Raw genomic sequence first — 57,519 nt, forward strand, 5'->3', positions numbered from 1 at the left:
CCCGGCAACATTCCGAACCCGGAAGCTAAGCCCTCCAGCGCCGATGGTACTGCACCCGGGAGGGTGTGGGAGAGTAGGACACCGCCGGACATCTTCTCGATTTAGGGCCACCCCCACAGGGGGTGGCCCTAAACGCATTTGTGGCCCGATCACGTCAACGTGAACCGGGGCAGCGCGTCAGGCCGCCGGCCGTTAGCGTCACGCGAGTGACGGCGCCCGCCGGGGGCACAGGGCCCAACACCGCACGACCGGACCACACCGCCACCGAGAGGACCACGTCAGGGCTGTGGCGTAGCCGGGACTTCAGCGTGTTCTGGGCGGCGCAGACCGTGTCGGTGCTCGGCGACGGGTTCGCCTCGGTGGCCGTACCGCTGCTGGTGCTCCAGGTCACCGGGTCGGTGGCGCTGATGGGCCTGCTGACGGCGGTCGCGGGAGTGGCGTCGGTGGTCACGGCCGTCTTCGCCGGGGTGCTGGCCGACCGGGTGGACCGGCGTCGTCTGCTGATCGGTGGTGACCTCGCGCGGGCGGTGCTGTTCACGGCCGTGCCGGTGGCGTGGCTGTGGGGACCGCAGCTCTGGCTGCTCTATCTCGTGCTGCCGGCGAGTGCCGCCGTGGGGATGGTGTTCCGGGTCGCGTACGTGGCGGCGGTGCCGGGGCTCGTCGACGTCGGGCGGATCACCGAGGCCAACGGCAAGCTGTCGGCGAGCTATGCGGTCGCCGGGATCGGGGGACCACTGCTGGCCGGCCTGGTGGCGGCGCGGTTCGGGTACACCACCGCCGTGGCGGTGAACGCCGCGAGCTTCGCCGTGTCGGCGCTCGGGCTGACCGCCGTTCGTCTGCGGCAGGCCCGCCGGGAGCGGACCGCGACGACCCTGGCCGGGCTGCGGGGCGAGTTGCTGGACGGGGCCCGGTTCCTCTGGCGGCATCCGGTGCTGCGGAGCCTGACGCTGCTGCTGTCGGCGTTTCTGTTCCTCACCTACGGGCTCGACGACGTGCTGATCTATCACGTCGGGCACGACCTGGGCGGGTCGGAGCGTACCGTCGGCGCGGTGTTGGGGCTCGCCGCGCTCGGCACGGTCCTCGGCTCGCTGGTGGTGGCGCCGCTGCGCCGACGGATCGGGTTCGGGCCCACCTGGTCGGGCAGCATGGTGGTGGCGGGCGTGGCCGTCGCGGCGGTCGGGTCGGCGGGTACGGTGCCGGCGGTGGCGGCCCTGGCGGCGGTGTACCTCGGCGGGGTGGCAATCGGTGCGATCTGCTCGTTGTCGCTGCGACAGGAGGTGACGCCGAACCATCTGCTCGGCCGGGTCACCTCGGTGTTCTGGGCGACCCACTACGCGCTCGGCCCGATCGGCGCGGCGGTGGTGACGTGGGGCGCGCAGGGGTACGGCGTACCCCTGGTGTGTCTGCTCGCCGGTGCTGGATGCGTCCTGGTCGGGCTCGCGGCGCTCGCCACGCCGGTGGCGCGGGCCGGCGGGCGGTGACCCGGCGGCGGGCGTCAGTGCCGGGTCTGCACGGCCTCGCGGATCTGTCGCAGCAGCCCGGCGGACTCGTCGACCGAGCGGGACGGGAACATGGCGAGCACCACGCTGCCGTGGTCGGCCCAGCCGCAGACCGCGAAGTCACCGCCCTCGCCGCTGGTGCTGCCGCACTTCATCACGCCGGCGAGCCGGCCCGGTGAGACGGTGCGGAGGCCGTCGATCGCGCCGGTCTCGTCGCCCATCAGCGTGAACAGGCTCTCCAGGTCCCGCTCCGGTTGCCACAGCAGCGTGGTGCCGCCGAAGAGGAGCACCGAGCGGGCGCTGTCGGCCGGGTCCTGGTAGACCGCGCCGAAGCTGCTGTCCAGCCGGATGTCGGCGGCGAGGCCGCTACGCAGGTAGTCGGCGGTGCTGACCGCGCGGTCGCTGGTGTCCTGGCGCAGGCCGGCGACCTCACCCGGAGTGCTGATCCGGGCGTCCTTCTGCTGCATGATCCGCCAGCCCCAGGAGCCCAGGGTGCCGACGCCCGCGAACACGAGGACCGCGATCAGTGCCACCGCGATCCGCCAGCGCCGGGACCGGACGGCACGCCGGTCGGGGCCGGCCGCCGCCGCGGGTTGGTCCAGCTCGATGGGCTCGGCGGTCAGGTCGACCAGCGGGGTGCCGTCGTCGAGGTGGTGGAGGCTGCGGCGCGCGTCGGACATAGCCGACACCGTACGCGAACCACAGGTGGCGCACGTCGGGTCCGCCGAAGCGCTCCGTAGACTTCGAGGGTGACCGAGAACCTGGATGCCCGACGCCTCGATGCCCCGACCCTAGCCGGCCAGTACCAGCCCGGCGAGGTAGAGCAGCGACGGTACGAGCAGTGGGTAGCCGACGGTCGCTTCCGGGCGTCGGCGGAGAGCGAGCGGCAGCCCTTCACCATCGTCATCCCGCCGCCGAACGTGACCGGCTCGCTGCACATGGGCCACGCGCTGGACCACACCGTGCAGGACGCCCTGGTGCGGCGTAAGCGGATGCAGGGTTTCGAGGCGCTCTGGCTGCCCGGCATGGACCACGCCGGCATCGCCACCCAGAACGTGGTCGAGCGGCAGCTCGCCGCGCAGGGCCTGTCCCGCCACGACCTGGGCCGGGAGAAGTTCGTCGAGCGGGTGTGGCAGTGGAAGGCGGAGTCCGGCGGGGCCATCCTCGGCCAGATGCGCCGCCTCGGTGACTCGGTGGACTGGGACCGCGAGCGCTTCACCATGGACGAGGGTCTGTCCCGTGCCGTGCAGACCATGTTCAAGAAGCTGTACGACGACGGCCTGATCTACCGCGCGAACCGGATCATCAACTGGTGCCCGCGCTGCCTGACGGCGCTCTCCGACATCGAGGTGGAGCACTCCGACGACGACGGCGAGCTGGTCTCGATCCGTTACAGCGACGACGTGGTGGTGGCCACCACCCGGGCCGAGACGATGCTCGGTGACACGGCGGTGGCGGTGCACCCGGACGACGAGCGGTACCGGCACCTGATCGGCACCGAGGTCGAGCTGCCGTTGACCGGGCGGCGGATCCCGATCGTGGGGGACGCCCACGTCGACCCGTCCTTCGGCACCGGCATGGTGAAGGTCACCCCGGCGCACGACCCGAACGACTTCGAGATCGGGCAGCGGCACGACCTGCCCGCGCTGACGGTGATGGACGAGCGGGGTGTGATCACCGCGCCCGGCCCGTTCCAGGGGCTGGACCGGTTCGAGGCCCGACCGGCGATCGTCGCGGCGCTGCGCGAGCAGGGCCGCATCGTCGCCGAGAAGCGGCCGTACGTGCATGCCGTGGGTCACTGCTCCCGGTGCCGCACCACGGTGGAGCCCCGGCTGTCGTTGCAGTGGTTCGTGAACACCTCGCCGCTGGCGAAGGCGGCCGGTGACGCGGTGCGTGACGGACGGGTCCGGATCGAGCCGGCCGAGCTGGCCAAGCGCTACTTCGCCTGGGTCGACAACATGCACGACTGGTGCATCTCCCGCCAGCTCTGGTGGGGCCACCGGATCCCGGTCTGGTACGGCCCGGACGGCGAGGTGGTCTGCGTCGGACCCGATGAAGAACCGCCGAGCAGCTCCGGTGACGGTCAGGGGTGGCACCAGGACGAGGACGTGCTGGACACCTGGTTCTCCAGCGGGCTGTGGCCGTTCTCCACGCTCGGTTGGCCGGAGCAGACTCCGGACCTGGCCAAGTTCTATCCGACCAGTGTGCTGGTGACCGGCTACGACATCCTCTTCTTCTGGGTCGCCCGGATGATGATGTTCGGCCTGTACGCGATGGACGGCAAGCAGCCGTTCGACGTGATCGCCCTGCACGGCATGGTTCGTGACGAGCACGGCAAGAAGATGTCCAAGTCGTTCGGGAACGTGGTCGACCCGCTGGACTGGATCGACCGGTACGGCGCCGACGCGACCCGCTTCACGCTGGCCCGGGGCGCCAACCCGGGCGGGGACGTGCCGGTCAGCGAGGAGTGGTGCCAGGGCTCGCGGAACTTCTGCAACAAGCTCTGGAACGCCACCCGGTTCGCCTTGATCAACGGCGCGCACACCAGCGGGCCGATGCCGGCCGCCGACAAGCTGTCGACCGTCGACCGGTGGATCCTGTCCCGGTTGGCGCACGTCACCGCCGAGGTCGACGAGCAGTTCGAGGCGTACGAGTTCGCGAAGGTCTGTGACCTGCTGTACCACTTCGCCTGGGACGACGTCTGCGACTGGTACGTCGAGCTGAGCAAGCCGGTGCTCGCCGGCGGCGGTGAGGCGGCCGAGGTGACCCGCCGGGTCCTCGGTCACGTGCTGGACCACCTGCTGCGGCTGCTGCACCCGGTGATCCCGTTCGTCACCGACGAGCTGTGGACCGCGCTGACCGGCGGCGAGACGCTGCTCACCGCGGCGTGGCCGGCGGCCGACCGGGCGCTCGTCGACGACGCCGCCGAGGCGGAGGTCGCCACCCTGCAACGGGTGGTCACCGAGGTCCGTCGGTTCCGCTCGGACCAGGGCCTGCGCCCGACCCAGCGGGTCGCCGCCCGGCTCGACGGGCTGGCCGGCGCCGGTGTGGCGGCGCACGAGCCGCTGATCCGGTCCCTGGCCCGGCTGGACGCGGCCGGCGACGACTTCCAGGCCAGCGCCACGCTGGCCATGCCGGGGGAGGTCAGCGTCGCGCTGGACACCCGGGGCTCGATCGACGTGGCCGCCGAACGCGCGCGGCTGACCAAGGACCGCGCGGCGGCGGAGAAGGAGGCCGGGCAGGCCCGGGCGAAGCTGGACAATCCGGCGTTCGTCGGCAAGGCCCCCGAGCCGGTCGTCGCCAAGATCCGTCAACGACTGGCCGTCGCCGAGGCCGACCTGGCCCGGATCGACGCCGCACTGGAGGCGCTGCCCTCGTGAGCGACGACCGTACCGAGAACACCGAGCGCGGCCGGGTGCGTGGCGACCGGGCCGCGCACGCCGCCTTCGCGCAGGCGGAGGCGGAGCTGGCCGGGCGCGGCTTCACCCGGATGGTCTTCGAGCTGGACCGCATCTCGTCCCTGCTCGACCTGCTGGGCAGCCCGCAGCGGGCATACCCGTCGATCCACCTGACCGGCACCAACGGCAAGACCTCCACGGCCCGGATGATCGACTCGCTGCTGCGGGCGTTCGGTCTGCACACCGGCCGGTACACCAGCCCGCACCTGGAGACCGTCCGGGAGCGGATCAGCCTGGACGGCGAGCCGGTGGACGAGGCCCGGTTCGCCTCGGTCTACCAGGAGATCAAGCCGCTGGCGGAGCTGGTGGACGACCGGTCGGCGGAGCCGCTGACCTACTTCGACATGACCACCGCGCTGGCGTTCGCCACGTTCGCCGACGCGCCCGTGGACATCGCCGTGGTCGAGGTGGGGCTCGGCGGTGCCGAGGACGCCACGAACGTGATCCAGGCCGGGGTGTGCGTGCTCACCCCGATCGGGTTGGACCACACCGAGTGGCTCGGCGACACGCTCCAGGACATCGCGGTCGCCAAGTCCGGCATCATCCACCCGGGAGCCACGGTGATCTGCGCGGCGCAGGAGGAGGAGGCCGCCCGGCCGATCCTGCAACGCTGCGCCGAGGTGGGCGCGACCGTCGCCCGCGAGGGCTCCGAGTTCGGCGTGCTGCGTCGGGCGGTCGCCGTCGGCGGGCAGGTGCTGACCCTGCAAGGTCTGGGCGGGGTGTACGAGGAGGTGTTCGTCCCGCTGCACGGCGCGCACCAGGCACAGAACGCGGCGCTGGCGCTGGCCGCCGTCGAGGCGTTCCTCGGAGCCGGCGCGCGGCGGCAACTGGACCTGGAGGCGGTCCGGGAGGGCTTCGCCACGGCCAGTTCGCCGGGCCGCCTGGAACGGGTGCGGACCGCCCCGACGATCCTGCTGGACGGCGCGCACAACCCGCAGGGGATGGCGGCCACGGTCACCGCGTTGCAGGAGGAGTTCGCGTTCAGCAAGCTCGTCGCCGTGGTGGGCACGCTGGCCGACAAGGACGCGGCCAGCCTGCTGGAACTGCTGGAACCGGTGGTCGACCAGGTGGTCGTGACCAGCAACAGCTCGCCCCGGGCGCTGCCGGCCAAGGAGTTGGCCGCGCTCGCCGCCGAGGTGTTCGGGCCGGACCGGGTCGAGGTCGCCGAGGAGATGCCGGACGCGATCGAGACGGCGGTGGCGTTGGCCGAGGAGGACGTACCGGGTGAACTGGCCGGGGTCGGGGTGCTGGTCACCGGCTCGGTGGTGACCGTGGCCGACGCCCGCCGACTGCTGAAGCGATGAGCGGGCCCACGGGCCCGGCCCGCCCGGACGAGACCCCCGAGACCATCACCGGTGGCGGTGGCGGTGTCGGATCGGGGCAGCCCGAAGGTGTTCCCGGGACAGACGGTGACGGCCCGCCGGGGCAGCGCCGGTCCGGGCTGCGTGATCCGCAGCGGGCGGTACGCGGACTCGGCGCGGGCACCCTCGCGTTGGAGGCGCTGGTGCTGCTGCTGGCGATCCAACCGATCCGGGTGGTCGGCGGTGACCTCGGCGGCCCGGCGCTCGCGGCGGTGGTGACGCTGGCCGTGCTGGCGGCGCTGCTGGCCGGGCTGATGCGCCGGCCGTGGGCGTGGCAGGCCGGCACCGTGTTGCAGGGATTGCTGCTGCTGTCCGGGCTGCTGCACTGGGCGCTGTTCGCGCTGGGCGTCATCTTCGCGCTGGTGTGGGCGTACGCGTTGCACGTCCGTCGGGTGATCCTGGGCTGACCGCCGTCCGTGCCGGCCGGTGGGTCAGGCCTCGGCGCGTTCCCGCCACTGGGTCAGTGCGATGCCGTGCCCGTCCGGGTCGCGGAACGCCGCCGCCCACACCTCCAGCTTGGTGCCCCGGTTGACCACCCGGGGCGCGTAGGTGAAGCGGACGCCCGAGTCACGCATCCGCTCGTAGGCCGACTGGATGTCGTCGACGTCGAGGTTGACGTGCACCAGCCGCCGGTTCATCGGCTGCGCGCCGGTCACCTCGCGCAGCACCAGCCGGGTGGCTCCGGAGGAGAGGACCGCGTTGCCGTTGCCCCGGTCGAGCTCGCGGAACCCGAGCCGGTCCCGGTAGAACTCCAACGATCGGGGCAGCTCGGTGACGAGCAGCGTGATGCCCACGCCGCTGATCGGGGCGGCCGGATCGGCGGCGTCCGGGTCGAAGCCGAAGATCGCCTCGTCCAGCTCCCGGTCGTCGACCTGCGGGCCGGCGGCACCGTCGGTGTCCCGTGCGTCGGTTGCCGGGCCTGCGTCGGTCTTCCTGCTCGCGTCGGTCGTCGTGCTCGGAGCGGTCGCCGCGCCGTCGTCGGTCGCCGTCCTCGGAGCGGGTGCCGTGCTCGGGGTGGTCATCGCCTGGATCGGCTCGTCCCCGGGCGGCGTCGAACGGGTGCGCTCGCCGGTCGCCGGGTACGGGTCGTCCAGCGGCAGGTCCAGCGGGTCGAGGTCGACCGGGGCGGGCGGTGGGTCAACAGTGGGCGCGGTGCTCGCCGTACCGGCGGACGACGCGGTGCCGGGGCGGTCGTCGAGCGGCAGGTCGGCGAAGAGGTCGGTCTCCTCCGGGGTGGTGGCGGTCGCCGCGAACCGCTCCTCGGCCGGAGTGCGCGGCGCGGGCGTGGCGCGGCGGGGCAGCGGGCTGTCGCTGCTCTGCTCGACCACGGTGCCCTCCAGCACCACCGGTCCGCCGGGGCGCTGGCGGACCCGGATCGGGTCCCGGGGCTCGACCGGCTCGATCGGGTCGTCGCGGAGCGGAGCGCCGAGCGGGTCGCCGAGCGGGTCATGGAAGTCGTCCTCCGGCGCCCGGTCGGCCCACGGCGGGGCCTGCTGCCCGATCAGTACCTCGTCCGGCGGGACCTGCCCGGCGAACTCCTCGGCGAACTCGGGCGGGAGGTCGGCGATGCCGGCCTCGGCGTGGGTGGGCACCTCGTCCCAGAGCACCCGGACGTGTCGCGGGTCGTCCAGCGCCACCCGGATCGGCAGCGTCTGGCCCAGCGACGGCCACTTGGCGACTGGCACCCGAGGCTCGATGATCTTCTTGGACCGGGGCGGTAGCCCGGGCGCGTCGATCACGAGCTGGAGCTCGCAGCGGCCGAAGGCGTACTGGGTGGGTGGCTCGGAGGCGCTGTGCACGTGCCCGGCGCCGACGACCCAGGTGTGCCCGCCGCCGCGTACGGTGGCCAGCGCGATCGCCAGCACCAGCAGGGCGACACCGAGCGCCACGATCGCCCAGCTCGTCATGCCCAGACCGAACAGCACGACGAAGGCGGCCACGGTGCCGAGCACCGCCGCGATCAGTTTGCGTACCGGTGCGATGGGTCGGTTCCCGCCGTTCGCCACAGTGGACCTCCCGGGTGGTCAGGGCCAGGCTAGGCCGGATCGGGGGCCGGGGGAAGGTCCGACCACCGCGCCGGGGCCGGGACCGGGTCGCTAGGCTGACCGTACCGAGCCTGACCGGCTTCCGCCCTGAGGAGGAACCCAGCGTGTCCAGCAGCAGCCCGGACGAGCGCACGCTCGTACTGATCAAGCCCGACGCGGTCCGCCGCGGCCTGGTCGGCGAGATCGTCTCCCGCTTCGAGCGTAAGGGGCTGCGGATCGACGCGATGGCGTCCCGGACGATGGACGCCGCGCTGGCCGACGAGCACTACGCCGAGCACGTGGACAAGGCGTTCTATCCGCCGCTGAAGACGTTCATGACCAGCGGTCCGTTGGTCGCGCTGGTGCTCTCCGGCGACCAGGTGATCGACGTGGTGCGGGGCCTGATCGGCGCCACCGACGGACGCAAGGCCGCCGCCGGCACCATCCGGGGCGACCTCGCGCTGTCCAACCGGGAGAACCTGGTGCACGCCTCCGACTCCCCGGACAGCGCCAAGCGTGAGCTGGCGCTCTGGTTCCCCGAGCTGGGCTGACGGCAGCGGCGAGCCGGCCTGTCGCCGGGCCGGCTCACCTCGTCCAGGGCAACTTGTCCGGGTTGGCCACCAGGAAGATGTCGGTGATCCGACCGTCGGCCGTGCCGAGCGTGATCGCGTACCGGGCGCCGCCGGCGGTGACCACCACGGCGGCCGGCTGACCGTTGAGTTCGGTGCGGTGCACGGTGAGCGGCCAGCCCTTCTCCCGGACGCCGAGCAGGAACCGGACCACCCGGTCCGCCCCGGTGATCGGATTGCGGGCGGCGCTCACCCGACCGCCGCCGTCGCTCCACGCGGTCGCGTCGGCAGCCACCAGCTCGGTCAGCCGCCGCAGGTCGCCCTCACCGGCGGCGGCGACGAACGCCTCCAGTAGTCGCTCCTGCTCCGCCCGATCGGCGGTGAACCGGCGCTGCTCGCGCCCGATCCGGGCGGCGGCCCGGTGGTGCAACTGCCGGCAGTCCTCGGCGGACCGGTCGAGCAGCTCGGCGATCTCGGCGTACGGCAGCTCGAACGCGGTGTGCAGGACATAGACCGCGCGCTCCGGCGGGGTGAGTCGCTCCAGTAGGTGCAGCAGTGCGGTGGAGAGCGAGTCACGCAGTTCGGCCCGCTCCAACGGACCGAACGGCGACGGTGTCGTCGGTACCGGCTCCGGCAGCCACTGCCCGACGTACGCCTCCCGGTTGGACTGCCGGGCCCGCAGCCGGTCCATGGACAGGTGGGTCACCACCCGGGACAGGTAGCGGCGTGGCTCGGCCACCCGGCTCCGGTCGACGCGGGCCCAGCGCAGGTAGGTCTCCTGGAGCACGTCCTCGGCGTCGTACCGGCTGCCCAGCAACCGGTACGCCAGGCCGAGCAGCATCGGCCGGTGCGCGTCGAGCGCACCGGCCGCCTCTGCCGCCTCGGCCGGGTTCAGTCGTCCGACGGGAGATCGTTGCGGAAGGTCACCGCGATCCGGTTCCACACGTTGATTGTGGCAATCGCCAGGACCAGATCGGCGAGTGCCTTCTCCGGCCAGACCTTCGCCGCGTCCTGCCACACGTCGTCGGGCACGCCGTGCTCGCCGAGCCGGGTGACCGCGTCGGTCAGCGCCAGCGCGGTGCGTTCCCGCTCGTCGAAGAAGGGCGCCTCCCGCCAGGCGGCCACCGCGAACAGCCGTCGGCTCGACTCACCCACGCCGAGCGCCTCCTGGCTGTGCATGTCCACGCAGAACGCGCAGCCGTTCAGGATCGACGCGCGCAGCTTCACCAACTCCAGCACGGTGTGGTCCACGTTCGCCCGGACGTACTTCTCCAGCCCCATCACGGCGCCGAACGCCTCCGGCGCCACCTTGGCCACGTTCATCCGCTGCATGCAACCCTCCCGGTCTCTCGCTCCGTCACCGCCACGACGGGTGCGGCACGTCGGGGCGTGACAGGTCGCTGCTGTGACGCCGGACACTGCACCGATCATGGACTTGTGGCGCTTGTTTCGCCCCGGTGTGACCCGTTTTCGGGTCGCCGCGACTCCATGATCGGCGGGGCGGGGTTATCGGGAGGAGGGGGAGGGGCGGCGTGGGTATCATGGGTGGGTATGGCGATGATCCGGCTATCACCGGTGAGCCTCCGGAAGAACGGCCGGGTGACCGGCTCAGTAGAACCGGACGGGGTCGGCCCGTCACAGCCGATCAACGAGCGGGTGGTCGTACTCCGACCACCAAGCGGGGTGGTACCGCGGGCCCGGCCCGGGGCGCTGGTGACGGCGTACCGGTGACGGCTCGTCCTCGCAGACCCACACGACAGTGAGCGTCAGCGAGGAGAGCGACCCCCGATGGCCTATCCGTTGCACGACCCGACCGCCACCGGCGTCCCGGCCAGCCCGGACCTGCCCGCGGTCGAGCGCCGGGTGCTGGAGCACTGGACGGCCGACAAGACCTTCGAGGCCAGCGTCGAGCAGCGTCCCGCCTCCGGCCGGCAGTCGTCCGCTGCCGGCGGCGGCTCCGCCGACAACGAGTACGTCTTCTACGACGGCCCGCCGTTCGCCAACGGTCTGCCGCACTACGGCCACCTCTTCACCGGGTACGTCAAGGACGTGGTGCCGCGCTACCAGACCATGCGCGGCCGACGGGTGGAGCGGCGTTTCGGCTGGGACTGCCACGGCCTGCCCGCCGAGGTGGTGGCCGAGAAGCAGCTCGGCATCACCAGCAAGGCGGAGATCCTCGACCTGGGCGTGGCCCGGTTCAACGAGGCGTGCCGCACCTCGGTGCTGGAGTTCACCCAGGACTGGGAGCGGTACGTCACCCGGCAGGCCCGCTGGGTCGACTTCGCCAACGACTACAAGACCCTCGACCTGGACTACATGGAAAGCGTCATGTGGGCCTTCAAGACCCTGCACGACAAGGGTCTGATCTATGAGGGCTTCCGGGTACTGGCGTACTGCTGGCGGTGTGAGACGCCGCTGTCGAACACCGAGACCCGGATGGACGACGTCTACCGGGACCGGCACGACCCCACGTTGACCGTGTGGTTCGCGCTGACCGCCGACGAGTCCGCGCCGGAACTGCTCCGGGGACCGGTCCGGCTGGGCGTGTGGACCACCACGCCGTGGACGCTGCCGTCGAACCTGGCGCTGGCCGTCGGGCCGGACATCGAGTACGCGGTGCTGGAGCGCGACGGCGAACGGTACGTCGTCGGCGCCGGGCGCCTCGGCGCGTACGCCAAGGAACTGGAGGGATACCAGCAGGTCGGCACGGTACGCGGCGCCGACCTGGTCGGGCGGCGGTACACGCCGCTGTTCGACTTCCTCACCGAGCAGGCCGGACCGCAGGCGTACCAGGTGCTCGGCGCGGAGTTCGTGACCACCGAGGACGGCACCGGGATCGTGCACCTCGCCCCGGCCTTCGGCGAGGACGACCAGAACGTCTGCAACGCGGCCGGCATCCCGACCATCGTCACGGTGGACGACCACACCCGGTTCACCGGGCTGGTCCCGCCCTACGAGGGCGAGCAGGTCTTCGACGTCAACAAGCCGGTGATCCGGGAGCTCAAGGAACGGGGGGTGGTGCTGCGGCAGGACACCTACACCCACTCGTACCCGCACTGCTGGCGCTGCGACACCCCGTTGGTCTACAAGGCGGTGTCGTCGTGGTTCGTCGCGGTGACGACGTTCAAGGACCGCATGGTCGAGCTGAACCAGCAGATCAACTGGACGCCCGGACACATCAAGGACGGCTCGTTCGGCAAGTGGCTGGCCAACGCGCGGGACTGGTCCATCAGCCGCAACCGGTTCTGGGGCTCGCCCATCCCGGTGTGGCGCTCGGACGACCCGAACCACCCTCGGGTCGACGTGTACGGGTCGCTGGAGGAGATCGAGCGGGACTTCGGCGTACGCCTGACCGACCTGCACCGGCCGGCGGTGGACGAGCTGGTCCGCCCCAACCCGGACGACCCGACCGGCCGGTCCATGATGCGCCGCGTGCCGGAGGTGCTGGACTGCTGGTTCGAGTCCGGCTCGATGCCGTTCGCCCAGGTGCACTACCCGTTCGAGAACCGCGACTGGTTCGAGAACCACTACCCGGGTGACTTCATCGTCGAGTACATCGGGCAGACCCGGGGCTGGTTCTACACCATGCACGTGCTGGCCACCGCGCTGTTCGACCGGCCGGCGTTCCGCAACTGCCTCAGCCACGGCATCCTGCTCGGCTCGGACGGGCGCAAGATGTCCAAGAGCCTGCGCAACTACCCGGACGTCTACCACGTCTTCGACTCGTACGGGTCGGACGCGATGCGCTGGATGCTGATGTCGTCGCCGGTGCTGCGGGGCGGGGACATGCCGGTCACCGAGTCGAGCGTGCGCGACGCCGTGCGGCAGGTGCTGCTGCCGCTCTGGAACGTCTGGTACTTCTTCTCGCTGTACGCCAACGCGGACGGCTACCAGGCGAAACGGAAGACCGACGCGGTGGCGACCGGTGCCGGCAGCCTGCTCGACCGGTACGTGCTGGCCAAGACCAACGAGCTGGTCGAGACGGCCGGCGCGCAGATGGACGCGTACGACATCTCGGGCGCCTGCGCCACCGTCCGGTCCTACCTGGACGCGCTGACCAACTGGTACGTGCGTCGTTCACGGGACCGGTTCTGGGCGGGCGACACCGAGGCGTTCGACACGCTCTGGACGGTGCTGGAGACGCTGTGCCGGGTGGTGGCGCCGCTGGCGCCGCTGACCGCCGAGGAGATCTGGCGCGGGCTGACCGGCGAGCGGTCGGTGCACCTGACCGACTGGCCGCGCGCCGAGGACTTCCCGGTCGACCACGAGCTGGTGGCCGCGATGGACGCCACCCGGGCGGTCGCCTCGGCGGCACTGTCGCTGCGCAAGGCCAAGGGCCTGCGGGTCCGGCTGCCGTTGGCGAGGCTGACCGTGGCCAGCCCGGCGGCCGAGCAGCTACGACCCTTCGCCGACCTGGTCGCCGACGAGGTGAACGTGAAGGAGGTCGTCTTCACCGACGAGGTGTCCGCGTACTGCCAGCAGGTGCTCACCGTCGTGCCCCGGGCGCTCGGGCCCCGGGTCGGCAAGCAGGTGCAGCAGGTGATCAAGGCGGTCAAGGCGGGGGAGTGGGAGTTGGTCGACGGCGCCCCGGTCGCCGCCGGGGTCACCCTGGCCGAAGGTGAGTACGAGCTGCGGCTGGTCGCGGCCGACGCCGAGCACTCCGCCCCGCTGCCCGGCGGTGAGGGGGTGGTGGTGCTGGACACCGTGGTCACCCCCGAACTGGCCGCCGAGGGGCTGGCCCGGGACGTCGTCCGGGTGGTCCAGCAGGCCCGCCGCGACGCCGACCTGGACGTCTCGGACCGGATCGTGGTGTCGGTGTCGGCCTCGGCGGAGGTGCGCGCGGCGGTGTCCGGGTACGCCGAGTTCGTGGCCCGCGAGGTGCTGGCGGACAGCGTCGACTTCGCCGACGAGCTGGACGGCTTCGCCGGTGAGGTAGGCGAGGGCGAGCAGGTGACGGTAGCGGTGCGCCGTGTGAGCTGACGTGTAAGGAAGGGCCCCCTGCTAACGCCTGGTGTATAGCAGGGGGCCCTTCCTAACATCCCACCCAGCCTGCGGACCGGCGCCACCTCGCGCAGGTCGGTGTGCGACGGTCCGCTACGGTGACACCGCCCCTACCCCACTCGATCCGCCGGAGGACCAGTGCCGCTGCTCTACACCATCGGCAGGTACACCGTGGCCCCGGCACTGCGGCTGGCCTTCCAGCCGAACGTGGAGGGGCTGGAGCACATCCCGGCGTCTGGCGGCGCGATCTTCGCGGGCAACCACCTGTCCGTGGCCGACGAGTTGTTCCTCGGCACGGTGGTGCCACGGCACCTGGCGTTCTGGGCCAAGTCGGACTACTACAAGGGCACCGGGGCGAAGGGCGCGTTCCACCGGTTCGTACTCAACGGACTGGGCGCCATCCCGGTCGAGAGGGCCGGCGGGCGGGCGGCGTTGACCGCCTTCGACGCGGCGATCCCCGCCCTCCAGGGCGGCGACCTGGTCGCCATCTATCCCGAGGGGACCCGTTCGCCGGATGGCCGGCTCTACCGGGGACGTACCGGCACCGCCCGGCTGGCGCTGGCCGCCGGTGTCCCGATCATCCCGGTGGGCATGATCGGCACCGACAAGGTGCAGCCGATCGGCGCGCGGATGCCGCGACCCGGACGCGCGAAGATCACCGTACGGTTCGGCAAGCCGCTGGACTTCACCGGCCGCCCGGCGGACCGGACGTCGCTGCGGGAGATGACCGACGAGCTGATGGCCGAGATCCAGAAGCTGACCGGCCAGGAGTACGTCCCGCGCTACGCCCCGCCGCGCGCGAAGCCGCCGACGCCGGGCGAGCCGACGCCGGGCGGTCCTGCCACGGGTGAGTCGACTCCGGGTCAGCCGACTCCGGGCGAGCCGACCGCCGGCTGAGCGAGGGACCGAGGCGGCCCCCGCTCAGCCGCCGTTCGTCGAGACGATCTGCCGCCGCATCGTGGCGAGCAGTTGGGCGCTGTCGTCCACCGAGAGTCCGGTGAAGACCGCGCTGGTGATGCTGCCGTGGTCAACCGAGGTGCAGACCACCACCCCGACGCCGTCGACGGTGCCCACGGCGCACCGCTCGTGCCGTCCCCGTACGCCGGTCTCCACGACCTGCGCCTCGCCGAGCGAGTACTGCTGGGTGAGCCGTTCGATCTCGCTGTCGGCGTCGGCCGAGGGGGCGAAGCGGAAGCCGGTGCCGCCGAAGACGGTGACCTGCTTGCCGGCGCTGGTGGCATAGATACCGGCGAAGGTGTCGTCGGCGAGCAGGTGCGCCTGCCGCACCTGTGACTCCAACTGCCGGGCAGCCTGCGTACTGCGATCGTCCTGGCGGAGCTCCAGGTCGGCGACCTGGCTCGGCAGCGAGGCGTTCGCCGGGTACTGGCTGGCCATCGGGACCCCGTAGTAGGCCGGGCAGCCGCAGCAGCAGGCGATCGTCAGCAGCAGCATCCAGGGCCAGCGGCGGCGCTTACGGCGACGTGCGTACCCCGGGGGTGCCTGCCAGCCCGGCGGCGGCGCGGGGGGTCCGGACTTGCGTCCTCGCCAGCCCCGGACCTGCGGCGCAGGCGGAGCGGCCGGCGGTGCCGGCGGAGGGGCGTGCCGCACCGGCGGCTGCGCGACCGGCTGAGGACGACCCGGCGCCGCCGGCGGCCGCATCGGCGCGGCGGGTGCCGGCGGGGCGGGGCGGCCGGCCTGCGGTGGGTACGCGCTCGGCTGGTGTGCCGGTGGGGCGGACGAGACCGGCGGCGGGTACGCGGCGGGCTGGTGTGCGGGCGGCGCGGACGATACCGGCGGTGGGTACGCGGCGGGCTGGTGCGCCGGTGGCGCGGACGAGACTGGCGGTGGGTACGCGGCGGGCTGGTGCGCTGGCGGCGCGGGTGAGACCGGCGGAGGCACGGGGGTGTAGGACCGGGTCGCCGGCGGTGCGGGGTAGGACAACGTGGGAGGCGGCAGGGCGGGCATGTCCGACGAGGGCAGATGCCAGCCGCTGGTGTCGACGCCGGCCCACGGGTCCACCGGGGTCTGGTGCTCCGGCGCGTCGGCTGGCGCCACCGGCGGCAGCGGGGTGGGCTCGGCGGACTGGCCCCAGACGCGACGGCGCGGCGGTGGCGGCGGCACGGCGGCCGACCCGCTCCAGCGCGGCGCGGGCTCCTCCACAGCCGTCGCATCGGGCACGGGCGTCGCCTCGGGCATCATCCGGGTGCCCTGCGGACCGACCTCGGGGGGCGGTGCCACGGTGGTACGCGCGCCGTCCTCGGACAGCGTCGAGTCGTGCCGCCCGTCGGCCTCATCGACACCCCGGGTCGAGTCGGCCTCGTTCACCGGCCGGGTCGAGTCGATCTCGTCCACCGGCCGCGTCGGGTCGGGCTCGGTCCCGGCCCGGGTGGGGGCGACCTCGGCCCGGGTCGGGTCGGGCTCCACCCGCGTCTGATCAGGCGTGACCTCTGCCCGGGCGGGCGCTGCCTCGGCTCGGGGCGGGTCGAGCGGTGCGGCTGGTGGGGTGGGGCGGGACGGTTCGGCGGGACTGGTCGGGTCGGCGTCGCCGACCGGCTGGGTCTCGTCCGCCGCCGAGGTGGTGGCGGGCGGTGCGGGGTCGAGGGTCTGCTCCTGGGTGACCGCTGACTCCCCGTTCCGGTGTGTCTCCGGACGGTTCCCGTCGACCGGCCGGTCTGTTCCCGGCTGCGGCTCCGGCATCGCGGCAATCTCCTCTCACGCCGACCCGAGGTTAGTACCGGTGTGCCACCGGAGCCGAACCAGGCCGGGTACCACTGCCCGACGGGGTGGCCGACGACCAGTGGTCGCCGCTGCGGGCCGGGACTGATTCCGCTGGTTCCCGGGTCGGCCAGGTGTGGCGTGGTGGTCGGTGGGTGGGCGCGTACCCTTGGGCATCATGAGCGTCCCGTCCACCACTCCGCGTGCCGTCGCGGCCAATTCCGTCTGGCCCCGGCTGGAGCCGCTGCTGCCCCAGGTGACCAAGCCCATCCAGTACGTCGGTGGCGAACTGGGTGCGGTGGTCAAGGACTGGGACTCCGCGACCGTGCGCTGGGCGTTGATGTATCCGGACGCGTACGAGGTGGGCCTGCCCAATCAGGGCGTGCAGATCCTCTACGAGGTGCTCAACGAGCTCCCCGACACGCTCGCCGAGCGGACGTACGCGGTCTGGCCGGACCTGGAACGGCTGATGCGTACCCACGAGGTGCCGCAGTTCACCGTCGATGCGCACCGCCCGGTCGGTGATTTCGACCTGTTCGGCGTCTCGTTCGCCACCGAGCTGGGCTACACCAACCTGCTCACCGCCATCGATCTGGCCGGTATCCCGCTGCTCGCGGCCGACCGCACCGACGCCGACCCGGTGATCGTGGCCGGCGGCCACGCCGCGTTCAACCCGGAGCCCATCGCCGACTTCGTCGACGCCGCCGTGCTCGGTGACGGCGAGGAGGCGGTGCTGGAGATCACCGCGATCGTCCGGGAGTGGAAGGCGGAGGGTTCGCCCGGCGGCCGGGACGAGCTGCTGCTGCGGCTGGCCCGCACCGAGAGCGTCTACGTGCCGCGCTTCTACGACGTGGACTACCTGCCCGACGGCCGGATCCAGCGGGTCGTGCCGAACCGGGCGGACGTGCCGTTCCGGGTGCACAAGCGCACCACGATGGATCTGGACGCGTGGCCGTACCCGCGTAAGCCGCTGGTCCCGCTCGCCGAGACGGTGCACGAGCGGTACGCGGTGGAGATCTTCCGGGGCTGCACCCGGGGCTGCCGGTTCTGCCAGGCGGGCATGATCACCCGCCCGGTGCGGGAACGGTCCATCACCACGGTCGGGCAGATGGTGCAGGAGGGGCTGGAGTTCTCCGGCTTCCACGAGGTGGGCCTGCTGTCCCTGTCGTCGGCCGACCACTCCGAGATCGGTGACATGTGCTCCGGCCTCGCCGAGCAGTACCAGGGCACCAACGTGTCGCTGTCGCTGCCGTCGACCCGGGTGGACGCGTTCAACATCGATCTCGCCCAGGAGTTGTCCCGCAACGGCCGCCGGACCGGTCTGACCTTCGCCCCTGAGGGCGGGTCGGAGCGGATCCGCAAGGTGATCAACAAGATGGTGTCGAAGGACGACCTCATCCGCACCGTGGTCACCGCGTACACCAACGGCTGGCGGCAGGTGAAGCTCTACTTCATGTGCGGCCTGCCCACCGAGACCGACGAGGACGTCCTCGAGATCGCCGACATGGCCCACGAGGTGATCCGGGCCGGTCGGGCCGCCACCGGCTCGAAGGACATCCGCTGCACGGTCTCCATCGGCGGGTTCGTGCCGAAGCCGCACACCCCGTTCCAGTGGGCGTCGATGCAGCGCCCGGAGGTCATCGACCACCGGCTCAAGCTGCTCAAGCAGGCGATCAACGCGGACCGTTCGCTGGGCCGGGCGATCGGCTTCCGCTACCACGACGGTGAGCCCTCGCTGATCGAGGGACTGCTGTCCCGGGGCGACCGCCGGGTCGGCGCGGTGATCCGCCGGGTGTGGGAGAACGGCGGCCGGTTCGACGGCTGGAGCGAGCACTTCTCGTACCAGCGCTGGGTGGAGGCGGCCACCGAGGTGCTGCCCGGGTTCGGGGTGGACCTCGACTGGTACACCACCCGCGAGCGCGAGGAGCTGGAGGTCCTGCCCTGGGACCACCTGGACTCCGGCCTGGACAAGGACTGGCTCTGGCAGGACTGGCAGGACTCCCTCAGCGAGTACGAGCAGGACGACTGCCGCTGGACGCCCTGCTTCGACTGCGGCGTCTGCCCGGCCATGGACACCGAGATCCAGATCGGCCCGACCGGCCGGAAGCTGCTCCCGTTGACCCCGGTCAACGGTCTGAAGCTGCCCACCGGCGCGCAACAGTGACCCCGGGGCCCCGGGTGGGGCCCGACACCGAGGAGCAGGACGATCAGTAGGAAACCTCAGCCCGAGGGCGGCCAGGCGCCGGTCGTCCAGCGCGTCCGCATCCGGTACGCCAAGCGCGGCCCGCTGCGGTTCACCTCGCACCGGGACTTCGCCCGGGCGTTCGAGCGGGCGCTGCGCCGTGCCGGCGTACCGGTGGCCTTCTCCCAGGGGTTCACCCCGCACCCGAAGATCTCGTACGCCAGCGCCGCGCCGACCGGCGTCGCCAGCGAGGCGGAGTACCTGGAGATCGGCCTGCGCGAGCCGGTGGACCCGGCGCAGTTGCGGGAGGCGCTGGACACGGCGCTCTCGCCCGGCCTCGACGTGCTCGACGCGGTGGTGGCCACCGGCAGTGGCCTGGCCGACCGGATCCAGGCGTCCCACTGGCGGATCGAGCTGCCGGAGGTGGACCCCGAGGTCCTGGACAAGGCGGTGACCGCGTTCCTGGCCGCCGACGAGGTGCTGGTGGAGCGGATGACCAAGCAGGGGCGGCGGACCTTCGACGCCCGCGTCGCCGTCACCCGGATCGATATGATCACGTCGTCGGCGACGCCTTCCGTGGCCCCGGCCGTACCGTGTGCGATACTCGAACTGGTCGTGCGGCAGGTCACCCCGTCCGTACGGCCCGATGACGTCCTTTCCGGCTTCCGCGTGGTGGCCGGCCTGGAGCCGCCGGTAGCCCCGAAGGTGACCCGGCTGGCTCAGGGCACGCTGACCGCGCAGGGTGCGATCGTGGATCCGCTGGACGCGGACCGCGACGGGGCAACCATCGGCGGGCGCTGACCGACGGTCGGTGCTCAGACAGGCAGACTTCGCCGGTCGCGCACGCCCGTGCGCCCGGGGAAACACCTTTGCGGCGACCCTGCGTGGCAGCGCTCACCCGCGCCCGGGGAAGCCAGAACTGGAGAACGTCCATGCTCGAGAACGAGCCCGAGGGCGGCGAACGGACCGGTGCGAACCCGGCCGGCGAGACCGCTGACGACAGCACCACCGGCACGGCGGGCGCCGCACCGGCGGCCCCCGACGCGTCGGGGGAGACCTCCGGCACCGTGAGCGGCGCGGCCGACCTGGGCAGCCCGTCCGCCGCCGAGGCACCGCCCCGCAGGCGGGCCACCCGTCGCCGGGCCACCCCGGTCACCCAGGCGGAACAGACCGACGCCCCGATCGAGGCGTCCAGCACCCCGGCACCGGGCAGCTCGGAGGCCCCGCAGGCCGAGGTCTTCGCCCCGGTCTCCGGTGACCTGGACGAGGCGCCGAAGACGCCCCGGCGACGCCGCAAGGCCACCACCGCGTCGAAGGCCGCCGAGGAACCGCTGGCCGCAGCCGAGGTCGAGGCGGCCGGTGGGGACGTCGTACCACCGGTCAAGGTGACGCGTACCCGCCGGAAGAAGGCGACCCCGCCGCCGGCCGAGGTCCCGGCCGTCGCCGAGGAGGCGGCGGCCGAGGAGCCGGCACCTGCGGCCGGTACCGACTTCGGCTCGGCCGCGCTGCCTCCCGAGGGCGCTGCGTCGGTGGAGGCCACCGAGACCGACCCGGCCGAGCCGGTGACCCCGGAGGGGGAGGCCACGGCGGAGGAGGCCACGACCGAGCCGGCACCGGAGCCCCGGTCCCGCCGTCGGCGTGCCGCGCTCACCGCGCCGACGGTGCTGTTCATGGCGCCGGAGGAGGTCACCGCCGCCCGCGCCGCCAGTGCTGCCGCCGCCGCTGCGGCTGCTGCCGCACCGGCCGCCGAGGAGGAGACGACCGAGGAGCCGGCCGAGCCGACCCGGCGTCGCCGTCGGGGTCGGCGGGAGCCCGAGCCGGAGCCCGCCGAGGTGGAGGTCGAGGTCGAGGAGGAGCCCGCCGCGGAGGCCGAGGAGGCCGCCGACGACGAGGACGAGGACGGCTCGGGACGGCGTCGCCGTCGGCGTGGCCGCCGGGGCCGGGGCCGGGGCAAGGGCGGCGCCGAGGACCTCGACGACGCCGAGGAGAACGAGGCCGAGGAGGCCGCCCAGAGCGACGCGGACGAGGCCGAGACCGAGTCGGACGAGACCGGCGACGAGGGCGACGGCGACGGGATGACCCGGCGTCGGCGTCGCCGCCGCCGCCGTGGGGCCGGCGACACCGACGGCGGTGCCGACGACGGCGTACCCACCGTGGTGAAGATCCGGGAGCCGCGCCGCACGGTCGACGAGGTGCAGGGCGTCTCCGGCTCGACCCGGCTGGAGGCCAAGCGGCAGCGCCGCCGGGACGGCCGCGAGCAGCGCCGGACCCGCCCGCCGATCCTGAGCGAGTCGGAGTTCCTGGCCCGCCGCGAGGCGGTCGACCGGGTGATGGCGGTACGCCAGCGCGGCGACCGCACCCAGATCGCCGTCCTGGAGGACGGTGTGCTGGTCGAGCACTACGTGACCCGCAACTCCGCCGCGACCATGGCCGGCAACGTCTATCTCGGCAAGGTGCAGAACGTGCTGCCGAGCATGGAGGCGGCGTTCGTCGACATCGGCCGGGGCCGCAACGCGGTCCTGTACGCGGGCGAGGTCAACTGGGACTCCACCGGCCTGGAGGGGCGGGCCCGCTCGATCGAGCAGGCGCTCAAGTCCGGTGACTCGGTGCTGGTGCAGGTCACCAAGGACCCGATCGGGCACAAGGGCGCCCGGCTGACCAGTCACGTCGCGCTCTCCGGTCGGCACCTGGTGTACGTGCCCGGCGGCAACGCCTCCGGGATCAGCCGCAAGCTGCCGGACACCGAGCGCAAGCGGCTGCGTGACGCGCTCAAGAAGCTGGTGCCGGACGGTGCGGGTGTGATCGTCCGGACCGCCGCCGAGGGTGCCAGCGAGGACGAACTGGCCCGCGACGTCAAGCGGCTCCAGGCGCAGTGGGAGGACATCCAGGCCAAGTCCACCGAGGGCGGTGCGCCGGTGCTGCTCTACGAGGAGCCGGACCTGGTCATCCGGGTGGTGCGGGACCTGTTCAACGAGGACTTCCGCGAGCTGGTGATCGAGGGCGACCAGTCGTACGACATGGTCGAGTCGTACCTGTCGCACGTCTCGCCGGACCTGGTCGCCCGGCTGCGCCGGCACGCGGGCACCACCGACGTGTTCGCCGCCTACCGCATCGACGAGCAGATCCTCAAGGGGCTCGACCGCAAGGTCTTCCTCCCCTCCGGTGGTCACCTGGTGATCGACCGGACCGAGGCGATGACCGTGGTCGACGTCAACACCGGCAAGTACACCGGCGCGGGCGGCAACCTGGAGGAGACGGTCACCCGCAACAACCTGGAGGCGGCCGAGGAGATCGTCCGCCAACTGCGGTTGCGCGACATCGGCGGCATCGTGGTGATCGACTTCATCGACATGGTGCTGGAGTCGAACCGGGAGCTGGTGCTGCGCCGGTTGACCGAGTGCCTGGGCCGGGACCGTACGAAGCACCAGGTCACCGAGATCACCTCGCTGGGTCTGGTGCAGATGACCCGCAAGCGGATCGGTGCCGGGCTGCTGGAGGCGTTCAGCGAGACCTGCGACTGCTGCAAGGGCCGGGGCCTGGTCATCCACACCGAGCCGGTGCCGGAGAAGCCGCGCTCCGGCGGCACGGAGAAGGTGAAGGCGGTCGCCTCGGCCGCGCCGGCTGCCGAGCAGACCAGCGGCTCGTCGCGGCGTCGGGGTCGCAAGAGCGCCGCCGAGCGGACCGTGGTCGAGGTCACCGACACCGAGGAGACCACCACCGCCACGGCCGACGCCGACTACCACGACACGATGGGCTACGACCTGTCCCGGTACGAGACGGACACCCCGGCCGCCCCGGACGTGGCCGACAGCCAGCAGGGCGAGTCGGCCCGGCTGGCCGCTCCGGACGACCCGGACGCGCTGGGCGAGAGCGACGAGGAGGAAGGTGTCGAGGGTGGCACCGGCCGCCGTCGCTCCCGCCGTGGTGGTGCGCGCCGCCGTACCCGACCCTGACCACGTGGCGGTGAGCCGGACCCGGTCCGCCGCCCCGACGTCGACGAGCCCCGCCCGCGGTGACATCCGCCGGGCGGGGCTCCGGCGTATTCTGGTGCAGGTGCGGTCCGGCGGATGACGCCACGGCCGATGACGCAACAGCCGGTGACCGGCCGATGGCCGAGCGCTGACCCGGCCCGGTGGGGGTGGCCCGGTTTGGGACCGGCCCCGACCATGGCGTACGCTAGCCTGCGGCGCACTTTGGTGTGCCGAGTTCCCGTGTGCCCGCGCCGCCGTGCCTCTGCTACCCGGCGAGCCGCCGCGGGGACGACCGCCAGCAGCCTCAACGACAGGGAGTCCGCCTCCGATGTACGCGATCGTCAAGACCGGCGGCAAGCAGTACAAGGTCGCCGAAGGCGACGTGATCGAGGTCGAGAAGCTCGCCGGTGCCCCCGGCGACGCGGTGAAGCTCGCCGCGGTGCTCCTCGTCGACGGTGACGACCTGGTGACCGATGCGGCCAAGCTCGCCGAGGTCGAGGTGTCCGGCGAGATCGCCGCGCACACCAAGGGCCCGAAGATCCGGATCCACAAGTTCAAGAACAAGACCGGCTACCACAAGCGCCAGGGTCACCGCCAGCCGCTGACCCAGGTCAAGGTGACCGGCATCTCCAGCGGGAAGTAGGTCGTCCTCAGATGGCTCACAAAAAGGGTGCGTCCAGCTCGCGTAACGGCCGTGACTCCGCGGCCCAGCGGCTCGGCGTGAAGCGCTTCGGTGGTCAGGTCGTCAGCGCGGGCGAGATCATCGTCCGGCAGCGTGGCACCAAGTTCCACCCCGGTGACCTGGTCGGCCGTGGCGGCGACGACACGCTGTTCGCGCTGTCCGCCGGTGCGGTCCAGTTCGGCACCAGGCGCGGTCGCAAGACCGTCAGCATCGTGCCGCAGCAGTAGCTTCGAGGCGAAGCGGGCCGTGGACCTGATGTCCCGGCCCGCTTCGCCATTTCTCACGCGGGGTCGCGCCCCGCTGGAAGGATTGCGGCGTGACGACGTTCGTTGACCGGGTCGTCCTGCACCTGCAGGCCGGCGACGGCGGGCACGGCTGTGTGTCGATCCACCGGGAGAAGTTCAAGCCGTTCGGTGGCCCCGACGGCGGTAACGGCGGCCATGGCGGCAGTGTGTCGCTGGTGGTCGACCCGCAGGTGCACACGCTGCTCGACTTCCACTTCCGCCCGCACGTCAAGGCGCCCAACGGTCGCGGTGGCGCGGGCTCCAACCGGGACGGCGCCAACGGTGGCGACCTGGTGCTCACCGTGCCGGACGGCACGGTCGTGCAGACCGCCGACGGCACCGTGCTGGCCGACATGGTCGGCGCCGGCACCACCTTCGAGGTGGCCCGGGGCGGGCGGGGCGGCCGGGGCAACGCCTCGCTGGCCAACGCCCGCCGGAAGGCGCCCGGCTTCGCCGAGTTGGGCGAGCCGGGTGAGCAACTGGACGTGGTGCTGGAGCTCAAGAGCGTCGCCGACGTCGGCCTGGTGGGCTTCCCGTCGGCCGGGAAGTCGTCGCTGATCTCGGTGATCTCGGCCGCCAAGCCGAAGATCGCCGACTACCCGTTCACCACGCTGGTGCCGAATCTCGGCGTGGTGCGGGTCGACAACCACACCTTCACCGTCGCCGACGTGCCCGGTCTGATCCCGGGCGCGGCCACCGGCAAGGGCCTGGGGCTGGAGTTCCTGCGGCACGTCGAGCGGTGTGCCGTGCTGGTGCACGTGATCGACACCGCCACGTTGGAGGCGGGTCGGGACCCGTTGGCCGACATCGACACCATCGAGGCGGAGCTGGCCGAGTACGGCGGTCTGGCCGACCGGCCGCGCATGGTGGCCCTGAACAAGATCGACGTGCCCGACGGCCGGGACCTCGCCGAGATCGTCCGGCCCGACCTGGAGGCGCGCGGCCTGCGGATCTTCGAGGTGTCGGCGGCGACCCGGGAGGGTCTCAAGGAGTTCACCTACGCGATGGCCGAGCTGGTGGATCAGGCGCGGGCCGCCGTGCCGCCGGCCGAGCCGACCCGGATCGTGATCCGCCCCCGGGCGGTCGACGACGCCGGGTTCACCGTCGAGGTGCAGGACGACGGCTCCTACACGGTGCTCGGTGGCCGCCCGGAGCGGTGGGTACGCCAGACGAACTTCGACAACGACGAGGCGGTCGGCTACCTCGCCGACCGGCTGGCGCGGCTCGGTGTGGAGGAGAAGCTGGCGAAGGCCGGCGCCCAGCCGGGCGACCTGGTGCGCATCGCGGACCGGGAGTTCGACTGGCAGCCGACCCTCTATGCCGGGGCCGACTACGTGCCGGGTTCCCGGGGCCGCGACGAGCGGCTGGAGGAGAAGACGAACCGGGCCAGCGCGGCGGAGCGGTTGGCGGCCCGCAAGGCCCGCCGGCAGCGGCCGGCGGACGAGGTGGAGGCGGCGCCGACGCCGGACGACGCCGAATAGCACGCTGCTCGGCGAAACGGGTACAACTGCCAGAAACCTTGGCGAAAACCCCACGGCTTAGCGTGGCGGGATGCTGATCCAGTCCCGCCCCGTCACCGACCCGGAGGTCGCCACCCTCGTCGCCGCGTGGCGGCGTGAAGTCGGTGCGACCGGCGGTCCGCGTGACGACGGGGGACACCTGGTGGCCGTGCTGCACGGGCGGGCGGTGGCCTGCGGCGGCGTCCACGAGCTCGGCGACGGTGTCGGTGAGCTGTCGGGACTGTACGTGCGGCCGGCGTACCGGCGGCAGGGCATCGCCCGGCACCTGCTGGTCGCGCTGGAGGAGGTGGCCTTCCGGCAGGGCTGCGCGGTGCTGCGGGTGGCTGTCGGCGCGTACGGGCCGGTGGCCGGGGCGCTCTACCGGTCCTGCGGGTACGCGCCGGTGGGCGCGTACCTGGCCAAGCGGTTGCCGCTCGCCGCCTGAGCGGTCCTGCCGCCGGATCGCGTGGTCGTGTCGCGGGTCAGGGGCGGTCGAGCGGGTCGTCCAGCCGTCCGCCGGTGCCCGCGCGGTTCGACAGCAGCAGACCGAGGACCAGCATCCCCAGGGCCAGGCCCAGGTGCAGCCAGTTGTCCGCGCCGTTCACCGGTATCCAGTTGGCCCCCGCCCGGTCGACGACCACCAGGCCGTAGATCCAGAGCACGAGGTACACCGCGCCGCCACCGATCAGGAAGAGACGTGCGCCGCCCAGGCTGCGGGCCAACGCCAGGCCGATCACGCCGAAGGCGAGGTGGACCAGGTTGTGCAGGACCGAGACCTGGAACACGCCGAGCAGCTTCGCCTCGGAGTGGTGGCCGGCGAAGGACAGCTCGCCGTAGTTCGTGGTGATGCCGGGGACGAACCCGAGCACCCCGATCAGGAGGAAGACCACCGCCAGGATCATGGCGGCGAGCTGTGCGCGGGTGGTGCGCCGGGCCGGCTTCTCCAGCGACCTGTGCGCCATCGTCGTCACCTCCGTGAGCCCGCGACCGTCGCGGGGTGGGTCCCCGGCTCTGACGATCTCGCATGCGCGCGTCGTCGGGGGCGACTCCGGAGAAATGCCGCACCTTGGGGGTGCGCTGCCCGTCGCCGGCCCCGGGTGCCCCGGTCCGGCACGGCGGGACGAACCCGCCGACCGGGGCCACCCGGCGGTGGGCTCAGTCCAGGTCGAACTCGCCGTCCTGGGCGCCCGCGACGAAGGCGTCCCACTCGGCCTGCGTGAACACCAGCACCGGACCGTCCGGCTCGGCGGAGTTACGCATACCGATGAGGTCGTCGACGAAGGCGACCTCCACCGCCGCCTCCGAGGTGTCGCCCTCGGCCCGCTGCCAGACCGCCCGGGAGAGGTCGAAGTCACCCTTGGGGTGCGCTGTCATTGCGTCAGTCCTCCAGTACAGGGAAATGGGGAAGCTCGTTCGATGCCTCATCGGGCAGGATAAGCGGATGCCGAGCCTGAGCCGTGCAGAGTCGACCGCGCGTGGCGCGTCGATCTCCGTCGTTTCCTACCACGTGGACCTCGACCTCACCGGTGGCGACGAGCGGTTCCGCTCGCTGGTCACGGTCCGGTTCCGGGCCACCGGCGGGGAGACCTTCGTCGAGGTGAAGCCCGCGAGCCTGCTGGCGGTACGCCTCAACGACCGTGATCTCGATCCGGCCGCGTTGGACGACAACCGGCTCGTGCTGACCGGGCTGGCCGAGGAGAACACGCTGACCGTCGAGGCGGAGATGGCGTACACGAACACCGGTGAGGGGCTGCACCGGTTCGTCGACCCGGCCGACGGCGAGACCTACCTGTACGCGATGTCCTTCCTGGACGACGTGCAACGCATCTTCGCCGCCTTCGACCAGCCCGACCTGAAGGCGCCGGTCACGCTCACGGTCACCGCACCGGAGCACTGGACGGTCGCGGCCAACGGCGCACTGGCCGCCAACCCGGCACCCGGGCGCTGGGAGTTCGCCCCCACCCTGCCCATCGCCACGTACTTCTTCACGCTGATCGCCGGTCCCTGGCACGTCCGCCGGGACAGCCACGACGGCATCCCGCTCGGGGTGTACTGCCGTCGGTCGCTGGCCGAGCACCTCGACGCCGATGCCGACGAGATCTTCACGATCACGAAGCAGTGCCTGGACCGGTTCCACCAGCTCTTCACCGAGCGGTACCCGTTCGGCAAGTACGACCAGGCGTTCGTGCCGGAGTTCAACGCCGGGGCGATGGAGAACCCGGGCCTGGTGACCTTCCGCGACGACTACGTGTTCCGCTCGGCGGTCACCGACTCCGAGCGCGAGCTGCGCGCCACCACGATCGCCCACGAGATGGCGCACATGTGGTTCGGCGATCTCGTCACCATGCGCTGGTGGGACGACCTGTGGCTGAACGAGTCGTTCGCCGAGTACCTGGGCACCCGGGTCACCGCCGAGGCGACGCGATTCGACCAGGCGTGGACGACGTTCGCGCTGCAACGCAAGGCCTGGGGGTACGCCGCCGACCAGCGCCCCTCCACCCACCCCGTCGCCCCCGAGCGGGTGGCCGACGCCGCCGAGGGGCTGCTCAACTTCGACGGCATTTCGTACGCCAAGGGCGCCAGCGTGTTGCGGCAACTGGTCGCCTGGCTCGGTGACGAGGCGTTCCTGGCCGGTCTGAACGACCACTTCGCCCGGCACCGGTTCGGCAACGCCACCCTGGCCGACCTGCTCGACAGCCTGAGTGCCGCCAGTGGCCGGGACCTCACCGACTGGGCGCAGTCGTGGCTGCGTACCGCGCAGGTGAACACGCTGCGCTCCGAGGTGCGACTGGACGCCGACGGCCGGTACGCCGAGGCGGCCGTGGTGCAGACCGCCCCGCCGTCGCACCCGGTGCTGCGCCCGCACCGCATCGGCGTCGGCCGGTACGCCGTCGACGGCACCGCCGAGCGGCAGGAGATCGACCTCGACCCGAAGTCCGACGACGGGCGTACGCTGCTCACCGGGTTGGTGGGTGAACCGGCGGCGGCGGTCCTGCTGCCCAACGACGGCGACCTGACGTTCGCCAAGATCCGCCTGGACCCGGCCTCGGCCGACGCCGTGTCGCTGCTGCTGCCCAAGCTGGCCGACCCGCTGGCCCGGGCGCTGCTCTGGGGCGAGGCGCTGGACGCCGCCACCGACGGGGAACGGCCGGTGCAGGCGGTGGTCGACCTGATCGGGGCGGCGCTGCCCACCGAGACCGAGGTGATCATCACCGAGGACGTGCTGGCGCTGAGCCGGTCGCTGGTCGACCGCTATCTCGACCCGGCGGCCCGGCGGGCGGCCCTGGACCGGATCGCCGACGCCTGCCGCCGGTTGCTCGACGGTGCCGCGCCGGGGGAGTCGTTGCAGTTGGCCGCCGCGCGGGGCCTGATCGCCGTGACCACCGACGCCGACCTGCTGGGTGGCTGGCTCGCCGGTCGGGGCGTGCCGGACGGGCTGGCCGTCGACACCGAGCTGCGCTGGTCCGTCCTGGCCCGGCTGGTGGTGCTCGGCGCCGCCGGTGAGCCCGAGATCGCCGCCGAGACGGCCGCCGACCCGAGCGCCGCCGGTGCGGAGCGGGCTGCCACCTGTCGGGCCGCCCTGCCCGACCCGGCCGCCAAACAGGCCGCGTGGGAGATCATCGTGTCGAACACGGAGCTGTCCAACCGGCTGGTCGAGGCGACGGCCGCCGGTTTCTGGCGTCCCGAGCAGGCGGAACTGACCGCCGACTACGTGACCCGGTACTTCGACGACATGCCGGCCGCCGCGCGGCTGCGTACGCCCTGGGTGGCTGACGGGGTGGCCAAGCTGGCGTTCCCCCGGTATGCGGTGGCGCGATCGACCCGGGAGGCGGCCGCGGCCCTGCTGGCCCGCGACGACCTCACGCCGGGGCTGCGCCGGGTGGTCACCGACGCCGACGACGACCTGCGGCGGGCGCTCCTGGCGCGAACGGCGGTGGCGGCGATGACCGCCTGACCTGGTGTCGCCGGGGCGGTGCCGTGGGTCACGGCCCGGCCCGGCGTGAACCGGATTCGGCATAGGATCATGGTGTGCAGGAAGACATCCGGCGGGTCGGGATCATGGGCGGCACGTTCGACCCGATCCATCACGGCCACCTCGTCGCGGCGAGCGAGGTGGCGGACCGGTTCGGGCTGGACGAGGTGGTGTTCGTGCCCACCGGGCGGCCCTGGCAGAAGGCGGACGTCCCGGTCAGTCCGGCCGAGGACCGCTACCTGATGACGGTGATCGCGACCGCGTCGAACCCCCGCTTCCAGGTCAGTCGGGTCGACATCGACCGGGGCGGTCCCACCTACACCGTCGACACGCTGCGTGACCTGCGCGCCGAGTACGGTCCGAAGGCGCAACTGTTCTTCATCACCGGCGCGGACGCGCTGGAACGCATCCTGAGCTGGAAGGATCTGGACGAGATCTTCGAGCTGGCCCACTTCATCGGGGTGACCCGACCGGGCTTCGAACTCACCGACGCCCACGTGCCCGCCGACACGGTCAGCCTGGTGCAGGTGCCGGCGATGGCCATCTCGTCGACCGACTGTCGGGCACGGGTCTCCCGAGGAGTGCCGGTCTGGTATCTGGTGCCGGACGGTGTGGTGCAATACATCGCGAAACGGCGGCTCTACCAGGATGATTAGCCGGTTTCATCCCGACTACTGCGTGAAACCGCCAAGTCGGGAATCCGCCGGGTGTGAGAGGCTTGGAAGCATCGCACGGGTGATCGAGGGAGAACGGTGACAGTTTCGGAACGCGCTCACGAGCTGGCGATGGCCGCCGCCCAGGCCGCGGCCGACAAGAAGGCTCAGGACATCGTCATCATCGACGTGGGCGACCAGCTCGCCATCACCGACGCGTTCCTGCTCGCCGCGGCCCCGAACGAGCGCCAGGTGCTCGCCATCGTCGACGCCATCGAGGAAGCGCTGCTCGACCTGCCCGAGAAGGCCAAGCCGGTCCGGCGCGAGGGCGAGCGCGGCGGCCGGTGGGTGCTGCTCGACTACGTCGACATCGTGGTCCACGTGCAGCACACCGAGGAGCGCGAGTTCTACGCCCTCGACCGGCTCTGGAAGGACTGCCCCACCATCCCGTTCGTCGACCGGGACCTGGCCAGCGCCGAGGCCTCCAGCGGATCCGGCGAGTGACCCGGCTGGTCATCTGGCGGCACGGCAACACCGACTGGAACGCCGCCGGCCGGGTGCAGGGGCAGACCGACGTACCCCTCAACGACCTCGGCCGCGAGCAGGCACGCCAGGCCGCGCCGCTGCTGGCTGCGCTGCGACCGGACGCCATCGTCGCCAGCGACCTGAGCCGCGCGGCGGACACCGCCGGTGCGCTGTCCGCGCTGACCGGTCTGCCGGTACGCTCCGACGCCCGGCTGCGCGAACGCCACTTCGGCCGTTGGCAGGGGCTCCTGCTCACCGAGGCGGCGATACGGTTCCCGGTGGTGTTCACCCGCTGGCGGGCCGGTGACCCGGACCCGGGCGCGGAGATCGAGCCGCTGGCCGAGTTGGGCAAGCGGATGGGCACCGCCCTGCAGGAGCTCGCCGACGAACTCGCCGGCCGCACCGTCGTCGTGGCCACCCACGGCGGTGCCGCCCGCCAGGGCTGCGGTCAGCTACTCGGCTGGGAATCCAGCGTGCTGCGCGCCGTCGGCTCACTGCGCAACTGCCACTGGACCGAGCTGCGGCACGACGCCGACCGGGGGTGGCAGATGCGGGCGCACAACGTCGGCCCGGTCAGCGTGCCACCACCCGCACCCGGCGGCACCGCACCCGTCCGGCAGGGCTCCGCCGAAGCGGTCTGACGCCGCACCCCACCGATCGGCTACCGTGCCGGGCATGCCCGTCGCGGTCGTGACCGACTCCACCGCCTACCTGCCGCCCGAGCTGGTGCCCGCGCACCAGCTCACCGTGGTGCCGCTGACCGTGGTGCTCAACGGCGTCGAGGGACTGGAAGGGGTACAGACCTCCCCGGCGGACGCCACCCGTGCGCTGAGCGCCCGACGGGTCTCGGTGAGTACGTCCCGCCCCTCCCCGGAACAGTTCGTCCGGACGTACCGGCGGCTGCTGGACGCCGGTGCGGACGGCGTCGTGTCGGTGCACCTGTCGGCGGGACTCTCCGGCACCGTGGAGGCTGCCGAGCTGGCCGCCGCAGACTTCGGTGACCGGGTGACGGTGGTCGACAGCCGCTCCTGCGGCATGGGCCTCGGCTTCCCGGTGATCGCCGCCGCCCGGGCCGCCCACCGCGATGCCGACCTGGCCGCCGTACGCGCCGAGGCCGTCGCCGCGATCGACCGCACCACCATCTACTTCTACGTCGACACGCTGGAATTCCTGCGCCGGGGCGGCCGGATCAACGCGGCCGAGGCGCTGCTCGGCACGGCACTCTCGGTCAAACCGATCCTCTACATGCCGGACGGCGGCATCGTGTTGTGCGACAAGGTACGCACGGCCAGCCGTGGTCTGGCCCGCCTGGTGGACCTGGCCGTCGAGGCGGCCGGAGACGCCGAGGTCGACCTGGCCGTACACCACCTGGCCGCACCCCAGCGCGCCGAGACGCTGCTGAGCGCGCTCACGGACCGGCTGGGCGCGCGCCTGCACGACACGTACGTCTCCGAGGCCGGTGCCGCCGTCGCCGCCCACGCCGGCCCCGGCCTGGCCTGCGTCGTCACCCACCGCCACCCCTGACGCCCCTGGGTCTGCGCGCGCCGTGGGTGCTCGTCCTTCTGGGTCGCGCGCGCCTCCGCCCGCGTGACGCGCGCCTCCGCCCGACTGGCTCGCCCTCCACCCGGCTGCGCTCGCCTCCGCCCGCCCGCTGCGCTCGCCCTGGTGACGCGCTTGCCCTCCGCCCGGCTGCGTTCGCCGATCATGGAGCCGTGGTCGGCGATCGGTGATGGTTTGGCCGGGTATGGAGGTGCCGCAACTCCATGATCGACGGGGTGGGTGCGGGGGTGCGGGAAGATGGGCGGGGGTGGGAGGAGGGGCGGATGTCCTGTGTGGTGACCGGCGGTGGGCGCGGGGTCGGGCGGGGGATCGTGGAGCGGCTGCTCGCTGCGGGTGAGGCGGTCGTGATCGTCGAGCGTGATGGCGACGCGGTGTCCTGGGTGGAGCATCATGCGGCGAACGGGCGGCTGACGGCGGTGGTGGGTGACGCGGCCGACGAGGGCGTCGCCGGGCGCGCCGCCGACCTGGCCGAACGAGCCGGGCCGCTCACCGGCTGGGTGAACAACGCGGCGGTGTTCCGGGACGCGTCGGTGCACGACGCCCCGGTCGGCGAGGTGGTCGACCTGATCACCCGCAACCTGCGCCCCGCCGTGGTCGGCGCGGCCACCGCAGTACGCCGATTCCTGGCCGCCGGCACCGACGGCGCGATCGTGAACGTCTCCTCCCACCAGGCCGCTCGACCGGTGCCCGGCTGCCTGCCGTACGCCACCGCGAAAGCCGCCATCGAGGGGCTGACCCGCGCGCTCGCGGTCGAGTACGGCCCACGTGGCATCCGGGCGAACACGGTCGCCCTCGGCTCGGTGACCACCGAGCGGCACGAGGCGTTCCTGGCGGCGCAGACGGCGGAGCAGGCGGGACGGGTCGAGGCGGAACTACACCGCCTGCACCCGGTGGGCCGGATCGGCCGCCCGCAGGACGTCGCCGAGGTGGTGGCGTTCCTGCTCTCCCCGGCGGCCGGCTTCGTCACCGGCGTCACCCTGCCGGTCGACGGCGGACGCGCGGCCCTCGGTCTCGATCCGGAATCCCGCTGACCCGGGCCGGTCACGGCAGCGCCTGCCTCGCCAGCACCGCCCTGTTGCCGGTCGCTCTCCACCGATGAACCGTGCACGTCCTCCCGAGCACAAGATCATGCTCGATCCGGGATCGAGTGGCATCCGAGCGCGACGATGACCACTCGATCCGGGATCGAGCGTGACCAACGCCAAAGAGCCCTCCGGCGCGGCTGGAGGGCTTCTTCGTGCGCCCGATGAGGAGACGGCATCGCCGGGCTGCACGGCCGGTTCGTGCGGTGGATCAATCGGCCGATCGAAGTGGATGGCAGGACCGTGCGAAGGCAGCCTCGGTTCGGCGGGTCCGGCCATAGCACGAACGATGCGTGATCAGGTCGTTGTCCACAGGCGACCGGTTATCCACAGCCGGGGCGATTGACGGCGGCACGCGTCGGGCTCGCCGTCCTAGCCTCGCGCCGTGCCCAAAGACGACGAGGAGACGGTGGTCCGGGACCGCCTGTGGCGGCTGATGCCCGGCACGGCGGCGCGCGCTAGCGACATGCCCGCCGGTCGACCGTCATCGGCAGGCCCAGAGGTTGGCCTCATGCCCCCGGACGTCACCGGCCGAATCCTCACCACCTTTCACTGGCTTCGTCGTCGCTGCGGCGCACCCCGATGGAGTGGCCGACCGTTGCGCTGCCCGTGCACGCCACCACAGGCCCCGAGTTCTCGTCGGACACCGGGACCTACGCCACCGGTCCGCCGACCTCGTTGACACCTACCGCCGCCGTGGTCGCCGATCCGTACCCTGCTTCGGAGCGAACCGGCCGGTCCAGCGCTGAGGATCAGGCGGACGTCGAGGCGACGCCTGCGCCGTCCCGGCTGCCGGGTCCCGGGGCGTTCGACCCCGGGCGGCGCGGGGTCCGGGTGCTCGCCGTCGTCGCCGTCCTGGTCGTGGTCGTCGCCGCCGTCTGGGCGTGGCGGTCCCGTCCGCAGGTCGAGCCGGTCGTCACCGTCACCGGTCCCAGCGGTGCCGCCGACGTCGAAGACCCGTCCGGCCCGGCCGATGGCGAGTCGATGAGCGACCCGTCGGCCGTACCCGCGGGTGAGGTGGTCGTCGCCGTGGCGGGCAAGGTGCGTCGGCCGGGTCTGGTGCGGCTTCCGGCCGGGGCACGGGTGGCCGACGCCGTCGAGGCGGCCGGTGGGGCGCTGCCCGGGGTGGACGTGGCGATGCTGAATCCGGCCCGCAAGGTGACCGACGGCGAGTTGATCGTGGTCGGCGTACCAGCGCCCACGCCCGCCGCCCCGGCTCCCGGTGCCGCCGCCCCCGGTGCCGCCGTGCCCGGTGCCGAACCCGGCGGACGGGTGAACCTGAACACCGCCACCCTCGCGCAACTCGATGCGCTGCCCGGCGTGGGACCGGTGCTCGCGCAGCGGATCATCGAGCACCGCGACCAGCGCGGCGGCTTCCGTGCCGTCAGCGACCTGCGCCAGGTCAACGGCATCGGCGACGCCCGGTACGAGGAGCTGAAGGACCTGGTGACGGTGTGACCGCCGACGCGAAGGTGCCCGATCTCCGGCTGGCCGGACTGTCCGTGGCGGCCTGGCTCACCGCCCTGGCCGGCCTGCACCTCACCGCCGCGCGGACACTGTTGGTGGCGGTGGTGGCGGCGGCCGTGGCCGTGCTGGTCGCGGTGCACCTGCTCGGGTTCGTCGGGCGGCAGGGTGCGGTCGCCCGTCGCTACGGCTGGATCGCGGTGGCGGTGTTGATCGGGATCGTCTGCGGCGGCGCGGCGACCTCGGCCCGACTGGTGGTGCGGGACGCCGGCCCGTTGCGTGCCCTGGTCGACGACGGCGGGCAGGTCAGCGCGGAGTTGACGGTCCGGGACGATCCCCGGGCACTACGCGGCGGCATCGTCGGTCGCCCGCCGACGTTGCTGGTGTCGGCCCGGCTGGTGACCGTCACCGGCCCGGCGGGGCAACGGGTCACCGCGCCGGCCCGGGTGCTGGTGCTCGCCGACGACCCCGCCTGGCGCGGGTTGCTGCCGGGGCAGCGCATCACCGCCGAGGGCCGCCTGACCGAGCCGCGCGGCGGTGACCTGACCGGCGCAGTGCTGCTGGCCGAGGGGGAACCCGTCCGGCTCGGGTCGGCGTCGGTGCTGCAACGGGCCGCCGGGCTGCTGCGGGCCGGTCTGCAACGCGCCTGCGCGCCACTGCCCGACGACCCGGGCGGCCTGCTGCCCGGTCTGGTCGTCGGCGACACCAGCGAACTGCCCGACACAGTGGAGGAGGACTTCCGGGCCACCGGCATGACACATCTCAACGCGGTCTCCGGTTCCAACGTCGCGATCGTGGTGGGGGCGGTGCTGTTGGCGGCCCGCTGGGCCCGGGCCGGGCCGACGCTGGCCGTCGTGCTCTGCGGGCTCGCCCTGGTGGGCTTCGTCATCCTGGTCCGGCCCTCGCCGAGCGTGGTGCGTGCGGCGACCATGGGCGCGATCGGACTCGCCGCGCTGGCCACCGGCCGGCCCCGGGCGGCGGTGCCGGCCCTGGCCGCCGGGGTGGCGGTGCTGGTGCTCGTCGACCCGGACCTGGCCGGGGACGCCGGGTTCGCGCTGTCGGTCCTGGCCACCGGTGGTCTGCTGCTGCTCGCGCCACGGTGGCGCGACGGGTTGCGCCGACGGGGCGTACCGGCGGGGGCGGCGGAGGCGCTGGCGGTGCCGGCCGCCGCGCAGTTGGCCTGCTCCCCGGTGATCGCCGGTCTGTCGGGCACGGTCAGTCTGGTCGCGGTCCCGGCGAACCTGCTGGTCGTGCCCGCGATCGCTCCGGCCACGGTGCTCGGGGTGCTGGCGGCGACGATCTCGCCGGTCTGGCCCGCCGGTGCCCAGGCCGTCGCCTGGCTGGCGCACTGGCCGGCGTGGTGGCTGGTGCTGGTGGCCCGGCACGGGGCCCGCGTCCCGGCCGGCAACCTGCCCTGGCCGGGTGGGGTGTCCGGAGCGCTGTTGCTGGCGGCGTTGACCGTGGCCCTGCTGGTGGCGGCGCGGTGGCCGGTGGTGCGTCGCCTGGTGGCGGTGCTCACCGCCGCCGTCGTGGTCGGCACCCTGCCGGTGCGGGTGGCGGCACCCGGCTGGCCGCCCAAGGGGTGGGTGGTGGTCGCCTGCGCGGTCGGTCAAGGCGACGTCGTGCTGCTGCCGGTGGCGCCGGGGCGCGCCGTCGTGGTCGACGCCGGTCCCGATCCGGCGGCGGCGGACTCCTGTCTGCGACGGCTCGGCGTACGGCGGGTGCCGCTCCTGGTGGTGAGTCACTTCCACGTGGACCACACCGGGGGAGTGGCCGGGGTCTTCCGGGACCGTCGGGTGGACACGGTGGTCACGCCCCGGTGGCCGGAACCGGCGATCGGGCGGGACCTGGTGCACGATACGGCCGCCGCGCACGGCACGCCTGTGGTGGCCGCCCCGGCCGGGTGGCGGTATGGGGCGGGCGCGGTCGACCTGGTGGTCCTCGGTCCGCCCTATCCGATGCGGGGGACCAGGTCCGACCCGAACAACAACTCCCTGGTGCTGCGGGCCACCGTGGCCGGGGTGCGGATCCTGCTCGCCGGGGACGCGGAGACCGAGGAGCAGCAGGCGTTGCGGGAACACCTGCCGCCGTACGGGCTGCGGGCCGACGTGTTGAAGGTCGCCCACCACGGCAGCGCGTACCAGGACCCGGCCTTTCTGGACGCGATCGCACCGGCGGTCGCGTTGGTGCCGGTGGGCGCGGGCAACACCTACGGACATCCCAACGAGGCCGTCCTGGCCCGGTTGAGTCGGGGTGGGGCGCGGGTGCTGCGGACCGACCTCGACGGGGACGTGGCCGTGGTGGTCGGGCCGTCCGGGCTGGCCGTCGTGGCGGGGGGAGTGGACCTGACCAGGGCAAACCGATGAGCGAATCCGACTTATAGAGAAAGAAGGCTAATTGGATATATGTCTGGATTTGCGCTGAGTGCGGGGTCTGCCAGCAGAGTACCGACGAGCAGACTGGACCTCGCCGCAGAGCGTGCGAGTATGGGCGGCGTGACCGCCGCCAATGCCGCTCCCATTGTGCTCGTCCTCGGCGACGAGGAGCTGCTCGCCACGCGTGCGGTGACCGAAACCGTCGCCGCCGCCCGCGCCGCCGACCCGGGTGCGGACGTGCGTGAGTACCAGGCGGGGCAGCTCACCGTGGGCGAGATCGACGAGATGCTGAGCCCCTCGCTGTTCGGCGGACGACGGGTGCTGGTGCTGCGGTCCGGTCAGGACGCCCGCAAGGACCTGACCGCCGCCCTGCTGGCCTACGCCAAGAATCCCGACCCCGAGGTGCAGCTCGTCGTCCAGCATCTCGGCGCGGCCAAGGGCAAGGCGTTCGCCGACGGGTTGAAGGCGGCCGGTGCGCAGGTGCTGCCGGCCACCAAGCTCAAGGGACACCGCGATCGGGTGGCCTTCGTGCGGGACGAGTTCCGCCGGGCCGGTGGGCGCTGCACCGACGACGCGGCCGAGGCGCTGATCGCGGCGGTCGGCAACGACCTGCGGGAACTCGCGGCAGCCTGCTCGCAGCTCATCGCCGACACCGACGGCAAGGTCGACGCCGACACGGTCTCCCGCTACTACCGGGGCCGGGTCGAGGTGAGCGGCTTCACCGTCGCCGACGCCACCATGGTCGGTGACCTGCCCGCCGCCCTGGAGGCGTTGCGCTGGGCGCTGCACGTCGGGGTGGACCCGGTGCCGATCGCCGACGCCCTCGCCGACGGGATCCGCACCGTGGCCCGGGTCGCCTCGGCCGGTCGGGGCAGCCCGTACCAGCTCGCCAGCAGCCTGGGCATGCCGCCGTGGAAGGTCGAACGGGCCCAGCGACAGGCACGGGGCTGGACGCCGGACGCACTGGTGGAGGCCATGCGGGCGGCGGCCGAGTGCAACGCGGCGGTGAAGGGCGGCTCCGACGACCGGGCGTACGCGCTGGAGAAGGCGGTCTTCTCGGTGGCCGCTGCGCGGCAGCAGGGCGGCGCCAGATGAGCGGAGCCCTCCGTGGCTCATGGGCCACGATCCCGGCCGACGAGGAGCGGTACCGACCGCTCTACGCCCGGGTGCTCGGGCTGCGTGTCGTCAACCCGGGCGGGGTGCTCTGTTTCCTCTTCTTCGAGGGCGCGATCGCGTTGGCCGCCCTGCTCGTGCTCGCGGAGTTGGTGAAGTGGTGGGCGGTGCTGGTGCTGCCGGCGGCGGTGGCCGTCATGGTCAAGCTCAACGACCTGGTGGCGGCCGTGGTGGTCCGCTCCGCAGCAGCCGTGCCCGAGCAGGAACGCGATCGGTTCCGGAAGCAGATGGAACCCGTGGTCGGGCGGGCCCGGGTCGACTGGCTGCCGCACACCGTGCCCGGCGTCGTGCTCCGGTCGGAGCCGCTGCCCGCTCTTGATTCGTCGTCACCGACGCGTCCGCCCGGCCCGACCGCACCCACCCTCCGACCGGCCCGCCCCGGCAGCACGGACGCCACGTCGGCCGGTACCGGCCCGGCCGGAACGACTGTGGGATCGACGACAACCGGGTCGACGACGGCGCGATCGACGGCGGTCGGCTCGGACGCCGCCGCACCGCGCCCGCCGGCCCCGGACCCGCCGAAGGCGCCCGGACGTCGCCGCCGCACCTGCGAACCCGGTTCCTGATCCACTGCCACCCGGAGACCCGTCCGCGCAGCGAGCCGCACCGCGCAGAGAGCCGCCCGGAGACCCGTCCGCGCAGAGAGCCGCCCCGCGCAGAGACCGGTCCACGCGGGGCCGGACAGGGACGGGCTGCGGGCTGTGCGCCGGGCGGGGAGAGCTGCGCCCGAGTCGGGCGGGGACGCGCGGAAGCCCCGAGGCAGTGCCCCGGGGCTTCCGTCAGGTCTGAGGTCGCTGTACTCAGGCAGCGAGCGACGTGACGCGCTTGGCGATCGCCGACTTGCGGTTGGCGGCCTGGTTGGCGTGGATCACGCCCTTGCTGGCGGCCTTGTCCAGCTTGCGCGAGGCGTCCTGCATGAGGGTGGTGGCCTTCTCGACGTCACCGGCCTCAGCGGCCTCGTGGAACTTGCGGATGGCGGTCTTCAGCGACGACTTGACCGACTTGTTACGCAGCCGGCGCTTTTCGTTCTGCCGGTTGCGCTTGATCTGGGACTTGATGTTCGCCACGCGACAGCCTCGTCTTGATAGCTCGGGTTGGTCAGCTTGTGCGCGCGACGACGAGCATGCGTCATCGCTGCGCGAAAAGCCAGGTTACCAGGTCGGTCGGCACGGGCCAAAACAGCCCTCGTGGTCAGGTGCCGTGCCACCGGGCGTGGTCAGGACCAACCCCGCCGACGGGCCAGCCAACCGAGCGCCTGTTCGCCGGTCCACCGCTGGTGTGTTGGTAGGTGGGTCGACGCGGTCGGGGGCGCCGAGGCGGCGGCGGTGAGGTGGTAGCCGGCCAGGGCGGCCAGGGTCACGTCGAGCGCGTCGTCGGGTGCGTCGGCGACGGTCGGGTGGGCGGCGAAGAGGGCGTCGGCGTCGAGGCCGGAGGCGTACCCGGTGATCAGCAGGTTGGCCAGGTCGAACCAGGCCGGGCCGTGGCAGAGCCAGGTCCAGTCGCAGAACCAGGCGGTGCCCGCCGCGTCGATCAGGACGTTGTCCGCCCGCAGGTCACCGTGGGTCAGTCCGGTCGCGGCGGCGGCGTACTCGGGCAGGCGGGACTCCAGCGCGGCCAGGTCGGCGACCCGGCCGCGCAGCGGTTCGGGCAGCGGCGGCACGGGTTCCCGACCGGCGGCGACCTCGCCCCACCAGAGGATGTCGTCGCGGGCGAGGTCGGCGAGCCGGGGCAGCCCGAGGGCGACCAGGTCAGGCGGCGGTTCGGCGAGAGCGGCGGAGAGGTCGGCGTACCCGGCGAGGGTGTTGGCCAGTTCGACCGGGTCCCAGGGCAACCGGGGGAGGCGGCCGTGGATCGGTTCCAGGCAGAGCGCGTACCAGTCGGCCTCGAACAGCGTCCAGCGCAGGCGCGGGGCGGGGAGACCGGCGGGCAGACGGGCGAGGATGGCCGCCTCGCGGGCGTACCAGTCGACCAGGTGCGGCTGCTCGGCGCGGGACGCGGCCTTGACGAAGGCGGTGTCGCCGTCGCCGGTGCGCAGCACCGCGGCGAAGCCCCGGGTGAACCCGGCACCGGCGGTCTCGGCGGCGACGACCGGGGCGCCGAGCCGGTCCGACAACGCGACGCGGACCGTCTCCGGCAGCGTGTGCCAGGGCGGGCGTTGGGCGGTCGCGTGGTACGCCACGGGCGGCGGGGCCGGGTTGCTCACCCCGACCATGCTGCCCGGTACGGCGTCGCCGCCGTGCGCCGCGCGCCGGACTCGTCGGGTCCCGCCGCTGTCCCACGTGTCTGCCAGACTGCCGGGTCATGAGGACCGAGGACTTCTGGCAGCTGATCGACCGGGCCCGCGCCGGTGGCGGAGAGCCGGACGCCATCGCCGCCCGCGCCGTCGCGCTGCTCGCCGCCCGCGACCCGGAGGAGATCGTCGGGTACGCGGAGCACCAGCGGCGGGTGCTCGCCGCCTCCTACCGGGTCGACCTGTGGGGCGCCGCGTACATGATGAACTACGGTGCCTCGGACGACGGCTTCGAGTATTTCCGGGGCTGGCTGATGACGCGGGGCCGGGAGGTCTTCGCCCGCGCGGTCGCCGACCCGGACTCGCTGGCCGAGTTGCCGGAGGTCCGGGCGGCCGCGCTCAGCGGCGAGGAGTTCGAGTGCGAGGACATGCTCGCTGTGCCGTGGGACGCGTACCGCAAGGCGACCGCGTCCGATATGCCGGTGGTGCGTGAGGCGGCGCGGACGCCGGACCTGAACGACTTCTGGGACTTCGACAACTCCGACGAGGCCCGGCGGCGGCTGCCCCGGCTGGCCGCCCTCTTCGTCGAGCCACCGCCGGAGTGAGTCCGGGTTCGCCCGCGCGGCGGTCGTCCGCCGGGGACGTGGGAGCATAGAGGGGGCCGGCGGTGCCGGCCCGCTCACGTCAGCCGACCAGAACGGACCGCTGTGCCACCGACGCTCGATCCCGGCGCGAACGCTCCTGGTGCCACCGACCCGGCGCGGATCAGGAACTTCTGCATCATCGCCCACATCGACCACGGAAAGTCGACCCTGGCCGACCGGATGTTGCAGCTCACCGGTGTGGTCGACCCACGGCAGATGCGCGCGCAGTACCTCGACCGGATGGACATCGAGCGCGAACGCGGCATCACCATCAAGAGCCAGGCCGTGCGCATGCCGTGGACGATCCGCGAGGGCGAGCGGACCGGTGAGCAGGCCGTGCTCAACATGATCGACACCCCGGGCCACGTGGACTTCACCTACGAGGTGTCCCGCTCGCTGGCCGCCTGCGAGGGTGCCGTCCTGCTGGTCGACGCCGCGCAGGGCATCGAGGCGCAGACGCTGGCCAACCTGTATCTGGCGCTCGAGAACGACCTGCACATCATCCCGGTCCTCAACAAGATCGACCTGCCGGCCGCGCAGCCGGAGAAGTACGCCGAGGAGTTGGCGCACCTGATCGGTGGCGACCCGGCGGACTGCATCAAGGTCTCCGGCAAGACCGGTGAGGGTGTGCCGCACCTGCTCGACGAGATCGTCCGGCAGTTCGTCCCACCGGTCGGCGACGCCGACGCCCCGGCCCGCGCGATGATCTTCGACTCGGTGTACGACGTGTACCGGGGCGTGGTCACCTACGTCCGGGTGGTGGACGGCCGGATCAGCGCCCGGGACCGGATCAAGATGATGTCCACCGGTGCCGTCCACGAGCTGCTGGAGATCGGCGTCATCTCGCCCGAGATGGTGAAGTCCGAGGCGCTCGGGGTCGGCGAGGTCGGCTACCTGATCACCGGTGTGAAGGACGTACGGCAGTCCCGGGTCGGTGACACGGTCACCATCAACGGCCGGCCGGCGGACGAGGCGCTCGGCGGATACAAGGACCCGAAGCCGATGGTCTACTCCGGCCTGTACCCGATTGACGGGTCGGACTACCCGGCGCTGCGGGACGCGCTGGACAAGCTCAAGCTCAACGACGCCGCGCTGACCTACGAGCCGGAGACCTCCGGCGCGCTGGGCTTCGGGTTCCGCTGCGGCTTCCTCGGCCTGCTGCACCTGGAGATCATCGGGGAGCGGTTGGAGCGGGAGTTCAACCTGGACCTGATCTCGACCGCGCCGAACGTGGTCTACCGGGCCATCCAGGAGGACGGCGTGGAGATCATCGTCACCAACCCGAGCGAGTACCCGACCGGCAAGATCGCCGAGGTGTACGAGCCGACGGTGCGGGCCAGCGTGCTGACCCCGAACGACTACGTCGGTGCGGTGATGGAGTTGTGTCAGGGCCGCCGGGGCAGCCTGCTCGGCATGGAGTACCTCTCCGCCGACCGGGTGGAGCTGCGCTACACGCTGCCGCTGGCCGAGATCATCTTCGACTTCTTCGACCAACTCAAGAGCCGGACCAAGGGCTACGCCTCGTTGGACTACGAGCCCACCGACGAGCAGGCGTCCGACCTGGTGAAGGTCGACATCCTGCTGCACGGCGAGCCGGTGGACGCGTTCAGCGCGATCGTGCACAAGGACAAGGCGTACGCGTACGGGACCACGATCGCCGCGAAGCTGCGCAACCTGATCCCGCGCCAGCAGTTCGAGGTGCCGATCCAGGCCGCCATCGGCAGCCGGGTGATCGCCCGGGAGACCATCCGGGCGATCCGCAAGGACGTGCTCGCCAAGTGCTACGGCGGTGACATCAGCCGTAAGCGCAAGCTGCTGGAGAAGCAGAAGGAGGGCAAGAAGCGGATGAAGATGGTGGGCCGGGTCGAGGTCCCCCAGGAGGCCTTCATCGCGGCGCTCTCGTCCGACTCCGGCGACGGCAAGCAGACGGGCAAGAAGTAGTCGCCGCCCGGTGCCGGGCCGGTGGGCCCGGCACCCGGCCGCGACGTGCGCGAATGGTGGCGGCATCGACCGGCGACATGGCCGGGATGTCATCCGGGGGTGCTCCGATCGGTTTGGGAATTCGGCGTCGAGGGAACTGACTCGCCCGACAGAAAACCCCGCCGAATGACATCTTCTGCTGAGGAGGGCCACCATGGAGCTCACCGTCTGGGGCATCATCACCGCACTGTTCGTGGGTCTGATCATCGGCGCGCTGGGCCGCCTCGTGGTCCCGGGCCGGCAGGACATGCCGATCTGGCTGCACATGGTCATCGGTGTCGGCGCCGCGCTGCTGGGTACCGTTCTCGCCCGGGCCGCCGGCATCGCCACGGTGACCGCCGGCATCGACTGGGCCGAGCTGCTGGTGCAGGTCGCGCTGGCTGCGATCGCCGTGGCCGTGGTGGCCGGGGTGGGCGGCCGTCGCCGTGGTGTGACCCACCGGTAAACACCCCCATACGCCTTCGCGGGCGCCCGGCCGACGGCCGGGCGCCCGCTGGCGTTTCCCGGCACCCGGAGGTAAGGAGGGGACCCTTTCTATACACGAGGCGTTAGTAGGGGACCCTTCCTTGCACCGGCACCCGCGCCCGCTGTGGTCGGCCCTCGGTGCGGGCCGACAGCGTCCAGCAGGGCAGCGGTCCGCGCCGGATCTCGTCCGGCGGATCGCCCTTCCCGAGCTGCGTGAACCGCACTTCTGGGTGATGTCGTGCGGTCTGGGCGCAGAAATTCGGTTTGGGGTTCGATGGGGTCGGGAAATAGCTCTGTCGACGACAGATAACCACGAAAACCGTGGGAAGTCTTTTGTAGAGGAGAACGACCATGGAGCTCACCGTCTGGGGCATCATCACCGCGCTGATCGTCGGTCTGATCATCGGCGCGCTGGGACGACTGGTGGTGCCGGGCCGGCAGCCGATGCCGATCTGGCTGCACATGGTGATCGGTGTCGGCGCCGCCCTGCTCGGTACGGTCATCGCCCGCGCTTCGGGCTTCGCCGAGACCGCCGGCATCGACTGGCGGGAGCTCATGCTCCAGGTCCTGCTGGCGGCCGTCGCGGTGGCGCTGGTCTCCGGGGTGGGCCGCAGCCGCCGGGGTGTCATGCGGTAACAGCTCAGTCTCGAAAGGCGCCCGACCGTCGAGGTCGGGCGCCTTTCGTCGTCGTACGCCCCGGTTTGCCAGTCGCGTACCCCCTCCTCGCCGCTCCGTCCTGCGATACCGTCGGGCCCGCCCACTGTCGTAAAGGAATCCTTCGTACTAGGGTGCGACGGAGAAGGTTAATGCCAGGCGGGAGGGAAGTCGCGTGAACAGGTGGAAACGGCTGGTCCCGGTCACCGCCGTGGTGGCCACGACCGCGATGGTGCTGGCCGGCTGCGGTGGCTCCGGTGACGACGCGGCAGACACCAGCAGACTGACGGTCTGGATGATGGGCGAGGGCAGCGAGGCGCAGACCGCGTTCCTCGACGCCGTGGAGACCGAGTTCCGGACCAAGCACCCCGACACCGACGTGGTCGTGCAGTACGTCCCCTGGCTGGAGGCGCCCAAGAAGTTCCAGGCCGCGCTCGCCGGTGGCGAAGGACCCGACATCACCGAGCTGGGCAACACCGAGACGCAGGGCTGGGCGGCGCAGGAGGCCCTCGCCGACGTGACCGACCGGATGAACGGCTGGGCCGAGGGCAAGGACATCCTGCCCGACCTGGTGCGCAACGCCCAGCTCGACGGACGGCAGTACGGCGTGCCGTGGTACGCCGGCGTCCGGGGCATCTACTACCGCACCGACTGGTTCGCCGAGGCCGGCGTGCAACCGCCGAAGACCTGGGACGAGCTGGTGGCGGCGGCCAAGGCGGTGCAGGCCGTCAAGCCCGGCACGTACGGCATCGCCCTGCCCGGCAACTCCGAGCTGCCGTTCTATTCGTTCCTCTGGGGCGCCGGCGGCGAGATCGCCACCCAGCAGGGCGACACCTGGACCTCCGGGCTGACCTCGCCGCAGGCGCAGCAGGCGGTGAAGTTCTGGACCGACCTGGTGACCGTGCACAAGGTCGCCCCGCCGGCCGCCGCCGGGTGGAACGAGATCGACGCGCGGACCCAGTTCGCCACCGGCAAGGCGGCGATGGCATTCGCCGGGAGCTGGCAGCAGGGCGCGATCGCCAAGGACAACCCGGAGATCGAGAAGGTCTGGGGCACCTTCCCCATCCCGAGCCCGGACGGCCGGCCCGCACCCGCCTTCGCCGGTGGCTCCGACCTGGCCGTCTGGCAGGACAGTCAGCGTCAGGACCTCGCCTGGGACTACCTCACCGTCCTACTGAACAAGAAGAACGCCCAGGAGTTCGCGGACAGTCTCGGCTTCTTCCCGGTCTACTCCGACCTGGTGGGCGGCGACCGGTACGCGAATGACAAGATCATGGCGGCGTTCGCGACCACGATGCAGAACACCAAGCTCACGCCGCTCACCCCCAGGTGGGTCGAGGTCAGCCGGACCAAGACGGTGACCCAGGCGATGAACAGCTCGGTCATGAAGGGTCAGAAGACGGTCGAACAGGCCACCGCCGAAGCGGCCGCGGAGATGGAAAGCATCCTCAACGCCAAGTGACCACGCTGACCGAGACGCCGGAGGCCGCTGCCGCACGGGAGACCCCCGTGCGGCGGCGCCGCCGAGTGGACCGCCTGCCGTACCTGCTGTTGCTGCCCTGCCTGGTGATCATCGGCGTCCTGCTGCTCTGGCCGCTCGGCCAGGTGGTGGTGATGTCCTTCCACCGGTTGGACAACGTCCGCCAGTTGCGCGGCGACCGGGACTGGCCCTGGGTCGGGCTGGGCAACTACGCCCAGATCCTCGGTGACCCGTTCTTCTGGACCGTGCTGCGCAACACGGTGCTGTTCGCCGCGGCCAACGTGGCGCTGACGATGGTCCTCGGCACCCTGGTCGGGCTGCTGCTCAACCGGTTGGGCCGACGGATGGCGGCGTTCGTGGCCAGTTGCGTGATGCTCGCCTGGGCCACCCCCGCGCTGACCGGCACCATCGTCTGGAAATGGATCTTCAACGACACCAGCGGGCTGGTCACCTGGGCCTTCAACGCGCTGCCGGACGGGCTCTCGCAGGCGCTCTTCGGCCGCACCGACTGGACCGGGTACGGCTGGTTCAACTCCCCGCTGCTGTTCTTCGCGATCCTCACGTTGGTGGTGGTCTGGCACTCCTTCCCGTTCGTCGCGGTCAGCGTGCTGGCCGGGCTCAAGAGCGTGCCGAGCGAGCTGCACGAGGCGGCCCGGGTCGACGGCGCCGGGCCGTGGCGGGTGTTCTGGCAGGTCACCGTGCCGTTGCTGCGGCCGGTCTTCGGCATCCTGGTGGTGCTCTCCACGATCTGGGACTTCAAGGTCTTCACCCAGTACTACGTGCTCGCCGGGGGCACCCAGGACCGACCGACCTTCATGCTCTCCGTCTACTCGTACGCCGAGGCGTTCTCACCCCCGCCCAAGTACGGCCTCGGCGCGGCGGTCGCGGTGATCCTCACGCTGATCCTGCTGGTCGTCACCGGGGTGTACGTGCGGATGGTGCTCAAGCAGGAGGAGGAGGCGTGACGGCCGACACGGCACCCGCCGCCGGGCGTACCCCCGCCGAGGCGCGTCCCACCGCTGGCGGTCGGCGGACGCGAGGCGGTGGGCGGCGCAGCCGTACCGTCCGGCGGATCGCCCTCAACGGCGCCGGCCTGCTGGTGGCGCTCTTCGCCGCCTTCCCGGTCTACTGGATGATCACCACCTCGCTCAAGCCGAGCAGTGAGATCTTCGCCAGTACGCCGCGCCCGCTGCCGGCCGAGCCGACGCTGGCGCACTACCGCCAGATCCTCACCGGGAACCTGATCCCCGGGGTCAGCTACACCGACTTCTTCCTCAACAGCCTGCTGGTCGCGGTGACCACGGTGCTGCTGAGCGGCCTGGTGGCCCTGCTCGCCGCCACCGCCGTGGCCCGGTTCCGCTTCACCCTCCGGACCAGCTTCCTGATCATGCTGCTGGTGGTGCAGATGATCCCGCTTGAGGCGCTGGTCATCCCGCTGTTCCTGATGATCCAGCGGCTCGGCCTCTACAACACCCTGCCCAGCCTGATCCTCACCTACCTGGGCTTCTCGCTGCCCTTCGCGATCTGGATGCTGCGCGGGTTCGTCGCCGCCGTACCCAAGGAACTGGAGGAGGCCGCGTCCATCGACGGCGCCAACCGGGCGCAGATCTTCCGCCGGATCCTGTTCCCGCTGGTGGCGCCAGGCCTGGTCGCGACCAGCATCTTCTCCTTCATCGTCGCGTGGAACGAGCTGATCTTCGCGTTGACCTTCATCAACCGGCAGGACCGCTACACCTTGCCGGTGGCGATGACCTTCTTCTTCGGGCGCGACGAGACCGCCTGGGGGCCGGTGATGGCGGCCTCCACACTGTTCACCCTGCCGGTGATCATCTTCTTCCTGTTGGTGCAGCGGCGGATGGTCTCCGGCCTGGTGGCCGGCGCGGTCAAGGGATGAGCCGGTCGTAGGCTGGCCGGTATGACGGGGAAACTGATCTCGGTGAACCTCGCGGTGGTCACCGAGGCGGCCTGGGCCGGTGATGCCAGCGGACGCAGCGGCATCGACAAGCGGCCGGCCGCCGAGCGGGTGACGGTACGCGCCGACGAGGTCGTCGGTGACTTCATCGGCGAACGGGCCCACCACGGCGGTCCCGACCAGGCGGTGTACGCGTACGCCACGGAGGACGCGCAGTGGTGGGCGGTGGAGTTGGGGCGGGACGTGCCGCCGGGGCGCTTCGGCGAGAACCTGAGCACGCTCGGGGTGGACGTGACCGATGCGGTGATCGGGGAGCGGTGGGCGATCGGGTCCGCGCTGTTGCAGGTGACCAAGCCGCGTACGCCCTGCCGGACGTTCGCCGGGTTCTGGGGCGTACCGGATCTGATCAAGCGGTTCACCGTACGCGCGGCACCCGGGGCGTACCTGCGGGTGCCGCGGGCCGGGACGGTGGGTGCCGGCGACCCGGTCGAGGTGGTGCACCGGCCGGCGCACGGGGTGACCATCGGTGAGGTGTTCCGGGCGCTGAGCCTGGAGCCCGCGCTGCTGCCCCGGCTGCTGGACGCCGACGACCTGCCCGAGTCGACCCGCGCCAAGGTGCACCGACGCCTGCGTACGCCCACCGGCTGACCGCCGCCGAACGCCGCTGCGCGCCGAACGCGCTTGCGGTGCGGCCGAACGCGCTGCGGTGCGGCTGGATGCGCTGCGGTGCGCGCCGGACGTGCTGCGGTGGGGCTGGATGTTAGGAAGGGTCCCCTGCTATGCACCAGGCGTTAGCAGGGGACCCTTCCTTACATCAGATCAGCGGAGCCAGGGGATGTTGCGGTTGAGCTGACCGCGCTCCTTGAGCTCCTTGCGCAGCGGGATCTCGTCGTCGATGTAACCGTCCCAGTTGATGCCCCAGTAGTTCGCGGTGTGGGTGCCCTCACCGCAGAGCTGGCGCTGCACCGGCGTGCGGTTGTTCCACCACTCGCCGTTCTGGTCGATGTGCAGCTCGTCCAGCGGGCGGATCCACCGGTAGGTGTAGCCCACGAAGAGCATCTTGCGGGTGATCGTCGACAGGTTCGTCGACCGCGAGTGCCACTGGCGGCGGTCGAAGATGAACGCGTCACCCGGGTTGGCGGTGATCTCGACGGTGCCCTCCGGGTCCGGGTTGTGCACCGTGGTGTCCGCCGGGCGGGGCAGCGAGTTCCACAGGTGGCTGCCCGGGATCACCTTGGTCGCGCCGCGACCGTTCTCCGACAGGTCGGAGAGCACGTAGGCGACCTTCAGCGAGAACATCGGCCGGGGCAGGTTCGGGTCCATCGTCTCCGGGTCGGAGTTCTGCCGGTACCCGTCCTGGTGCCACCCCCAGTACGGCTTCTCCGGCTCCAGCGCCGGCGGGGTGACGTCGAGGTGGTTGTGGTGCGAGTAGATGTTCCACCCGGCCAGACCCCACATGTACGGGAAGGCGATCGGGTGGGTGAGCAGTTCACCGAAGAGCTCGTCGCGCTCGAGGAAGCCGAGCAGGTGCAGGGTGCCGTCCTTGGTGGTCTTGCCCTTGGCCTTCTCCTCCTCGTACACCCGGTCGACCGCGGCCTCGAGAGCGGCCCGGTGGTCCTCGGTCAGCACGTTGCGCAGCAGGAGAAAGCCCTGCTCGTGGAACTCCTTGCGATCGACGTCGCTGATCGGTTCGTAGCCGGTCCGGTCGCCGTAGTCGAATGCCACGTCGTACCCCTCCCCAAGAGGTGAAACCAATTTCGGGCACAGGCCGCCGATCGTAACTCTCGTCGACACGCCCCGGGGAGTGCCCCGGCGCCTTCTCGCCACCGTCGCGACCGACGGCGGCGGATCAAATGCGGAGAGTCACTATCAATCGCGCCTTGCGGGCGATAAGGGCGAATAGCCGGTTTTCGCGGTGACTGCGGGTAAGGAGATCGAGGTCTTTCAGACGTCGGCGTGGACCTCGGCGAAGACCTGCGAGTCGCTGCGATCCTGCTCCGGCAGCCGCTTCCAGGTGCCGCGCTTGGCGGTCCACTCCCGGCCGTCGAAGGTGACCCGCTTCACCCCGTGCTCCTTGGCGTGCGAGACCATCCAGTGCGCGTACCGCCAGCCGGCGCGCTCGCCGTCAGCGGATGTGGTCAGCCCGACGGGACTCTCCTCGAAGTCGCTCAGCCCCCAGTCGAGCGCCAGCCCCTCGGCCAGCTTCGCGATCGCCGCCGCGCCGCGCAGCACCGGGTCGCCCCCCACCGTGCAGGTGACCGCCGTGGTGGCGTCGCCGAGCAGCGCCCGGGTCAGCACCTCCGACTCGTCGGCCCACTTCTCGTACGCCTCCGGGAAGGCGGAGCGCTGCACCTTCTGGGCGGCGTCGGTGACCCGCATGTCCTCCCAGCCGCGTACCTTCTTCAGCGCCGCGTAGAACTTCCGGGACGCGTACCGGGGGTCGCTGATCTGCTCCGGTGTGCCCCAGCCCTGGCTCGGCCGCTGCTGGAACAACCCCACCGAGTCGCGGTCGCCGCCGGCCAGGTTGCGCAGTCCGGACTCCTGGTACGCGGTGGCCAGCGCCACCACCACCGCCCGCTCCGGCATCTTGCGCTGAGCGCCGATGGCCGCGATCGTCGCCGCGTTGGCCATCTGCTGCGAGTCCAGCGTCACCTCACCGTCGGCCTGCACCGTGCACGCCCGACCGGCGAACGGCAGCCGCAACTGCTCACCGACCTGCCGCAGACCGAGGACGATCCCGATCACGGCGATCAGCACGAGGACCACGAAACCCGTCACGACTGCCCGAGTCCGCACCCACACCTCCCGGTATCAAGGTCCGCCAAGCGTACGTCCCGCGTCGACCGGTACGAGCGCTCCGACCGATTTACCCCGTCGTCGGTGCCCGATGAGGTTCCCCGGGGCGGCCCTTCCTCACCTGTCGAGTTCGGCGACCCACCGGGGTGGGCGCTTCTCCCGGAACGCGGTGACCCCCTCGATGCCGTCGCCGGACAGGAAGTAGCCGGTGGACAGCGCGGACAGCTCCGCCAGGTCGGCGCGCAGGTCGGTGCCGGCCGGGCGGCGCAGCAGGTCCTTCGCGCCGGCCAGCGCCGTCGGGGCGCCACGCACCAGCGAGTCGAGGTAGCGCCCGACCGTGGCGTCCAGCTCGTCGCCGGGCACCGCCGTGGTGACCAGGCCGATCTCGGCGGCCCGTCGGCCGTCGAAGGTGTCGCCGGTCAGGTACAGCTCGGCGGCGGCCCGCGGGAGCAGCCGGGGCAGCACCGTCGCCGAGATCACCGCCGGGATCACCCCGATCCGTACCTCGGTGAAGGCGAAGGTGGCCTCCGCCGCGCAGACCGCCAGGTCGGCCGCGGCGATCAGGCCCAGGCCGCCGGCCCGTGCCGGACCGGCCACCCGGGCCAGCACCGGCTTCGGGCACTCCCGGACCGCCGCGAGCACGTCACCGAGCATCCCGGCGGGCACCGTGCCGCTGGCGTACGCCGCCGCCGTCTCCTTCAGGTCCGCCCCGGAACAGAAGACCGGGCCGGTGTGGTCCAGCACGATCGCCCGGACGGCGTCGTCGTCGACCGCGGCAGCCAGCCCGGCCAGCAGTTCGGTCATCAACGGGGTGGAGAGCGCGTTGCGGTTGTGCGGGCTGTCCAGGGTGAGGGTGGTCACCCCACGGGCCGTGGCGACCCGCACGAACGCGTCGGGAGAGGTCATGTGAGGGCACACTAGTGGCCATGCCCGGCCTCCTTCCAGCAGGCGAACCCGTACCCGCCGACGGATCGCTGCCCGCCTCCGCCCTCGCCCGCGTCGGGCACCAGGGCTTCGGCGTGTACGTGCACGTGCCGTTCTGCGCCAGCCGCTGCGGCTACTGCGACTTCAACACGTACACCGCCGAGGAGTTGGGCGGCGGCGCGAGCCGGGAGGGGTACGCCGACACGGTGCTCGCCGAGCTGGCACTCGCCGCGCGGGTGCTGGGCGAGACGCCACCGGGCCGGGTGGAGACCGTCTTCGTCGGCGGCGGCACCCCCACCCTGCTGCCCGCCGACGACCTGGCCCGCATCCTCGACGCGATCGACCGCACCTGGGGGCTGGCCGCCGACGCCGAGGTGACCACCGAGGCCAACCCGGAGTCGGTCGACCCGGTCTCGCTCAAGGAACTGCGGGCAGCCGGCTACACCCGGATCTCGCTCGGCATGCAGTCGGCCACGCCCGGGGTGCTCGCCGTGCTCGACCGCCGGCACCGGGCCGGTCGCGCACCGGCCGCCGCACTGGAGGCGCGCGACGCCGGGTTCGCGCACGTCAACCTGGACCTGATCTATGGGACGCCGGGGGAGCGGGCGGAGGACTTCGCCGAGTCGCTGGCCCAGGTGGTGGCGGCGGGCGTCGACCACGTCAGCGCGTACGCCCTGATCGTCGAGGACGGCACCCGACTGGCCGCGCGGATGCGACGCGGCGAACTGCCGTACCCGGACGACGACGTCGCCGCGGAGCGTTACCTGGCCGCCGAGGCCGCTCTCGACGCGGCCGGTTTCTCCTGGTACGAGGTGTCCAACTGGGCGCGGACACCCGCCGCCCGGTGCCGGCACAACCTGTTGTACTGGACCGGTGGCGACTGGTGGGGCCTCGGCCCGGGCGCGCACAGCCACGTCGGTGGAGTGCGCTGGTGGAACGTCAAGCACCCCCGCGAGTACGCGAGCCGGCTCGCCGCCGGTGAGTCTCCCGGGATGGCCCGGGAGGTGCTCACCGACGGCGAGGCACACATGGAGGACGTCATGCTCCGGCTGCGGCTCGCGTCCGGGCTGCCGCTGGACGTCCTCGACGAGGCCGGTCGGGCGGCCGCCGCACGGGCGGTGGCGCAGGGACTACTCGCCGCACCCGCCCACGCGGCCGGCCGCGCCGTCCTCACGGTGCGCGGCCGGCTGCTCGCCGACGCCGTGGTGCGGGACCTGCTGCCCTGACAGGCGCCTCCGAGGTCAGCGCTTCACGAAGGCGTAGGTCATCGGGTAGCGGTAGAGGGCGCCCTCGTTGGCCTTGACCCCGGCGATGATGCCGAAGATCACCGGCACGATCCAGACCAGGAACGGCACGAAGAACAGCAGTCCGCAGGTGATCGCGGTGAGCACCCAACTGAGCAACCCGGCGATCGCCCAGGTGATCTGGAAGTTCACCGCGGCCACCGAGTGCGCCCGGACCACCGGGCTCTGCTGGCCTCGGGTCATCATCGCGATCAGCGGCGCGACCCAGCCCAGCAGACCCCCACCCACGATCACCCCGAGCGGGCCACCGAAGTGGGCGATCAGCGTCCAGGTCTTGTCCTCGTTGTTGGCGTAGCCGCCGCCGGGGGGACCGTAACCACCCGTCGGGTACCCGACACCGGGTGCGCCACCCGGCGGGTACTCGCCCGGCGGGGGATAGCCGCCCGGTGGGGGATAGCCGCCGGGCGGCGGGTAGCCGCCGGGCGGCGGATAGTCACCGGGTGGGCCGTAACCACCGGGCGGCGGGGGCTGGTCGCCGGTGGGCGGCGGATAGTCGCCGGGCGGGGGATAGCCGGGCTGGCCGGACGAGCCCGACAGTGGAGACGTGGGGTCGTCGCCGGAACCTGGAGGACGAGGTGGTTCAGTCATGTGGTCACGGTAGGTGCCAGCGGCAACGGACGCACCATAGCGACACCGGGGCGTGTCAACCCGTCGGCCGGTTTCCGCCACGACCGGGACGACTTGATCATCGCGGGCACGGGAACCCCGACGTAGACTGGCACTCGCTACAGTCGAGTGCCAGAGTGTTCCTCTGGCACTCTGAGCGCTCCGGGCTGACCTGCGACAGGAGGTGGGGAGGATGGGTCTCGACGACCGGAAACTCGCCGTGCTCCGGGCGATCGTCGAGGACTACGTCGCCACCCAGGAGCCGGTCGGCAGCAAGGCGCTCGTCGAACGGCACCAACTCGGTGTGTCCCCGGCCACCGTACGCAACGACATGGCCGTGCTGGAGGAGGAGGGCTACATCCGCCAGCCGCACACCAGTGCCGGACGGGTGCCCACCGATCGCGGCTACCGCCTCTTCGTCGACCGGCTCAGTCGGGTCAAGCCGCTCAGCCCGGCCGAACGCCGGGCGATCGAACGGTTCCTGGTCGGTGCGGTGGACCTCGACGACGTGGTGCACCGCACCGTACGTCTGCTCGCGCAACTCACCCGCCAGGTCGCCGTGGTGCAGTACCCGAGCCTGGCCCGCTCCACCGTCCGGCACCTGGAACTCGTGCCGATCTCGACCACCCGACTGACGCTGGTGATGATCGCCGACACCGGCCGGGTCGAGCAGCGGCTTGTCGAACTGCCCGCGCCGGTCCCCGCCGACGACGTCCTGGACCTGCGCCGACTGGTCAACGAGAAGCTGGTCGGCACCCGCCTGTCCGACACGCCACCGCTGGTGCAGACGCTCATCGACGAGTGTGCGCCGCACCTGCGCGCGGCCATGACCACGCTCTCCACCGTCCTGCTGGAGACCCTCGTCGAACGGCACGAGGAGCGGCTCGCTCTGGCCGGCACCGCCAACCTGGCCCGGGGCGGCCTGCTCGACTTCCAGGGGTCGCTGCGCCCCATCCTCGAAGCGCTCGAGGAGGAGGTGGTGCTGCTCAAGCTCATCGGCGAGGTCGAGCCGAGCACGCTGCGGGTCCGCATCGGCGACGAGAACCAGATCGACAACCTGCGGGCGGCGTCCGTGGTCAGCACCGGATACGGCCCGGGCGCGACCATCGTCGGGGGGATGGGCGTGCTGGGACCGACCCGGATGGACTACCCCGGAACAATCGCCACGGTGAGGGCCGTGGCACGCTACGTGGGCGAGCTGCTGGCCCAGAACTGACCAGTCAGGGCCGACGGCAGGCTGCCGCCACCGACCGGCGTAACGCGAGACGAACACGAGGACACGGAACCCAGTGGCCAGGGACTACTACGGCATTCTCGGCGTCAGCCGAGGGGCCTCCGACGACGAGATCAAGCGCGCCTACCGCAAGCTGGCGCGCCAGTTCCACCCGGACGTGAATCCGGACCCGGAGGCCCAGGAGAAGTTCAAGGACATCAACGCCGCGTACGAGGTGTTGTCCGACGACCGGAAACGGCAGATCGTCGACCTCGGTGGCGATCCGCTCGCACCGGGCGGCGGCGGTGCCGGTGGGCCGGGCGGCCCCGGTGGCGCCGGACCCTTCGTCGGCTTCCAGGACATCATGGACGCCTTCTTCGGCGGGGCCACCGGCGCCGGGCGTGGCCCGCGACCGCGTACCCGGCCCGGGGCCGACGCGATCCTGCGGCTGGAACTGGACCTGCAGGAGACGGCCTTCGGGGTCGAGGCCCCGATCACGGTCGACACCGCAGTGCTCTGCACCACCTGCACCGGGGCCGGCACGTCCGCCGGCACCCACCTGGCCACCTGCGAGGCGTGCGGTGGCCGGGGTGAGGTGCAGTCGGTGCAGCGCACCTTCCTCGGCCAGGTGGTCTCCGCCCGGCCGTGCACGGTCTGCCAGGGCTACGGCACCACCATCCCGCACCCCTGCCCCACCTGCGCCGGTGACGGCCGGGTCCGGACCCGCCGCTCACTGACCGTGAAGATCCCGGCCGGCGTCGAGGACGGGATGCGGATCCGCCTCGCGCAGCAGGGCGAGGTCGGTCCGGGTGGCGGCACCGCCGGTGACCTGTACGTGGAGATCCACGAGCGGCCGCACGACGTCTTCTCCCGCAAGGGCGACGACCTGCACTGCCGGGTCACCGTGCCGATGACCGCCGCCGCCCTCGGCACCCGGCTGACCATCAAGACGCTGGACAGCGAGGAGCCGGTCGACGTCAAACCGGGCACCCAGCCGGGCAGCACGCTGCGGCTACGGGCCCGGGGCGTACCGCACCTGCGCGGTGCCGGTCGGGGCGACCTCTACGTCCACCTTGACGTGCGTACCCCGACCAAGCTCGACGCCGACCAGGAGCGGATGCTGCGGGAGTTCGCCGTGACCCGGGGCGAGGAGGTCGCCGAGCTCAGCAAGCAGGGCGGCTTCTTCTCCCGGATGCGCGACGCCTTCAACGGCCACGCCTGAGGTGTCCGCACCGCTCTTCCTGGTCGAGTCGCTGCCCACCGGCGACTCGATGGTGCTCGACGGGCCGGAGGGCCATCACGCGGCCACCGTGCAGCGGCTCCGGGTCGGCGAGGAACTGCTGCTCGCCGACGGTCGGGGCGGCACCGCCGAGGCCGTGGTCAGCGCCGTCGGCCGAGGCACGCTCGACCTGGACATCACCGGTCGCGGGTACGTCGACGCGGCGAACCCGCGACTGGTGGTGGTGCAGGGCATCGCCAAGGGTGACCGGGGCGAGTTGGCCGTGCAGGCGATGACCGAGACGGGCGTGGACGAGATCGTGCCCTGGGCGGCATCCCGCTCGGTGGTGCAGTGGCGCGGCGAACGAGGCGTACGCGCCCGGGGCAAGTGGGTGGCGACCGCCCGGGAGGCGGCCAAGCAGGCCCGCCGGGCGTGGCTACCGGTGGTGGCCGGCGCCCCGGACGAGTCAAGCGCGTCGGTGGCCCGCCGGATCGCCGGTGCCGCCGCCGGCTACGTGCTGCACGAGGAGGCGAGCGACCGGCTGACCACCGTCGAGCTGCCCGACCGGGGCGAGATCGTGCTGGTGGTCGGCCCGGAAGGCGGCATCAGCCCGGCCGAGCTGACCTCCTTCCAGCAGGCCGGCGCGCAGCCGGTCCGACTCGGCCCGTCGGTGCTGCGTACCTCCACGGCCGGGGTGGCCGCCCTGGCCGTACTCGCCACCCGCCTGCTGCGCTGGTGACCGCCACCGGCCACGCCCGCGCGGCGGGGCCGGTACGCCCTGCCCGATGGCCGTGGCCGGTATCTCGTGCCTGATGGTCGTGGTCGATGCGCCGTGGCCGGCGGTCGTGGTCGATGCGCCGTGCTCGATGCGTCGTGGCCGGGCCGGGGTATGCACCTCGGCCCCTTTGCTCTGCTTCAACGGACGCAACGGTTTGCGGTCGGACGCGGCGCTCTCCGGCCGGGGATCTCTAGGTGCGCAGGTAGGAGGCGCCGTTGAGGTCCACGATGGTGCCGGAGGCCCACTCCGCCTCGGGGCTGGCCAACCAGTGCACCGCCGCTGCGATCTCCTCGGGGCGGGCCACCCGGTCGAACGGGCTCTGTGCCCGGATCGCCTCGCCGCGCGGCGACTTCAGGTGCTCGTTGGTCATGTCGGTCGCCACGAAACCGGGCGCGACCGTGGCGACCGCGATGCCGTACGGCGCCAGGGCCACCGCAAGCGACTGGGCCATCGCGTTGAGCCCGGCCTTGCTGGCGCCGTACGCCGGGTTGGCGGGCTCGCCCCGGAACGCTCCGCGCGACGAGACGTTGACGATGCGCCCACCGCCCGAGCGCATGTGCTGGGCCGCGCACCAGGCGGCGTTGGCCGCGCCGAGCAGGTTGGTGTCGAGGATCTCGCGCCACCGTCGCTGCCACTGCTCGTAGCTGCTCTCGAAGACCGGGTGCGGTGGATCTGCCGGGCCGAACACCCCGGCGTTGTTGACGAGTACGTCGAGCCCGCCGAGTCGTGCTGCGGCCTTGTCCACCATCGCCCGTACCGCGTCGGGGTCGGCCAGGTCGGCGCGGACCACCAGATGGCCGTCGCCGGGAAGCTCGGCCCGCAACGTCTCGGCCAGTTCCGCCGAGTCGCGGTGGTGGATCGCCACCCGGTCGCCGGAGGCGGCGAACGCCTTGACCACCGCCCGCCCGATGCCGCGTGAACCACCCGTGACCAGTACCGCCCGCCCTGCCATGCGCGCCATCCTGCCGCACCCACCTGGATGTAAGGAAGGGACCCTTCCTATACACGAGGCGTTAGTAGGGGACCCTTCCTTACACTGCCCCGGTGAGTACTCCTGACTGCCTGTTCTGCCGGATCGTCGCCGGGGAGATCCCGGCCACCGTGGTCCGCGAGACCCCCACCACGCTCGCCTTCCGCGACATCGACCCGAAGGCGCCGGTACACGTCCTGGTCATCCCCAAGGAGCACTACGCCGACGTGGCCACCCTGGCCGCCGGTGACCCGGCGCTGGCCGGTGAGGTGCTGGCCACGGCCGCCGCGGTGG

General features: G+C 72.2%; 49 protein-coding genes, 1 rRNA gene and 3 pseudogenes (1 of these 53 only partly in view). 38 read left to right on the plus strand and 15 right to left on the minus strand.

The window, feature by feature from the left end; genetic code table 11:
- A 5S ribosomal RNA gene (gene rrf / locus ABT008_RS27260) occupies window positions 1-90 on the plus strand; the annotation flags it as partial.
- 116 nt (window positions 91-206) lie between these two features.
- On the plus strand, window positions 207-1,481 hold the full coding sequence (locus ABT008_RS27265) for an MFS transporter (protein WP_350699696.1): 1,275 nt from the start codon (window positions 207-209) through the stop codon (window positions 1,479-1,481).
- 14 nt (window positions 1,482-1,495) lie between these two features.
- Here ABT008_RS27265 and ABT008_RS27270 read toward each other — a convergent pair whose 3' ends face one another.
- Entirely contained in the window at window positions 1,496-2,179 is a 684-nt protein-coding gene (locus tag ABT008_RS27270; protein ID WP_350699698.1) for a hypothetical protein, read from the minus strand.
- Between the two features lie 69 nt (window positions 2,180-2,248).
- Here ABT008_RS27270 and ABT008_RS27275 point away from each other — a divergent pair, with 69 nt between their 5' ends.
- The 3 genes from ABT008_RS27275 to ABT008_RS27285 all read left to right on the plus strand — a co-directional run bounded on the left by ABT008_RS27275 (window position 2,249) and on the right by ABT008_RS27285 (window position 6,725).
- Entirely contained in the window at window positions 2,249-4,879 is a 2,631-nt protein-coding gene (locus ABT008_RS27275) for a valine--tRNA ligase (protein ID WP_350699700.1), read from the plus strand.
- Window positions 4,880-4,989: 110 nt separating this feature from the next.
- The gene (locus tag ABT008_RS27280; protein WP_350699820.1) at window positions 4,990-6,261 is read left to right on the plus strand and encodes a bifunctional folylpolyglutamate synthase/dihydrofolate synthase; all 1,272 of its coding nucleotides are present in this window, start codon (window positions 4,990-4,992) and stop codon (window positions 6,259-6,261) included.
- Window positions 6,258-6,725 carry a DUF4233 domain-containing protein gene (locus ABT008_RS27285; RefSeq protein WP_350699702.1) on the plus strand — a complete coding sequence of 156 codons (468 nt, stop codon included), beginning with the start codon at window positions 6,258-6,260 and terminating at the stop codon, window positions 6,723-6,725. The genes ABT008_RS27280 and ABT008_RS27285 overlap by 4 nt, the downstream gene beginning before the upstream one ends.
- Window positions 6,726-6,749: 24 nt before the next feature.
- On the opposite strand, the pseudogene ABT008_RS30535 reads toward ABT008_RS27285, so the two are convergent.
- Both ABT008_RS30535 and ABT008_RS30540 read right to left on the minus strand, forming a co-directional pair.
- A pseudogene (locus ABT008_RS30535) lies at window positions 6,750-7,178 on the minus strand (VOC family protein); the annotation flags it as partial.
- A gap of 186 nt (window positions 7,179-7,364) precedes the next feature.
- Window positions 7,365-8,324, minus strand: a pseudogene (locus ABT008_RS30540) (glyoxalase/bleomycin resistance/dioxygenase family protein); the annotation flags it as partial.
- A 143-nt stretch (window positions 8,325-8,467) separates the two neighbouring features.
- On the opposite strand from ABT008_RS30540, the gene ndk reads away from it, so the two are divergent.
- On the plus strand, window positions 8,468-8,893 hold the full coding sequence (gene ndk / locus ABT008_RS27295) for a nucleoside-diphosphate kinase (protein WP_350699706.1): 426 nt from the start codon (window positions 8,468-8,470) through the stop codon (window positions 8,891-8,893).
- 34 nt (window positions 8,894-8,927) lie between these two features.
- On the opposite strand, the gene sigJ is transcribed toward ndk, so the two are convergent.
- Together sigJ and ABT008_RS27305 are read right to left on the minus strand one after the other, a co-directional pair.
- On the minus strand, window positions 8,928-9,854 hold the full coding sequence (gene sigJ / locus ABT008_RS27300; protein ID WP_350699707.1) for an RNA polymerase sigma factor SigJ: 927 nt from the start codon (window positions 9,852-9,854) through the stop codon (window positions 8,928-8,930).
- Window positions 9,803-10,243, minus strand: a complete 441-nt coding sequence (locus tag ABT008_RS27305) for a carboxymuconolactone decarboxylase family protein (protein WP_350699708.1) — start codon at window positions 10,241-10,243, stop codon at window positions 9,803-9,805. Before ABT008_RS27305 ends, sigJ begins: the two co-directional genes overlap by 52 nt.
- A 456-nt stretch (window positions 10,244-10,699) precedes the next feature.
- On the opposite strand from ABT008_RS27305, the gene ileS reads away from it, so the two are divergent.
- Window positions 10,700-13,891, plus strand: a complete 3,192-nt coding sequence (ileS, locus tag ABT008_RS27310) for an isoleucine--tRNA ligase (protein ID WP_350699710.1) — start codon at window positions 10,700-10,702, stop codon at window positions 13,889-13,891.
- A gap of 159 nt (window positions 13,892-14,050) precedes the next feature.
- Window positions 14,051-14,809, plus strand: a complete 759-nt coding sequence (locus ABT008_RS27315; protein WP_350699712.1) for a lysophospholipid acyltransferase family protein — start codon at window positions 14,051-14,053, stop codon at window positions 14,807-14,809.
- A 24-nt stretch (window positions 14,810-14,833) separates the two neighbouring features.
- Here the strand turns inward: ABT008_RS27315 and ABT008_RS27320 are convergent, their stop codons facing one another.
- Window positions 14,834-16,609: a hypothetical protein gene (locus tag ABT008_RS27320; protein WP_350699714.1), complete on the minus strand. Its 1,776-nt coding sequence runs from the start codon at window positions 16,607-16,609 to the stop codon at window positions 14,834-14,836.
- A 196-nt stretch (window positions 16,610-16,805) separates the two neighbouring features.
- Between ABT008_RS27320 and ABT008_RS27325 the strand changes: the two genes are divergently transcribed.
- The 7 genes from ABT008_RS27325 to ABT008_RS27355 all read left to right on the plus strand — a co-directional run bounded on the left by ABT008_RS27325 (window position 16,806) and on the right by ABT008_RS27355 (window position 25,690).
- Window positions 16,806-18,791 (plus strand): TIGR03960 family B12-binding radical SAM protein, encoded by a 1,986-nt coding sequence (locus ABT008_RS27325; RefSeq protein ID WP_350699716.1) that lies wholly within the window; start codon window positions 16,806-16,808, stop codon window positions 18,789-18,791.
- Between the two features lie 99 nt (window positions 18,792-18,890).
- A complete protein-coding gene (locus ABT008_RS27330; protein WP_350699822.1) occupies window positions 18,891-19,610 on the plus strand; it encodes a TIGR03936 family radical SAM-associated protein in 720 nt (239 codons plus the stop codon).
- A 131-nt stretch (window positions 19,611-19,741) separates the two neighbouring features.
- The gene (locus tag ABT008_RS27335) at window positions 19,742-22,762 is read left to right on the plus strand and encodes an Rne/Rng family ribonuclease (RefSeq protein WP_350699717.1); all 3,021 of its coding nucleotides are present in this window, start codon (window positions 19,742-19,744) and stop codon (window positions 22,760-22,762) included.
- Window positions 22,763-23,108: 346 nt separating this feature from the next.
- Window positions 23,109-23,423 carry a 50S ribosomal protein L21 gene (rplU, locus tag ABT008_RS27340; RefSeq protein ID WP_117229528.1) on the plus strand — a complete coding sequence of 105 codons (315 nt, stop codon included), beginning with the start codon at window positions 23,109-23,111 and terminating at the stop codon, window positions 23,421-23,423.
- Window positions 23,424-23,434: 11 nt separating this feature from the next.
- On the plus strand, window positions 23,435-23,689 hold the full coding sequence (gene rpmA, locus ABT008_RS27345; protein ID WP_091077796.1) for a 50S ribosomal protein L27: 255 nt from the start codon (window positions 23,435-23,437) through the stop codon (window positions 23,687-23,689).
- 89 nt (window positions 23,690-23,778) lie between these two features.
- Window positions 23,779-25,227 (plus strand): GTPase ObgE, encoded by a 1,449-nt coding sequence (obgE, locus tag ABT008_RS27350; protein ID WP_350699720.1) that lies wholly within the window; start codon window positions 23,779-23,781, stop codon window positions 25,225-25,227.
- 70 nt (window positions 25,228-25,297) lie between these two features.
- Complete coding sequence (locus ABT008_RS27355) at window positions 25,298-25,690, plus strand: GNAT family N-acetyltransferase (protein WP_350699722.1); 393 nt, start codon at window positions 25,298-25,300, stop codon at window positions 25,688-25,690.
- A 37-nt stretch (window positions 25,691-25,727) separates the two neighbouring features.
- On the opposite strand, the gene ABT008_RS27360 is transcribed toward ABT008_RS27355, so the two are convergent.
- Both ABT008_RS27360 and ABT008_RS27365 read right to left on the minus strand, forming a co-directional pair.
- Window positions 25,728-26,207 carry a DUF4383 domain-containing protein gene (locus ABT008_RS27360; RefSeq protein WP_350699723.1) on the minus strand — a complete coding sequence of 160 codons (480 nt, stop codon included), beginning with the start codon at window positions 26,205-26,207 and terminating at the stop codon, window positions 25,728-25,730.
- Window positions 26,208-26,400: 193 nt separating this feature from the next.
- Complete coding sequence (locus ABT008_RS27365) at window positions 26,401-26,619, minus strand: DUF397 domain-containing protein (protein ID WP_093407559.1); 219 nt, start codon at window positions 26,617-26,619, stop codon at window positions 26,401-26,403.
- A 67-nt stretch (window positions 26,620-26,686) separates the two neighbouring features.
- Between ABT008_RS27365 and pepN the strand changes: the two genes are divergently transcribed.
- The 10 genes and pseudogenes from pepN to ABT008_RS27415 all read left to right on the plus strand — a co-directional run.
- Window positions 26,687-29,200: an aminopeptidase N gene (gene pepN / locus ABT008_RS27370; RefSeq protein WP_350699725.1), complete on the plus strand. Its 2,514-nt coding sequence runs from the start codon at window positions 26,687-26,689 to the stop codon at window positions 29,198-29,200.
- Window positions 29,201-29,274: 74 nt separating this feature from the next.
- The gene (nadD, locus tag ABT008_RS27375) at window positions 29,275-29,874 is read left to right on the plus strand and encodes a nicotinate-nucleotide adenylyltransferase (RefSeq protein WP_350699727.1); all 600 of its coding nucleotides are present in this window, start codon (window positions 29,275-29,277) and stop codon (window positions 29,872-29,874) included.
- Window positions 29,875-29,970: 96 nt separating this feature from the next.
- Complete coding sequence (gene rsfS / locus ABT008_RS27380) at window positions 29,971-30,375, plus strand: ribosome silencing factor (protein WP_350699729.1); 405 nt, start codon at window positions 29,971-29,973, stop codon at window positions 30,373-30,375.
- On the plus strand, window positions 30,372-31,037 hold the full coding sequence (locus ABT008_RS27385; RefSeq protein ID WP_350699731.1) for a histidine phosphatase family protein: 666 nt from the start codon (window positions 30,372-30,374) through the stop codon (window positions 31,035-31,037). The genes rsfS and ABT008_RS27385 overlap by 4 nt, the downstream gene beginning before the upstream one ends.
- Before the next feature lie 34 nt (window positions 31,038-31,071).
- The gene (locus ABT008_RS27390) at window positions 31,072-31,920 is read left to right on the plus strand and encodes a DegV family protein (protein WP_350699733.1); all 849 of its coding nucleotides are present in this window, start codon (window positions 31,072-31,074) and stop codon (window positions 31,918-31,920) included.
- Between the two features lie 299 nt (window positions 31,921-32,219).
- Entirely contained in the window at window positions 32,220-32,987 is a 768-nt protein-coding gene (locus tag ABT008_RS27395; protein WP_350699735.1) for an SDR family NAD(P)-dependent oxidoreductase, read from the plus strand.
- A gap of 660 nt (window positions 32,988-33,647) precedes the next feature.
- A complete protein-coding gene (locus tag ABT008_RS27400) occupies window positions 33,648-34,496 on the plus strand; it encodes a ComEA family DNA-binding protein (RefSeq protein WP_350699737.1) in 849 nt (282 codons plus the stop codon).
- Window positions 34,493-36,868, plus strand: a complete 2,376-nt coding sequence (locus ABT008_RS27405) for a ComEC/Rec2 family competence protein (protein ID WP_350699738.1) — start codon at window positions 34,493-34,495, stop codon at window positions 36,866-36,868. Before ABT008_RS27400 ends, ABT008_RS27405 begins: the two co-directional genes overlap by 4 nt.
- Before the next feature lie 120 nt (window positions 36,869-36,988).
- The gene (holA, locus tag ABT008_RS27410) at window positions 36,989-37,972 is read left to right on the plus strand and encodes a DNA polymerase III subunit delta (RefSeq protein WP_350699740.1); all 984 of its coding nucleotides are present in this window, start codon (window positions 36,989-36,991) and stop codon (window positions 37,970-37,972) included.
- A pseudogene (locus ABT008_RS27415) lies at window positions 37,969-38,433 on the plus strand (hypothetical protein); the annotation flags it as partial. The gene holA and the pseudogene ABT008_RS27415, both read left to right, overlap by 4 nt.
- A gap of 417 nt (window positions 38,434-38,850) precedes the next feature.
- Here ABT008_RS27415 and rpsT read toward each other — a convergent pair.
- Window positions 38,851-39,117, minus strand: coding sequence for a 30S ribosomal protein S20 (gene rpsT, locus ABT008_RS27420; RefSeq protein WP_117229515.1), 267 nt, complete (start codon window positions 39,115-39,117; stop codon window positions 38,851-38,853).
- Window positions 39,118-39,266: 149 nt separating this feature from the next.
- Window positions 39,267-40,262, minus strand: a complete 996-nt coding sequence (locus ABT008_RS27425; RefSeq protein WP_350699742.1) for a phosphotransferase family protein — start codon at window positions 40,260-40,262, stop codon at window positions 39,267-39,269.
- An 89-nt stretch (window positions 40,263-40,351) separates the two neighbouring features.
- Between ABT008_RS27425 and ABT008_RS27430 the strand changes: the two genes are divergently transcribed.
- The 8 genes from ABT008_RS27430 (at window position 40,352) to ABT008_RS27465 (ending at window position 48,063) form a co-directional block, all read left to right on the plus strand.
- Complete coding sequence (locus ABT008_RS27430; protein ID WP_350699744.1) at window positions 40,352-40,885, plus strand: DUF4240 domain-containing protein; 534 nt, start codon at window positions 40,352-40,354, stop codon at window positions 40,883-40,885.
- Window positions 40,886-40,987: 102 nt separating this feature from the next.
- On the plus strand, window positions 40,988-42,865 hold the full coding sequence (gene lepA / locus ABT008_RS27435) for a translation elongation factor 4 (RefSeq protein WP_350699746.1): 1,878 nt from the start codon (window positions 40,988-40,990) through the stop codon (window positions 42,863-42,865).
- Window positions 42,866-43,058: 193 nt separating this feature from the next.
- Window positions 43,059-43,349, plus strand: a complete 291-nt coding sequence (locus ABT008_RS27440) for a GlsB/YeaQ/YmgE family stress response membrane protein (protein ID WP_350699747.1) — start codon at window positions 43,059-43,061, stop codon at window positions 43,347-43,349.
- Between the two features lie 371 nt (window positions 43,350-43,720).
- Entirely contained in the window at window positions 43,721-44,005 is a 285-nt protein-coding gene (locus tag ABT008_RS27445; RefSeq protein WP_350699749.1) for a GlsB/YeaQ/YmgE family stress response membrane protein, read from the plus strand.
- A gap of 193 nt (window positions 44,006-44,198) precedes the next feature.
- A complete protein-coding gene (locus ABT008_RS27450; RefSeq protein WP_350699751.1) occupies window positions 44,199-45,485 on the plus strand; it encodes a sugar ABC transporter substrate-binding protein in 1,287 nt (428 codons plus the stop codon).
- The gene (locus ABT008_RS27455; RefSeq protein WP_350699753.1) at window positions 45,482-46,468 is read left to right on the plus strand and encodes a carbohydrate ABC transporter permease; all 987 of its coding nucleotides are present in this window, start codon (window positions 45,482-45,484) and stop codon (window positions 46,466-46,468) included. The genes ABT008_RS27450 and ABT008_RS27455 overlap by 4 nt, the downstream gene beginning before the upstream one ends.
- 107 nt (window positions 46,469-46,575) lie before the next feature.
- On the plus strand, window positions 46,576-47,397 hold the full coding sequence (locus tag ABT008_RS27460) for a carbohydrate ABC transporter permease (RefSeq protein WP_350699824.1): 822 nt from the start codon (window positions 46,576-46,578) through the stop codon (window positions 47,395-47,397).
- 21 nt (window positions 47,398-47,418) lie between these two features.
- Window positions 47,419-48,063: an MOSC domain-containing protein gene (locus ABT008_RS27465; protein WP_350699755.1), complete on the plus strand. Its 645-nt coding sequence runs from the start codon at window positions 47,419-47,421 to the stop codon at window positions 48,061-48,063.
- A gap of 171 nt (window positions 48,064-48,234) precedes the next feature.
- Here the strand turns inward: ABT008_RS27465 and ABT008_RS27470 are convergent, their stop codons facing one another.
- From ABT008_RS27470 to ABT008_RS27480, 3 genes are all read right to left on the minus strand, one after another.
- Window positions 48,235-49,140: a phytanoyl-CoA dioxygenase family protein gene (locus ABT008_RS27470; protein ID WP_350699757.1), complete on the minus strand. Its 906-nt coding sequence runs from the start codon at window positions 49,138-49,140 to the stop codon at window positions 48,235-48,237.
- Between the two features lie 219 nt (window positions 49,141-49,359).
- On the minus strand, window positions 49,360-50,217 hold the full coding sequence (locus ABT008_RS27475) for a VldE C-terminal domain-containing protein (protein ID WP_350699759.1): 858 nt from the start codon (window positions 50,215-50,217) through the stop codon (window positions 49,360-49,362).
- Between the two features lie 111 nt (window positions 50,218-50,328).
- Window positions 50,329-51,117: an enoyl-CoA hydratase-related protein gene (locus ABT008_RS27480; RefSeq protein WP_350699761.1), complete on the minus strand. Its 789-nt coding sequence runs from the start codon at window positions 51,115-51,117 to the stop codon at window positions 50,329-50,331.
- Window positions 51,118-51,137: 20 nt separating this feature from the next.
- Between ABT008_RS27480 and hemW the strand changes: the two genes are divergently transcribed.
- Window positions 51,138-52,361 (plus strand): radical SAM family heme chaperone HemW, encoded by a 1,224-nt coding sequence (hemW, locus tag ABT008_RS27485; RefSeq protein WP_350699762.1) that lies wholly within the window; start codon window positions 51,138-51,140, stop codon window positions 52,359-52,361.
- A 15-nt stretch (window positions 52,362-52,376) separates the two neighbouring features.
- Here hemW and ABT008_RS27490 read toward each other — a convergent pair whose 3' ends face one another.
- Window positions 52,377-53,027 (minus strand): DUF4870 domain-containing protein, encoded by a 651-nt coding sequence (locus tag ABT008_RS27490; RefSeq protein WP_350699764.1) that lies wholly within the window; start codon window positions 53,025-53,027, stop codon window positions 52,377-52,379.
- A gap of 211 nt (window positions 53,028-53,238) precedes the next feature.
- On the opposite strand from ABT008_RS27490, the gene hrcA reads away from it, so the two are divergent.
- From hrcA to ABT008_RS27505, 3 genes are all read left to right on the plus strand, one after another.
- Window positions 53,239-54,261: a heat-inducible transcriptional repressor HrcA gene (hrcA, locus tag ABT008_RS27495; RefSeq protein WP_131053813.1), complete on the plus strand. Its 1,023-nt coding sequence runs from the start codon at window positions 53,239-53,241 to the stop codon at window positions 54,259-54,261.
- A gap of 73 nt (window positions 54,262-54,334) precedes the next feature.
- Window positions 54,335-55,480 (plus strand): molecular chaperone DnaJ, encoded by a 1,146-nt coding sequence (gene dnaJ, locus ABT008_RS27500; RefSeq protein WP_350699766.1) that lies wholly within the window; start codon window positions 54,335-54,337, stop codon window positions 55,478-55,480.
- 1 nt (window position 55,481) lies between these two features.
- Window positions 55,482-56,216, plus strand: coding sequence for a 16S rRNA (uracil(1498)-N(3))-methyltransferase (locus tag ABT008_RS27505; RefSeq protein ID WP_350699768.1), 735 nt, complete (start codon window positions 55,482-55,484; stop codon window positions 56,214-56,216).
- Between the two features lie 229 nt (window positions 56,217-56,445).
- Here the strand turns inward: ABT008_RS27505 and ABT008_RS27510 are convergent, their stop codons facing one another.
- Window positions 56,446-57,207, minus strand: coding sequence for an SDR family NAD(P)-dependent oxidoreductase (locus tag ABT008_RS27510; protein WP_350699770.1), 762 nt, complete (start codon window positions 57,205-57,207; stop codon window positions 56,446-56,448).
- A 92-nt stretch (window positions 57,208-57,299) separates the two neighbouring features.
- Between ABT008_RS27510 and ABT008_RS27515 the strand changes: the two genes are divergently transcribed.
- A protein-coding gene (locus tag ABT008_RS27515) for a histidine triad nucleotide-binding protein (RefSeq protein ID WP_176095306.1) crosses the window boundary here: on the plus strand, window positions 57,300-57,519 show its 5' portion. The gene runs 143 nt beyond the window's last position; only the first 220 of its 363 coding nucleotides appear in the window; the start codon lies at window positions 57,300-57,302; the stop codon falls past the right edge of the window.

Origin of the sequence: Micromonospora sp. NPDC002389 (assembly GCF_040296095.1) — a bacterium.
In the GTDB taxonomy this organism is placed as follows: domain Bacteria; phylum Actinomycetota; class Actinomycetes; order Mycobacteriales; family Micromonosporaceae; genus Micromonospora.

Excerpts from the sequence above, each read along its gene's own strand:
- ABT008_RS27360 (WP_350699723.1), bottom strand. The coding sequence starts at position 26,207 with ATGGCGCACAGGTCGCTGGAGAAGCCGGCCCGGCGCACCACCCGCGCA.
- ABT008_RS27465 (WP_350699755.1), top strand. The coding sequence starts at position 47,419 with ATGACGGGGAAACTGATCTCGGTGAACCTCGCGGTGGTCACCGAGGCG.
- ABT008_RS27365 (WP_093407559.1), bottom strand. The coding sequence starts at position 26,619 with ATGACAGCGCACCCCAAGGGTGACTTCGACCTCTCCCGGGCGGTCTGG.
- ABT008_RS27430 (WP_350699744.1), top strand. The coding sequence starts at position 40,352 with ATGAGGACCGAGGACTTCTGGCAGCTGATCGACCGGGCCCGCGCCGGT.
- ABT008_RS27325 (WP_350699716.1), top strand. The coding sequence starts at position 16,806 with ATGAGCGTCCCGTCCACCACTCCGCGTGCCGTCGCGGCCAATTCCGTC.
- ABT008_RS27395 (WP_350699735.1), top strand. The coding sequence starts at position 32,220 with ATGTCCTGTGTGGTGACCGGCGGTGGGCGCGGGGTCGGGCGGGGGATC.
- ABT008_RS27490 (WP_350699764.1), bottom strand. The coding sequence starts at position 53,027 with ATGACTGAACCACCTCGTCCTCCAGGTTCCGGCGACGACCCCACGTCT.
- ABT008_RS27270 (WP_350699698.1), bottom strand. The coding sequence starts at position 2,179 with ATGTCCGACGCGCGCCGCAGCCTCCACCACCTCGACGACGGCACCCCG.
- ABT008_RS27305 (WP_350699708.1), bottom strand. The coding sequence starts at position 10,243 with ATGCAGCGGATGAACGTGGCCAAGGTGGCGCCGGAGGCGTTCGGCGCC.
- pepN (WP_350699725.1), top strand. The coding sequence starts at position 26,687 with ATGCCGAGCCTGAGCCGTGCAGAGTCGACCGCGCGTGGCGCGTCGATC.
- rplU (WP_117229528.1), top strand. The coding sequence starts at position 23,109 with ATGTACGCGATCGTCAAGACCGGCGGCAAGCAGTACAAGGTCGCCGAA.
- ABT008_RS27390 (WP_350699733.1), top strand. The coding sequence starts at position 31,072 with ATGCCCGTCGCGGTCGTGACCGACTCCACCGCCTACCTGCCGCCCGAG.
- ileS (WP_350699710.1), top strand. The coding sequence starts at position 10,700 with ATGGCCTATCCGTTGCACGACCCGACCGCCACCGGCGTCCCGGCCAGC.
- rpmA (WP_091077796.1), top strand. The coding sequence starts at position 23,435 with ATGGCTCACAAAAAGGGTGCGTCCAGCTCGCGTAACGGCCGTGACTCC.
- hrcA (WP_131053813.1), top strand. The coding sequence starts at position 53,239 with ATGGGTCTCGACGACCGGAAACTCGCCGTGCTCCGGGCGATCGTCGAG.
- ABT008_RS27320 (WP_350699714.1), bottom strand. The coding sequence starts at position 16,609 with ATGCCGGAGCCGCAGCCGGGAACAGACCGGCCGGTCGACGGGAACCGT.
- ABT008_RS27440 (WP_350699747.1), top strand. The coding sequence starts at position 43,059 with ATGGAGCTCACCGTCTGGGGCATCATCACCGCACTGTTCGTGGGTCTG.
- ABT008_RS27355 (WP_350699722.1), top strand. The coding sequence starts at position 25,298 with ATGCTGATCCAGTCCCGCCCCGTCACCGACCCGGAGGTCGCCACCCTC.
- holA (WP_350699740.1), top strand. The coding sequence starts at position 36,989 with ATGGGCGGCGTGACCGCCGCCAATGCCGCTCCCATTGTGCTCGTCCTC.
- ABT008_RS27480 (WP_350699761.1), bottom strand. The coding sequence starts at position 51,117 with ATGACCTCTCCCGACGCGTTCGTGCGGGTCGCCACGGCCCGTGGGGTG.
- ABT008_RS27425 (WP_350699742.1), bottom strand. The coding sequence starts at position 40,262 with ATGGTCGGGGTGAGCAACCCGGCCCCGCCGCCCGTGGCGTACCACGCG.
- ABT008_RS27335 (WP_350699717.1), top strand. The coding sequence starts at position 19,742 with ATGCTCGAGAACGAGCCCGAGGGCGGCGAACGGACCGGTGCGAACCCG.
- ABT008_RS27285 (WP_350699702.1), top strand. The coding sequence starts at position 6,258 with ATGAGCGGGCCCACGGGCCCGGCCCGCCCGGACGAGACCCCCGAGACC.
- ABT008_RS27445 (WP_350699749.1), top strand. The coding sequence starts at position 43,721 with ATGGAGCTCACCGTCTGGGGCATCATCACCGCGCTGATCGTCGGTCTG.
- ABT008_RS27510 (WP_350699770.1), bottom strand. The coding sequence starts at position 57,207 with ATGGCAGGGCGGGCGGTACTGGTCACGGGTGGTTCACGCGGCATCGGG.
- hemW (WP_350699762.1), top strand. The coding sequence starts at position 51,138 with ATGCCCGGCCTCCTTCCAGCAGGCGAACCCGTACCCGCCGACGGATCG.
- ABT008_RS27280 (WP_350699820.1), top strand. The coding sequence starts at position 4,990 with ATGGTCTTCGAGCTGGACCGCATCTCGTCCCTGCTCGACCTGCTGGGC.